Source organism: Streptomyces sp. NPDC006512 (assembly GCF_040611935.1).
GTDB lineage: Bacteria > Actinomycetota > Actinomycetes > Streptomycetales > Streptomycetaceae > Streptomyces.
In genome coordinates this window covers 55,932-111,240 of sequence record NZ_JBEXPG010000002.1, presented here as the reverse complement: position 1 = coordinate 111,240, position 55,309 = coordinate 55,932, and the positions used below count along the sequence as shown (strand labels likewise).

Sequence of the window (55,309 nt, the reverse complement as noted above, 5' to 3'; positions counted from 1 at the left end):
GGTCCGATCCGTGTGGTGGTGGCCAAGCCGGGTCTCGACGGCCACGACCGAGGCGCCAAGGTGATCGCACGTGCACTGCGGGACGCGGGCATGGAGGTCATCTACACCGGCCTCCACCAGACCCCCGAGCAGATCGTGGACACCGCCATCCAGGAGGACGCCGATGCGATCGGCCTCTCCATCCTGTCGGGGGCGCACAACACGCTGTTCGCGCGCGTGCTGGAACTCCTGAAGGAGCGGGAGGCGGAGGACATCAAGGTCTTCGGCGGCGGGATCATTCCGGAGGACGACATCGCTCCGCTGAAGGAGAAGGGCGTGGCTGAGATCTTCACCCCGGGCGCGACGACCACGGCGATCGTGGACTGGGTGACGGCGAACGTCCGCCAGTAACCTGGCCGGTTGGGGTTCGGGGTGGTCCTTGCCGTTGCCCTTGCCCTTGCCCTGGCCGGGCGGTGCGGGTGGTCGGGGTGTTGCCCTGGCGGGTCCGGGTTGCTGCGGGTGGGCTGTTGTCTTGGGCCGGGTGGTGGCTGCGGGTGGGCCGGGGTCGGGGCCGGGGTGGGGGGTCGGCCGGGGCGGGCATGATTTATGGCGCCTCGTCCGGACTTGGTCTGCCGGGCGGGACAGGGCGCCAACAAATCACGTTTTAGCCCCGGCCGACCCCCCACCCCGTCCCCGCCCCCGGCCCGGGACGGTTCCAGGCCGGTTCCGGGTCCGGCCGCTTCGCGGCGATCGCGGCTCCCATGGGTCCGGTGGGCCGCTTCAGTCCCGTCGGCATGTCCGGCTCCGGTGGTGTGGTCGGCTGGCGTCGGGGGCCACTGTCTCGTCGGCCTTGTCGGCCCATTCCAGCCTCGTCGGCCCACTCCAGCCTCGCCGGCGTTTGAGGTGTGGGGGCGGAGGCCTCGGGGTGGGGGTCGGGCTCCGCGACTTCAGCCTCGGGGTGATTGAGGTGGGGTCAGGGTGGTGGGGTGAGTTCGGTGAGCATGGTTGCGCGGAGGCGGAGGGTGGCGACCAGGCGTTGGAAGGCTTCCGCCCAGTACGCCGCCGCGCCCGGCGACGCGTCCGGCGGGTCCTGCGCGCCGGCGGTCAGCGCCTCCAGGTGCGAGGCCTCCGCAGGGTCCAGGCAGCGTTCCGCCAAGCCCATCACCCCGCTGAAGCTCCACGGGTAGCTGCCCGCCTCCCGCGCGGAGTCCAGCGCCTCCACCACCGCCCGGCCCAGCGCCCCGGACCACGGGACCACGCACACGCCGAGCAGCTGGAAGGCTTCCGAGAGCCCGTGGGCCCGTACGAACTCGGCCACCCACGCGGCCCGTTCCCCCTCCGGCAGGGTTTCGAGGAGTTTCGCCCGTTCGGCCAGCGACGCCGTGCCCGGGCCCGCCGCAGGGGGCGCGGACGCCGAGCCGAGCAGGGCCTTCGACCAGCGGGCGTCACCCTGCCGGACGGCGGCCCGGCACCATGCAGCGTGCAGTTCCTCCGCCCAGCCCTCCGCCACCGGCAGCGCCACGATCTCCGCCGGGCCGAGGCCGCCGAAGCGGTCCCGCCAGCAGTCCAGCGGCGCCGCCTCCACGAGCTGTCCGAGCCACCAGGCCCGTTCGCCCCGGCCGGCCGGAGGGCGCTTGACGACCCCGTCCCGCAGCATCCCGGCATCGCACTCCACGGGAGGGTTCACCGCCTCCGGGCCGACGCAGGCCAGCGCCCGCTCCGCCATCCGCCCGGCCAGCGCGGAGCCCGGCAGGGAGGACAGCAGTTCGGCCGCCGTCGCCCGGACGTTACGGCTTCGGTCGCCGAGGGCCGCCTCCAGGAACGGCTCGTCCGTCTCCGACAGCCCCGCCCTCAGCGAGTCGAGGAACATCAGCCGGTCCTCGGCCCGTTCGGTGGCCCAGGTGGTGGCCAGCAGCCGCGGCGCGGCCTCCGCCTCGTGCGCCCGTACGGAGCCGAGCAGGGCGACCCGCTCGGCGAACAGCCCCTCCTCCCAGAGCCGGCCCACCGCCTCCCGGTCCGCGGGGTCGGGCAGTTCGCCCGCGCCCCCCGTCCCGCCGCGCAGCGCGAACCGCCACTCCGGATTGAGCCGGGCCAGCCACAGGCCCCGGGCCCCGGCCAGGGCCAGCGCCTGCGGGCGCAGGTCGGTGCGGGCCCGGGCCGCGTCGAGCAGCGCCGGGACCAGCGCCGACGGCGCCCGGTAGCCGTGCCGGGCGGCCGTGGCGAGCCATTGCGGGAGCAGTTCCGTCAGATCGGGGGCGGCCCCCCGCCGCCCGCCGCCGCTGCCCGCGCCCGTGCGGCCCGCCAGTAGTTGGGCGAGCCGCCGCCGGGCCGCGTCCGGCGGTGCCGGACGCGGGTCCAGGGGCGCCGGCCGGGGCAGCCGGGCGGCCGGGGCCGGCCGGAGTCCGGCGCGGCGCCGCAGCGTCTGCACGGCGGCCGCGTCGAGCAGGGCCTGCGGTGAGCCGCCCCGCCGCTCGGTCCCGAGCAGCGCGGCGGCGACCAGTTCCTCCCAGTCCCCGGACTCCACGGTCCCCTTCCCGTCCTTCTTCTTCTCGTCTGCCTCGGCCGTGCCGTTCACCGGACCCCTCCCTCTTCGTGTTCCGTGCTCCGGTCCCGCCCCCTCCGCGGGACCGGAGCGTCTGCGTTCCGATCGGTCCGTGCCTCAGCTCGCGTGGTTGTCGTTCACAAAGCCCCCCGGCTTTCTCGTTGCTTCGCGGCGGCGCCCCCGCGCCGTCGCCCCCCGTTCCCCCGCGCCCCGCCCCGGGTCACCCCAGGGCGACCGGCTCCGCCCCCTGCGGATGCCATGCCGTCAGCGGGGTGAACCCGCGGTGACCGCACTCGCCGAACACCGTGACCGGGCCGCCGCCCGAAAGGGCGGCCAGCTGCCACAGTCCCGACCGCGAACGGCCTCCGGTGAGGTTCACCGGCAGTGCGGAAGCCCCCTCGGCGTCCGCGAGCTGCCAGCCCCCGTCGCCCGCTTCTCCCGGTATCGGGATCACCGGGCCCAGCACCACCGGCCACGACTCCAGCCACGGGTCCTCCCGCAGCGCGGTGCCGTAGGCCGCCAGCGCCTCCTCCGTGCCCACCCCGGCCGGAACCCGGGTGGCCGGTACCGCTGCCGCGAACCGTTCCCCCAGGTCGGCCCGCAGCCCCGCCGAGCCGGGCCGGAAGCGGGCTTCCGCCTCCAGCACCAGTCCGACCGGCAGCGCCAGCCCCGGCGGCCGGCCGGGCGGTCCGAAGTCCAGCACCAGGGCCGGACGCCCGCTCTCCAGCCCGTGCAGCCATATCCGGCGGGTGGTGAGCCGGGCGTCCGGGGACGCCGAGTCGTACTGGGCCAGTACGAGCCAGTGGTCCCGTACGGTCCGGCCCTCCGCCGAGGACGGCAGCCCCACCCGGCTCCGGACGGTCGCGGCCAGCGGCTCCGGCAGCCCGGACACCCCCAGCCAGGCCCTGTCCAGCAGGTGCAGCAGCGCGAACTCCTCAAGCATCCGGGCGGGCCAGCCGGGGCCGCAACCGGGTATTGTCCCCAACTCCCGTACCCGGGAGGCCAGTCCCGGCGCCTGGGCGTCGACCATGCGGGCCGCCGTCTCCTCCCAGCCCGCGTACCCCGCCTGCTCCTGGCCGGCCAGACCGCCGCGCAGCAGGTCCACGAGCCGCTGTTCCAGCTCGGTGACGCCCGCGCCGATCCGTTCCGCCCGCCGCTCCGCGCGGCGTCTCGCCCCCTCCTCGTCCACCGGTCTGCCCGTCGCGGCCGCCGGCCGGGCGGCCTTGGCCGCCCGCTCCGCCAGCCATTCCCCGGCCCAGTCCGGCGCCTCGCCCGGATCCCCCGTCCCCTCCGCCGCCCAGAGCAGCAGCAGCCCCAGCGCGTGCTTGCACGGGAACTTCCGGCTCGGGCAGGAGCACTTGTACGCCGGGCCCGTCAGGTCCACGACCGTCCGGTACGGCTTGCTGCCGCTGCCCTTGCACAACCCCCACACCGCACCGGAAGCGGAACCTCCGATTTGCGACCACGGACCCGCCCCGCCCAGCCTGCCCCCCGCCTTGCGTGACGCATCGTCAGGAGCCAGAGCCAGTACCTGTTCCGCCGTCCAGCGAACCCCCTGCTCAGTCATGGGAACAACCGTAGGGACCCCCACTGACAATCGCTCTGACCTGCAACAACGGCTCAGGCGGGGGGTGTTGTCAGTGGCATGGTGCACCTTGGGTGCAGCAGCCGGAAGCGGCTGGAGAGCATTGGAGGGGGACCATGACCACGCCCGAGAACGAAGGCCGTACAGAAGCCCTGCGACCGCACGCCGAGGACGCCTTCGCCCACGAACTGAAAGCCCTGGCGGTCGCCGACGACCGCCCCCGTCCCACCCGCTGGAAGCTCTCCCCGTGGGCCGTGGCGACCTACCTGCTCGGCGGCACGCTCGACGACGGAACCGTCATCACGCCCAAGTACGTCGGCCCGCGCCGCATCGTCGAGGTCGCCGTCACCACGCTCGCCACCGACCGCGCCCTGCTCCTGCTCGGCGTCCCCGGAACCGCCAAGACATGGGTCTCCGAACACCTCGCCGCGGCCGTCAGCGGAGACTCGACCCTCCTCGTCCAGGGCACCGCCGGCACCCCCGAGGAAGCCATCCGCTACGGCTGGAACTACGCCCGCCTCCTCGCCCACGGACCGAGCCGCGAAGCCCTCGTCCCCAGCCCCGTCATGCGGGCCATGGCCGACGGCATGACCGCCCGCGTCGAGGAACTCACCCGCATCCCCGCCGACGTCCAGGACACCCTCATCACCGTCCTGTCCGAGAAGACGCTCCCGATACCGGAGCTCGGCCAGGAGGTGCAGGCCGTGCGCGGCTTCAACCTCATCGCCACCGCCAACGACCGCGACCGCGGGGTCAACGAGCTCTCCAGCGCGCTGCGCCGCCGCTTCAACACCGTGGTCCTGCCGCTGCCCGCCACCGCGGACGCCGAGGTCGACATCGTCGCCCGCCGCGTCGACCAGATGGGCCGCTCCCTCGACCTGCCGGCCGTGCCCGAGGGCCTGGAGGAGATCCGCCGGGTCGTCACCGTCTTCCGCGAGCTGCGCGACGGGGTGACCGGCGACGGCCGTACGAAGGTGAAGTCGCCCAGCGGCACCCTCTCCACCGCCGAGGCCATCTCCGTCGTCACCGGCGGGCTCGCCCTCGCCGCCCACTTCGGGGACGGCGTCCTGCGCCCGTCCGACGTGGCCGCCGGGATCATGGGCGCCGTCGTCCGCGATCCGGCCGCCGACCGGGTCGTCTGGCAGGAGTACCTGGAGGCCGTGGTCCGCGAGCGGGACGGCTGGAAGGACTTCTACCGCGCCTGCCGGGAGGTCTCGGCATGAGTCCGGCAGCCAAGGGGCCGCTCCTGCTGGGCGTCCGGCACCACGGGCCGGGCTCGGCGCGCGCGGTGCGGGCCGCGCTCGACGCGGCGCAGCCGCGGGCCGTCCTGATCGAGGGCCCGCCCGAGGGGGACGCCTTGCTGCCGCTGGCGGCCGAGCCCGGGATGCGCCCGCCCGTGGCCCTGCTCGCGCACGCCGCCGACGATCCGGGCCGGGCAGCGTTCTGGCCGCTGGCCGCCTTCTCCTCGGAGTGGGTCGCGATCCGCTGGGCGCAGGCCCGGGACGTGCCGGTGCGGTTCATCGACCTGCCGGCCGCGCAGACGCTGGCCGTGCCGGTCCCGGACGCGGAGCCCGGAGGGGAGGGCGGCCCGGAGTCCGGCGGGGTGCCCGGAGGGGAGTCCGGCGGGGAGGGAGTCGGGGACGTCCGGCTGGATCCGCTCGCGGTGCTGGCCGCGACCGCCGGGTACGACGACCCCGAACGCTGGTGGGAGGACGTGGTCGAGCACCGCGGGACCGGGGCGGTCCGGAACCCGACGGCCGCGTTCGAGGCCCTCGCGGAGGCCATGGGGGCCCTGCGCGAGGCCTACGGGGACGGCGGCCATCCGCGCGACGCGGTCCGCGAGGCGCACATGCGGCAGCGGATGCGGGCCGCCCGCCGGGAGTTCGGCGACGACTACGCCGTGGTCTGCGGGGCCTGGCACGTCCCGGCGCTGGCGGCCCGGACCACGGCGGCCGCCGACAAGGCCCTGCTGGCCGGCCTGCCCAAGGTCAAGGTGGAGACCACCTGGGTGCCCTGGACCCACCGCAGGCTCGCCCGGGCCGGCGGGTACGGCGCGGGCATCACCTCCCCGGGCTGGTACGCCCACCTGTTCGCGGCCCGCGACCGGCCCGTGGAACGCTGGCTGACCAAGGTCGCCGGCCTGCTGCGGGAGGAGGACTTCCAGGTCTCCTCCGCCCACGTCATCGAGGCGGTCCGGCTGGCCGGGACCCTGGCCGCCGTGCGCGGCCGCCCGCTGCCGGGACTCGCGGAGACCCTGGAGGCGGTGAGGGCCGTCATGTGCGACGGCTCCGACGTACCGCTCGCGCTGGTCGAGGACCGGCTCGTGGTCGGGGACGTCCTCGGCGAGGTCCCGGACGCGGCGCCCGTCGTACCGCTCCAGCGGGACCTCACCCGCAGCCTGCGTTCGCTGCGGCTCAAGGCCGAGGCGCAGCAGCGCGAGCTGGAACTCGACCTGCGCAAGGACACCGACGCGGCCAAGTCCCTGCTGCTGCACCGGCTGCGGCTGCTCGGGATCGACTGGGGCGTTCCCGTCGCCTCCCGGGGGAGCACCGGGACCTTCCGGGAGACCTGGCGGCTCCGCTGGGAGCCGGAGCTGTCGGTACGGGTCGCGGAGGCCGGGATCTGGGGCACCACCGTCCTCGGGGCGGCCACCGCCAAGGCCGAGGCCGACGCGGCCGGGGCCGAGGAGCTGGGCGAGGTCACGGCGCTGGCCGAGCGGTGCCTGCTGGCCGGGCTGTCGCGGGCGCTGCCGGCGGTGCTGAAGGCGCTCGCCGACCGGGCGGCGCTCGACACCGATGTGGCGCGGCTCGCCAAGGCGCTGCCCGCGCTGGCCCGTTCACTGCGGTACGGGGACGTACGGGGTACCGACGCGGCGGCCCTCGGCACGGTCGCCGCCGGGCTGGCCGAGCGCATCTGCGTGGCGTTGCCGCCCGCCTGCGGGGCCGGGCTGGACGCCGACGGGGCGGCGGAGCTGCGCCGGCACGTCGACGGGGTCCACGGCGCGGTCGGCCTGCTGGCGGACGCGGAGGAGGCCGGGGGGCTGCGCGAGCGCTGGTCGGCGGTGCTGCGGACGCTGGCCGGCCGGGACAGCGTGCCCGGGCTGATACGCGGCCGGGCCGCGCGGCTGCTGCTGGACGAGGGCCGCCTCGAAGCCGAGGAGACGGCGCGGCTGATGGGGCTCGCCCTGTCACCGGCGTCCGCCCCGGCCGACGCGGCGGGCTGGATCGAGGGGTTCGCCGGGGGGAGCGCGGGCGGCGGCACGCTGCTCGTCCACGACGACCGGCTGCTGGGCCTGATCGACGCATGGCTGGTGTCGGTGCCGGAGAGCGCCTTCATCGACGTGCTGCCGCTGCTGCGGCGGACGTTCGGGGCGTACGAGCCGGGGGTGAAGCGGACCCTGGGCGAACTGGTGCGGCGCGGACCCGGGGGCGGACCGTCGGCCGCCGCCGGTCCCGCCGGGGCCCCGGCGGGCTTCGCCCCGGAACTGGACGCCGCCCGCGCGGACGCGGTGGCCGGGCTGGTCCGGATGCTGCTGGCCGCGGCCGAGGAGGGGGCCGCGTCCCCGGCCGGCCCGATCCCGGCACCGGCTTGAGGCACGGTCGGCCGGGCGGGACGCGGGCGCTTGCCCCGGCCGTCCCGGATGCGGCCGGGGAAGCGGTGCGGTACGTGGTCGGTGCCGGTGAGGGCCGGCCGGGTGACGGCCGGACCGGGCGGTCGGCGGGCCCCCGACAGCAGTGCAGGGTGCCGAGCAGGGGCGGCGTGAGCGCCGGGGCGCGGGACAGGGAGGGGCCGGTGACGGGTCAGGGCGGTGACGGATGGGCCCGGTGACGGGCAGAGCGGCCGGTGTGGGGCAAGGCCTCAGGCCGGGAGGAGTGGTTGGTGGGCAGGCCGGCGGAGCCGGTGGCGGCAGGGGTGCGGGAAAGGCGGGGCCGGTGCGGGGAGGCCGGTGAGGGCGGGGAGGGGTGGTTGGTGGGCAGGGCCGGTGGCGGCAGGGGCGCGAGTGAGGCGGGGCCGGTGCGGGGAGGCCGGTGGGGGCCCGTGGCGGGCAGATCCGGCGCCGGGCGGATCCGGTGGCGGGCGGGGCCGGCGAGGGCAGGTCCGGCGTGGTACGGGACGGGCGGGGTCCGTGGCGGGTGGCAGGTGTGGTGGCAGGGCGGAACCAGGAGAGAGGGACGGGGACATGGCGGGAACGGAGCATCAGGTGGCGGCCGGGGTCGCGGAGGGCGGCGGGGACGCGGAGCGGCTGCGGCGGTGGCGGATGGTGCTCGGCGGCGGAGAGGCCGACGGCACCGGCTGCGCGCTGACCGGGCGGGACGCGGCGATGGACGCCGCGCTGGGAGCGCTGTACGGCGGTGGCGGGGGCGCGGCCGGCTCCCGCAGGACCTCGGGGGAGCGCTCCGCCGGCCTCGGCGGGAGCGCACCGCACGTGGCGCGCTGGCTCGGGGACATCCGTACGTACTTCCCCGCCCCGGTGGTCCAGGTCATGCAGCGGGACGCGATCGAGCGCCTCGGCCTGTCCGCGCTGCTGCTGGAGCCGGAGATGCTGGAGGCCGTCGAACCGGACGTCCACCTGGTCGGGACCCTGCTCTCCCTCAACAAGGCCATGCCGGACACCACGAAGGAGACGGCGCGGGCCGTCGTCCGCAAGGTGGTGGAGCAGCTGGAGAAGCGCCTCGCGACCCGCACCCGGGCCACCCTCACGGGCGCCCTGGACCGGTCCGCGCGGATCAGCCGGCCCCGGCACCGGGACATCGACTGGGACCGGACGATCCGCGCCAACCTCAAGAACTACCTGCCCGAGTACCGCACGGTCGTCCCCGAACGGCTGGTCGGCTACGGCCGGGCCTCGCAGTCGGTGAAGAAGGAGGTCATCCTCTGCATCGACCAGTCGGGGTCGATGGCGGCTTCCGTCGTCTACGCCTCCGTCTTCGGGGCGGTCCTGGCCTCCATGCGGTCGATCGCGACCCGTCTGGTCGTCTTCGACACCGCGGTCGTCGACCTGACCGACCAGCTCGACGACCCCGTCGACGTGCTCTTCGGCACCCAGCTGGGCGGCGGTACCGACATCAACCGGGCGCTGGCCTACTGCCAGTCGAAGATCACTCGGCCCGCCGACACGGTGGTCGTGCTGATCAGCGACCTCTACGAGGGCGGCATACGCAACGAGATGCTCAAGCGGGTCGCCGCGATGAAGGGCGCCGGGGTCGAGTTCGTGACCCTGCTCGCGCTCTCCGACGAGGGCGCCCCCGCCTACGACCGCGAACACGCGGCGGCGCTCGCGGCCCTCGGCGCCCCCGCCTTCGCCTGCACCCCGGACCTGTTCCCGGACGTGATGGCGGCGGCGCTGGAGAAGCGGCCCCTGCCGGTCCCCTGACCGGCCCGGGCGTGGCTCCGGAGCGGTCCCGGGGCCGCTCCGCAACCGCCGCCGCCGGGCCCCGGGGAACGCGGCCGTAAATCGGCAGATCACACGAAGACGCAGTTCAACCGTGAGGCGATCTGTGACAGGTATCACCGCTCAGGTGTGATCTGCGATTTAGGGACCTACGCCCCCCGGGGATAACCTGCGGGACGGACATGCCGCGTCCACGGTCACCGTGTGCGCCTCCCCTGTGACAGCGCCGTCACGTTGCCCTCCGCGGCACGCCCACGCAGATAGCAGACAACCGCGAATCACTGCGAATCTTTGAAGACAAGGGACGGACGCGCGTGGACCTGTTCGAGTACCAGGCGAGGGACCTCTTCGCCAAGCACGGTGTACCGGTGCTGGCCGGTGAAGTCATCGACACGCCTGAGGCGGCTCGCGAGGCCACCGAGAAGCTGGGCGGCAAGTCGGTAGTCAAGGCGCAGGTGAAGGTCGGCGGCCGCGGCAAGGCCGGCGGCGTCAAGCTCGCCGCCACCCCGGACGAGGCCGTCGCCCGTGCGACGGACATCCTGGGCATGGACATCAAGGGCCACACGGTCCACAAGGTGATGATCGCCGAGACCGCTCCCGAGATCCTCGAGGAGTACTACGTCTCGTACCTCCTCGACCGGACCAACCGCACCTTCCTGGCGATGGCCTCGGTGCAGGGCGGCATGGACATCGAGGAGGTCGCGGAGAAGACCCCCGAGGCCCTCGCGAAGGTCCCGGTCAACGCCAACGAGGGCGTCACCATCGAGAAGGCCCGCGAGATCGTCGCCCTGGCGAAGTTCCCGGCCGAGGTCGCCGAGAAGGTCGCCGAGGTCCTCGTGACCCTGTGGGCCACCTTCATCGCCGAGGACGCGCTCCTCGTCGAGGTCAACCCGCTCGCGAAGGTCGCCAACGGCGACATCATCGCGCTCGACGGCAAGGTCTCCCTCGACGAGAACGCCGAGTTCCGCCAGCCGGGTCACGAGGAGTTCGTGGACCACGCGGCCGCGAACCCGCTCGAGGCCGCCGCCAAGGCGAAGAACCTCAACTACGTGAAGCTCGACGGTGAGGTCGGCATCATCGGCAACGGCGCGGGTCTCGTCATGAGCACCCTCGACGTCGTCGCGTACGCCGGTGAGAACCACGGTGGCGTCAAGCCCGCCAACTTCCTCGACATCGGCGGTGGCGCCTCCGCCGCCGTCATGGCCAACGGCCTCGAGATCATCCTCGGCGACCCGGACGTCAAGTCCGTGTTCGTCAACGTCTTCGGTGGCATCACCGCGTGTGACGAGGTCGCCAACGGCATCGTCCAGGCGCTCCAGCTGCTCGCGGACAAGGGCGAGGCGGTCACCAAGCCGCTCGTCGTCCGCCTCGACGGCAACAACGCCGAGCTGGGTCGCAAGATCCTGTCGGACGCCAACCACCCGCTGGTGCAGCGCGTGGACACCATGGACGGCGCGGCCGACAAGGCCGCCGAGCTCGCGGCTGCGAAGTAAGGGCAGAGGTCACAGACTCACATGGCTATCTTCCTCAACAAGGACAGCAAGGTCATCGTCCAGGGCATGACCGGTGCCACGGGCATGAAGCACACCAAGCTGATGCTGGCTGACGGCACCAACATCGTCGGCGGCGTGAACCCGCGCAAGGCCGGCACCACCGTCGACTTCGACGGCACCGAGGTCCCGGTCTTCGGTTCCGTCGCCGAGGCGATGGAGAAGACGGGCGCCAACGTCTCCGTCCTCTTCGTCCCGCCGGCCTTCGCCAAGGCCGCCGTCGTCGAGGCCATCGACGCCGAGATCCCGCTGGCCGTCGTCATCACCGAGGGCATCGCGGTGCACGACTCCGCCGCCTTCTGGGCGTACGCGACCGCCAAGGGCAACAAGACCCGGATCATCGGCCCGAACTGCCCGGGTCTGATCACCCCCGGCCAGTCCAACGCCGGCATCATCCCGGGCGACATCACCAAGCCCGGCAAGATCGGTCTCGTGTCCAAGTCGGGCACGCTGACCTACCAGATGATGTACGAGCTGCGCGACATCGGCTTCACCTCCGCCGTCGGCATCGGTGGCGACCCGGTCATCGGCACCACGCACATCGACGCCCTGGAGGCCTTCGAGGCCGACCCGGACACCGAGCTCATCGTCATGATCGGCGAGATCGGCGGCGACGCCGAGGAGCGTGCGGCGGACTTCATCGCGAAGAACGTCACCAAGCCGGTCGTCGGCTACGTCGCGGGCTTCACCGCCCCCGAGGGCAAGACCATGGGCCACGCCGGCGCCATCGTCTCCGGTTCTTCCGGCACCGCACAGGCCAAGAAGGAAGCCCTCGAGGCCGCGGGCGTGAAGGTCGGCAAGACGCCGACCGAGACCGCGAAGCTGGCGCGCGAGATCCTGAACGCCGCCAAGTAACCGGTCGCCGGACGGACGTACGGGCGCGCACCGGCGTACGGACGGACGGCAGCGGAACAGCACGGGCGTGGCCCGCACCCCTCGGGGTGCGGGCCACGCCCGTTCCTCATTCCGTACTGGGCGACACCCGTGCGGGCCCGGCGGCGGGATCGGCGCGCAGCTTGTCCTGGAGCTCCCGGCTCTGCTCGGTGAGCCGCTGGGGGCCGCTGTGCGGCGGGACCCCGGTCACGCTCCGCGCGGGCGAGGCCGGGGGCTCGTACTCCCTCGGCGCCGTCGCGGTGGTGTAGGCCGTCGCCACGGCGATCAGCGCGGTCATGACGAGCCCGGCCCGGGTCCAGCGCCGGCCGCGGTTCTCCCCGGCGGCGCGCACGACGGCCGCGGGGCGCGGCTCCAGCCGTACGGAGGGCACGACCGCGCCGAGCCGTTCGCGCAGCAGGGCGGACTGTTCCTCCGGCGGCAGGCCGGCCATCTCGGGGATCCGGCCCGAGAGCTCGGCGTGGGCGTTGAGCAGGCGGTTCCCCGTGGTCGGGGTGCTCGCCTCCGTCTCGGCGGCGGTGTCGGGCAGGTCGAGGCCGACGCCGTCGTAGAGCAGTACGGTCCGGCGGTGCACCGGGGGCAGCGCGAGCAGCGCGTCGAGCACGATCCGGTCGGCGGGCTCGGCCGGCGGTTTGTCGGGGTGCCGGTGGGCGCGGCGGAACCGGTGCCAGGGCGAGAGGGCGTACTCGTACACGGCCGCGCGCACCCAGCCGACCGGGTCGGGGTCGACCGCCACCTCGGGCCAGCGGTCCCAGGCCTGCTGGAAGGCCCGCTCCACCGCCTCGTGGGCGAGGGCGCGGCGGGCCGTCAGCAGGTAGGCCTGCCGGATGAAGGCGGGGGCGGCGTAGGCGTAGAGGGAGTCGAAGGCCTGGACGGGGCCGAGCACCCCCGACCGGTCCGCCTCCGCCGCCCGGGCCTCGGGCGGCTGCGGTTCGAGGGGGTGCGGTTCGAGCGGGTGCGGTTCGGGTGCACCGGCTTCAGGTGCACCGGCCTCGGGCGCTTCGGCTTCGGGTGCCGGGATGTCAGGTTCCGGCGCGTCAGGTTCTGCGGTGTCAGGTGCCGCAGCCTCAGGTGCCGGGGCGTCAGGGGTCGGGTGGGCACGGGTCCGGGCTTCGGGGGCCGGGGCGTCGGTGGTGTGGGGCTCGGGCGCACGCGGCCCGGATGCCTGGCTTCCGGATCCCGGGTGCGCGGGCGTGCTGGGGGGTGCCCCGGCTGGCGCCGCCGGTCCGGGCGCGTCGGCGGGTCCGGTCGAGTCCGCGGGCGGGGTGGTCGGCCGGGCGGCCGGGGGTGGAGCGGACGGCGGGGGCGAGGGCGGCGGGCCGCCGGCGGAACTGCCGCCTCCGGTCCGGACGGGGGCCTTCGTCTCGTGGCGGGCCGCGCCGGCCGGCGGCTTGGCGGCCCGTTTGGCCGCCGCCTTGGGCCGGGTGCCCGACCCTGCGGGCCGGCCCTGGCCCCCGGCGGCGGAGGCCCGTGCGCCGCCGGTGGAACGCGGAGCCCAGCCGGCGAAGGGGGCGGCCGGGGCGCGCCCGGGCGGTGTGGGGGGTTCCGGGGGGTGCGGCGGCGCGGTCGCGGCGCGGCGCGCGTCGGGCGGGTCCGCCGCCAGGACGGCGTCGACCGCCGCCAGACGGGCCAGGATCTCGGCGTACACCTCGCGCTTGCGCCCGCGCGGTTCGGTACGGCCCGACTCCCAGGAGCGGACCGTGGCCGCGGTGACCCCCAGGGCCTCCGCGACCTCCTCGTGGGTCAGTTCGCCCGCCTCGCGGAGCCTGCGGCGCTCCTTGGGTGAGGGCAGGCCCAGTTCCGAGCCGGAGGTCGTATCGACGCCTTGTGTCATGCCACACTCCCCGCGACCCGGCAGCCTTGGGCGAAAAAGTACATAAACGTATATTGAGCGACACCACGGGCATTCGCCTGTTACCCGCCCATAGCGCGTGTCGTTGGCACCATGGCGGGGTGACCCAAGTGACCGAACTCGGGACCCCGTTGCCGGCGGCCCCGCGCCCCGGTGTGCGGCGCCGTTCTCCGGCGGCCGCCGCCTGCGTGCTGGGCGGCGCCGTGGCCGCCGGACTGGGGCTCGGCTTCCTCGCCGTGCTCGTGATCGTGCTGTGGATCAGTTCCCCCTATCCGGACAGCGGCCCGGGCGGTGCGCTGCACCTCGCCGCCGGCCTGTGGCTGATGGCCCACGGGACGGAGCTCGTCCGCTACGAAACCCTCTCCGGGGTGCCCGCACCCGTGGGCGTGACGCCGTTGCTGCTGGTGGCGCTGCCCGTCCTGCTGATGCGGCGGGCGGCCCGGCTCGGCAGCGCCTCCGGGGACGCGGCCGGGGCGGACGGGGAGGAGGTGCTGCCGGCCGGCGCCGTGTTCTCCGCGGTGACCTGCGGCTACCTCACCGTGGGGGCGCTGGCCACGGTGTACGCGGCGGGCGGGCCGATGCCGGCCGATCCGCTCAGCGCCGCCTGGCACCTGCCCCTGGTGGCGGTGCTCGCCGCCGCCGTCGGGGTGTGGACCGCCAAGAGGCGGCCGCTGGGGCCGCTGCCCGACTGGGTTCCGAGGGGCGTGCGGAAGGCCGTCACGCGCCCCCGCTACGCGCTGGCGCTGCGCTCCGGGGCGGCCGGGGTACTGGTCCTGCTGGGCGGCGGCACCCTGCTCGTGGGGGCCTCGCTGGCGTGGCACGGGGCGGAGGTGCAGTCGTCGTTCCTGACGCTGACCGGGGTGTGGTCGGGGCGGTTCGCGGTCCTGCTGCTGGCGTTGGCGCTGATCCCGAACGCGATGGTGTGGGGTGCGGCCTACGGGCTCGGTCCCGGCTTCGCGCTGGGCGCGGGCGCGACGGCGACCCCGCTCGGCTTCGACGGCGCGGCGGCGCTGCCGAGGTTCCCGCTGCTGGCGGCGCTGCCGCCGGAGGGGCCGGGGACGCCGGTGACGTGGGCGGCGGCCGGAGTTCCGGTGGCCGCCGGGCTGGCGGTGGGATGGTTCGCGGTACGGCGGGCCCGGGAGGTCTCGTACGGGGAGACCGCGCTGACGGCGGCGCTGGGTGCGCTGGTGTGCGGGCTGGCGATGGCCGGTCTGGCGGCGGTGTCCGGCGGCCCGATGGGAACGGCGGCGCTGGCGAGCTTCGGGCCCGTGTGGTGGGCGGTCGGGGGTGCGGCGGCGGCGTGGACGCTGGCGCTGGCGGTGCCGTTGGCGGTCGGGGTGCACGCATGGCGGACGCGGCCGGCCCGGGGGGCGGCCGCCGAGGCGGCGGGGGACACCTGGCACGACTCGGGCGTACGGGAACTCCGCTGGGCGGCCCTCCGCAACGCGTCCCAGCCCCTGGTTCCGCCGACACCGTCCCGCCGCGCACCTGCGGCGCAGCCCCCGCCCCGGCCTCAGCCGGCCCCGGGCGCGGCCCCGGCCCCGGGTTCGCCCGCAGTCCCGGCGGCGGCTTCGTTCCGCGCCCAGGCGCAGCCCCGGGACCAGGCCCCTCCCGCGCCGCCTTACCCCGGGTGGCCCGTGCCCCCGGCCCCGGCGCCCGCTCCGCCCCTGACCCCGGGGCCGGTCCCGGCGCTCCGGGCACCGGAGCCCTCGGACCCGGTGGCGGTGCGGCCGGTGCAGGCGGAGCACCGGGCTGCCGCCGACCCGGCGGCCGGTCCGCTCGCGTCCCCGGCCCGTACGGTCGCGCCCCCCTCGGCACCCCTGCTGCCCCCGGTGGCGGGCGCCCGGATCCTGTCGCGCCGGCCCCCCGAGGACTGACGGCCCCGCGCCCCCGGCCGCTCCCGCGCGGGTGGTCGGGGGCGTCCGGCGGCCCGGCCCCCTGGAGGGCGTCCGCGACGCCGCGTCGTCGGGGCATCGGGCGCCCCACCGCTGTGCGGGGCGCCGCACCCGGCACTCGCGTCGCCGTCCCCTGCGCCGGTGGCCCGGGCCCGCCCGTGTTTCGGTACCGGGACCTGCCCGGCCCCCGGGCCGCGTCCGCCGGGTCCCCGGGAGCCGGTGTCCGAGCCCCCGGTGACCGCTTCGACCGGGGCTCCGGGCGGGGCACCCCCGGTGCCGTCGGCGCCCCCCGGCCGTTCACGCGCCTGTGATCGGTGGAGCCCGGCGCTCCGGGCCCAGGGACGGCCCAGGGGGCGTCCGTGAACTCCCGCCGGGCGTGCGGCGGGACCCGAGGGATGCCCCGCTCCGGCCTCGCGCCCCGGGCGCTCACGCCCGTGCGAGGGGGAGCCCGATCAGGCCGGGTGGGCGTTGCGGTCCACGGCACCGGCCGCGTCCGGCCGGTCGGCGCGACCCGGGCGACCGGCGCGGCCCAGGGGCGTCACGCGGTCGCGGGTGGCCGGGGGTCGGTGCGCGGGCGGAGGTGTCGGGCCCCTCGGGGCCCTGATCCCGGTCGGGCGGTGGCGGTCGCCGTGGGGCGTCGCGTCAGGACGGGCGGGGTGAGGGGCCGTCCTCGGTGGTGAGGAAATGGACGTGGTGCAGTTCGGCGGGCGCCAGGGGGCCGAGGCCGAGCAGGGCGGGGTCGTCCTGGACCCGGTGCCAGAACCCGTCTTCGGTCGGCGCGGTTCCGAGGACCACCCACGGCGCGCCGTACTTCGTTCCCGCCACCCAGACCCCGAGCAGGCGGCCGCCCGGGCCGAAGAGGTCCTCCCCGACCGGTTCCTCCTGCATCTCGGCGACCAGGCTCGACGTGTGCCGGTGCGGGCACGCGGACCGCAGGTGCCGCTGCTCCCACCGGGTGCGGAGACGTTCCGTCGCCGAGTCGGCTTCGTCGTCGGCGGCGTCCAGCGCCCCCTGGGCGGCGTTCGGGGCGGCCGGCCGGGCGACGCGTACGAGCAGCTCGTGTCCGCACGGCTGGTAGCGGAAGAGCCTGAAGATCCTGATCGCGGCGCCCACGGGTCAGCGTTGGACCTTGAGGACGTCACCCACGACGTTGTCCGGGAGCAGGGTGTTGCACTGGAGTTCCGCCGTGCGGGTCAGGGCGTCGTCGCGGCAGACGTAGAAGTCCTTGTACGCGATCTGCAGGGCGTATGAGCTCGCCGCGAGGAGCAGCGCCAGCGAGGCCGTCACCAGGCCGCTGACCGCCGCCGCCCGCTGCGGGCGGGCCGCGGGGCCGAGGGCGGCCAGGCCGTCCGGCTTCGGCGGGGTGCCGGCCACCGCCGCCGAAGCCTTCTCGGCGTCGGTCGCGGGGCGGCCCCGCAGTGCGCTGATGCCCCAGTACATGGCGAGCGCGCCCAGCAGGAGACCCATCGACGGGATCCCGAAAATGCCGAAGAAGAAGCCCCACATGCCCGCCAGCAGCGCGTACCGGGCCCGCCGCTGGACCGGGTCCATCGGGTCCCAGCGCGCCGGACCGCCCTCGGGGCCGCCGCCCGGACCGCCTCCGGGTCCCTGCCCGGGTCCCTGGCCGGGGCCCCCGGGGCCGCCGCCCGGACCTCCGCCGGGGCCGGGGCCGCCGCCGGGGGCGCCGCCGCGCGGCTTCCACGGCTGGTCGGGCCGGCCCTCGGGGGGCGCCGCGAAGGGGTTGTCGTCGGTCGAGGAGTCGGGCTGACGGCGGTCCGGCATCGAGTGCGTTACTTCCCCTGTGTCGTGGTCGCGGCGCGTGCCGCGCCCTGCGGCGCGCTCCGCGGCGTGCGCGGCTTGTATGCCAGACGCTACCGCTCGCCCGTCCCCCCGTCCCTCGGGGGCGGTCGGGTGTACAGGTATCGTTGCAGGCGGTCGGTGGCTTCGTACGGTTGCCCATGAGTCGGCACGTCGTAGTTTCGTACGACCACACAAGACGAACAACGGCATTCCCGTAAGAAAGGGCCTCCCATGCCCGCCTCCCGCCTGGTCGTGCTGGTCTCCGGCTCCGGCACCAACCTCCAGGCCCTGCTCGACGCCATCGAAGCCCATCCCGGCGGAGCCGAGGGATTCGGCGCCGAGGTCGTCGCCGTCGGCGCGGACCGCGAGAACATCGCCGGCCTGGAACGGGCGGAGAAGGCCGGGATCCCCACCTTCGTGTGCCCCGTCAAGGCCCACGCCAGCCGTGAGGAGTGGGACGCCGCCCTCACCGCCGCGACCGCCGCCCACGCGCCGGACCTCGTGGTGTCCGCCGGGTTCATGAAGATCGTCGGGAAGAGCTTCATCGACCGTTTCGGCGGCCGGTTCATCAACACCCACCCCGCCCTCCTCCCCGCCTTCCCCGGCGCGCACGGCGTACGGGACGCCCTCGCCTACGGCGCGAAGGTCACCGGCTGCACGGTCCACTTCGTGGACGGCGGCGTGGACACCGGGCCGATCATCGCCCAGGGTGTCGTGGAGGTCCGGGACGGGGAGGACGAAGCCGCTCTGCACGAGCGGATCAAGGAAGTCGAGCGTCAGCTGCTCGTCGACGTCGTGGGGCGCCTGGCCCGGCACGGCTACCGCATTGAGGGACGAAAGGTAACAATCCAGTGACCGCCGCAGAGCGCGTAGAGACCGCAGACAGCGCGAACAGCAACGAACCGACCACGACCCAGCGGCCGATCCGTCGTGCGCTCGTCAGCGTCTACGACAAGACGGGACTGGAAGAGCTGGCCCGCGGCCTGCATGAGGCGGGCGTCGCGCTCGTCTCCACCGGCTCCACCGCGTCGAAGATCGCCGCGGCCGGGGTGCCCGTCACCAAGGTCGAGGAGCTCACCGGCTTCCCCGAGTGCCTCGACGGCCGGGTCAAGACCCTGCACCCGCGCGTGCACGCCGGCATCCTCGCCGACCTGCGCCTGGAGGACCACCGCAACCAGCTGGCCGAGCTGGGCGTCGAGCCCTTCGACCTGGTCGTCGTCAACCTCTACCCCTTCCTCGCGACCGTCCAGTCGGGTGCCACCCCGGACGAGTGCGTGGAGCAGATCGACATCGGCGGCCCCTCGATGGTCCGCGCCGCCGCCAAGAACCACCCCTCGGTCGCGGTCGTCACCAGCCCCGCCCGCTACGCCGACGTCCTCGACGCGGCGAAGAACGGCGGCTTCGACCTGACCGCCCGCAAGCGGCTCGCGGCCGAGGCCTTCCAGCACACGGCCGCCTACGACGTGGCCGTGGCCTCCTGGTTCACGAACGCGTACGCGCCCGAGTCCGAGGACGCGGCGCTGCCCGAGTTCCTGGCCGGCGCCTGGGAGCGCAAGTCGACCCTGCGCTACGGCGAGAACCCGCACCAGGCCGCCGCGCTGTACACGGACGGGCAGCCGGGCGGGCTCGCCAACGCCGAGCAGCTGCACGGCAAGGAGATGTCCTTCAACAACTACGTGGACACGGAGGCCGCCCGCCGGGCCGCCTACGACCACGACGAGCCCTGCGTCGCGATCATCAAGCACGCCAACCCGTGCGGGATCGCCGTGGACACCGACGTGGCCGCGGCCCACCGCAAGGCGCACGCCTGCGACCCGCTGTCGGCCTTCGGCGGCGTCATCGCCGTGAACCGCCCGGTGACCGTCGAGCTCGCCGAGCAGGTCGCGGAGATCTTCACCGAGGTCATCGCCGCGCCCGCCTACGAGGACGGCGCGGTCGAGATCCTGGCCAAGAAGAAGAACATCCGCGTCCTGAAGGTGGACGGGACCCCGCACCAGCCGGGCGACCTCAAGCCCGTCAGCGGCGGCGCGCTGCTCCAGCAGAGCGACCTCTTCCAGGCCGAGGGCGACGACCCGGCGAACTGGACCCTGGCCACCGGTGACGCCCTGTCCCCGGCCGAACTCGCCGACCTCGCCTTCGCGTGGAAGGCCTGCCGCGCCGTCAAGTCCAACGCGATCCTGCTCGCCAAGGACGGCGCCTCGGTCGGCGTCGGCATGGGCCAGGTCAACCGCGTCGACTCGGCGAAGCTGGCCGTGGAGCGGGCGGGCGCCGAGCGCGCGCAGGGCTCGTACGCCGCCTCGGACGCCTTCTTCCCGTTCCCGGACGGGCTGGAGATCCTGACCGCCGCGGGCGTCAAGGCCGTCGTCCAGCCGGGCGGTTCGGTCCGTGACGAGCAGGTCGTCGAGGCCGCGAAGAAGGCGGGCGTGACCATGTACTTCACCGGCACCCGCCACTTCTTCCACTGACCTGAGCCGAACCGACCCGAGCTGACCGGAGCCGGCCTGAACCGGCCTGAACCGGCCTGAACTGACCGGTCGGTCCCGGGCGACGACGAAGGCCGCGCCCCGCACTGCGGGACGCGGCCTTCGTCGTACGGGCCGTGGATCAGCGCTGGCGGTTGAACCAGGCCGAGCCGTCCGACTTCGCCACGAAGACGAGGGCCAGGATCAGCAGCACCAGGTGCACCAGGCTGAGCGGGAAGAACGGGTACAGGCTCAGCAGGATGCCGACGGCCGCGTACACGATGATGCCGATGCGGACGCCGTTGCCGCCCTTGCCGATCTTGATGGCCAGCACGATCGACGCGACCATGTAGACCACGGCCAGGGCGATCAGCGCGTACAGGACACCGGAGCCGAGCTTGGCCATGTCCTCGAACTGCGCGTTGCCCTGCAGCTCCGGGTCGTCCTTCAGCTGCTGGATCAGGGCGATCGCGGCGAACAGGACGCCGATGCCGACGATCTGGAGGCCGGCGATGACCCAGAGCATGACGCGGGCGGCCTTGACACCACCGGGCATCGTGACCGGCGCGCCCGGGTAGGCGCCGCCCGGGGTGCCCTGCGGGTAGGCGTAGCCGCCCTGCGCCGGGACGCCCTGGGGGGCCTGCTGCGGGTAGCCGTAGCCGGGCTGGCCCTGCGGGGCCTGGGGCTGCTGTCCGTACGGGTTGTTCGGGTCGCCGAAGCTCATCTTGGGTGGTTCCTCCGTGGAAGTGCGGGGACGCACGGCAACACGCGCGGAGGAACTCTGGAACTAGCGGTCCGCCCCCCGGCACTGCCCGCGGCACTCTGGTCGTTGCATCGTCGTCGGGGTGACCACGGCTTGTCCAGTTGGTTCGCACGGCCCCCCTGACTTGTTGTGCAAGTGCAATCAACGGTGGACCCCGCCGAGCGCCTTGACTGGAACCGGGGCCACTCCATCCGGGAGGATGGCCGCATGACCGCCCAGATTCTCGATGGCAAGGCCACCGCAGCCGCGATCAAGTCCGAACTGACCGCCCGAGTGGCGGCGCTGAAGGCCCGGGGGATCACCCCCGGCCTCGGCACCCTGCTCGTCGGCGACGATCCGGGCAGCCGCTGGTACGTCAACGGAAAGCACAAGGACTGCGCCGAGGTGGGCATCGCCTCCATCCAGCGCGAACTGCCCGCCACGGCTTCCCAGGAGGACATCGAGCAGGTCGTCCGGGAGCTCAACGCCGATCCGCACTGCACCGGCTACATCGTCCAACTCCCGCTCCCCAAGGGAATCGACACCAACCGCGTCCTCGAACTGATGGACCCGGCCAAGGACGCCGACGGCCTGCACCCCATGTCGCTGGGCCGGCTGGTGCTGAACGAGCCGGGGCCGCTGCCCTGCACCCCGTACGGCATCGTCGAGCTGCTGCGCCACCACGGGGTCGAGATCAACGGTGCGCACGTGGTCGTCCTCGGCCGCGGCATCACCGTCGGCCGGTCCATCGGGCTGCTGCTCACCCGCAAGTCCGAGAACGCGACCGTGACCCTGTGCCACACCGGTACGCGCGACCTGTCCGGGCTGCTGCGCCAGGCGGACATCGTCGTCGCGGCGGCGGGCGTTCCGCACCTGGTGAAGCCGGAGGACGTGAAGCCGGGCGCGGCGGTGCTCGACGTCGGTGTCAGCCGTGACGAGAACGGCAAGATCGTCGGGGACGTCCACCCGGGCGTCGCCGAGGTGGCGGGCTGGATCTCCCCGAACCCGGGAGGCGTCGGCCCGATGACCCGCGCCCAGCTGCTGGTGAACGTCGTCGAGGCGGCGGAACGGATCACCAGTGCGGGCTGAGCAGGACGCGAACGCGGACGCGGACGCCACGGGCCCGGCCGCCGAAGGGCAGCCGGGGCCGGAGCGCCCGGACGCGGGCACGGAACCGGAGGAGCCCGGGGCGGCCGGGCCGGTACCGGCGCCCGGGGCCGCTGGCGCCGGGGCCGACGTGCCCGCGCCCCCGGGGCCGGAGACGCCGGGGACGCCGGGGCCCGCGCGCCCGGCCCGGGCCGGGGACCCGGGTGGTCCCGGCACGGCTGCCGGCGCCGCGGCCAGGTCCCGGCGGTTCCCCGCCGTCACCCAGGACACGGCCCGTCCCGAGGGCGGCGGCCGTGCCATCCCCGGGGCCGTGTCCGCGCCGGCGCGTCAGTGGCCGATGCTCAGCGTCCTGGCCGCCACAGCGGTCGGGCTGCTGGCCACGGCGACCGGCCATCCGCGCGCGGGCTGCCTGGTGATCGGCATCGCCCTGATCGCGGCCTCGGTGCTGCGGCGCCTGCTGCCGTCGGTGGGCATGCTCGCGGTGCGCTCCCGCTTCACGGACATGGTCACGTACGGGCTGCTGGGCGTGGCGATCACGCTGCTCGCGCTGGTCATCGGGCCCAAGCCGCTGCTGGAGATCCCGTTCCTGGAGAGCGCGGTCCGCTTCACCGTGCGCTGAGAGGCGTCACCGTGCGCTGAGTCGCGTCACCGTGTTCCCAGGCGCGTCAGGGCGCCGAGGGCCGCCGCGATCGCGGGCCGGGTCTCCGTCCCCGCCCTGACCTGCGCCTCCAGGACCCGCCCCCGGCCCGGCAGCTCCACCACCGCCGTGCCGGGCGGCGGCGCGTCGCACAGCAGCTTCGGCAGGATCGACACGGCCCGCCCGGTGGCGACCAGCCACAGCCCGGCCCGCAGGTCCGCGCACTCGTGCGCGACGCGCGGGGTGAAACCGGCGTTGCGGCAGGCGTGCACGAGCATCTCCCGGCAGCTGCTCGGGGCGGGCGCCGAGACCCAGTCGGCCTCCCGCAGCGCCGCCAGCCCCTGCCTCCCGTACGCGGGCAGGAGCTCCCGGGGCACCGCCAGGCACAGCGGGTCGTCGAAGAGGGGCACCGCCGTGGTGCCGCTCGCGGGAGGTGCGCCGAGCAGCGGGTACGCGTACGTCACCGCCACGTCCAGCCGGCGCTGCCGCAGCAGCGGCAGGGCGTCCTCGGGATCGGCCTGCACGATGCGCGGCCGCAGCCCGGGGTGGCGTGCGGCGAGCGCGGCGAGCAGCGGGGCGGCCACCGTCGCCAGCGCGCTCGGGGCGCAGCCGACGAGCAGGTCCCCGACGGGGCCGTCGTCGAGGGCCCGTACGGCGCCCTCGGCCCGTTCCAGGGCCGCGAGGACCGGCTCGCAGGCGGCGGCCAGGGCCGTTCCGGCGGGGGTGAGCCGCAGTCCGCGGCCCTCCCGCTCGACGAGGGGGGCGCCGGCCTCGGCCTCCAGGGCGCGCAGCTGCTGGGAGACGGCGGAGGGGGTGACCCGGTGCAGGTCGGCGACGACGGTCACCTTCCCGTGCTCCGCCAGGTCCCTGAGGATGACCATCCGCTTCACGTCAAGCATGAGTTCAGCTTAATGGTCCGTGTAGGAGAGGTAGCTGGACTTCACGGTTGCCGGGCGGGGATGCTCGGTCCATGAACACGCTGCACACCACGGACGCCGCGGACACCGCGAAGACCCCGGACACCGCGAACGGCAAGAAGGTCCTCCTCGTCGGGGCGAACGGAACGCTCGGCCGGGCGGTGCTCGACGCCCTGCGCGGGCGCGGCCACGAGGTCGTCACGGCCTCCCGCACGGACGCGGACGTCCACGTCGACATCACCGACCCGGAATCGGTCCGGGCGATGTACGACGCCGTGGGTGCCGTGGACGCGGTGGCCTGCGCGGCGGGCAGCGTGCCGTGGCGGCCGCTCGGGGAGCTCACCGTCGAGGACGTCCGCGCCGGACTGGAGGGCAAGGCCGTCAGCCAGATCGAGCTGGTCCGCCAGGGCGCCCCGCGGCTGCCCGCGCACGCCTCGTTCACCCTGATCACCGGGATCCTGGCGCGCGAGCCGCTGCTCACGGGATCGGTGGCCTCCCTCGTCAACGGCGCGGTCGAGGCCTTCGTACGGGCCGCCGCGATCGAGCTCCCCGGCCGCCAGCGGATCAACGCGGTCAGCCCGACCGTCTTCACCGAGTCCATGGACGCGTACGGGGACACCTTCGCGGGATGCGATCCCGTCCCGGTCGCCCGCGCGGCGAACGCCTACGTCCGGTCCGTGGAGGGGCACCGGACGGGCGAGGTCTTCCGCGTCGAGTAGCGGTGGCGGGGCGGTGGCGGGGTGGAGGAGCGGTGGAGCGGCCCGAAAACGGGGCCCGTGTGCCGTGGACCACAGGGGTCCGGGGGTTGGGGGCCCCGCGGGTCGGATAGCCTGACGGCGGATGTCTCTTCACGTCAAGATTCACAGGCTGCGAAGCGGCGTCCTCCCAGCACTTGGGGCAGGGACGCCCCACCGCCAGCTGTCTAACGGAGAAGGCCATGACCCGCACTCCCGTGAATGTCACCGTGACCGGCGCTGCCGGCCAGATCGGCTACGCGCTGCTCTTCCGCATCGCCTCCGGCCACCTGCTCGGCGCGGACGTGCCGGTCAAGCTCCGCCTCCTGGAGATCCCCCAGGGCATGAAGGCCGCCGAGGGCACCGCCATGGAGCTCGACGACTGCGCCTTCCCGCTCCTCAAGGGCATCGACATCTTCGACGACCCGAACCAGGGCTTCGACGGCGCCAACGTCGCGCTGCTCGTGGGCGCCCGCCCGCGTACCAAGGGCATGGAGCGCGGTGACCTGCTCTCCGCCAACGGCGGCATCTTCAAGCCGCAGGGCGCCGCGATCAACGCGCACGCCGCGGACGACATCAAGGTCCTCGTCGTCGGCAACCCGGCCAACACCAACGCGCTCATCGCGCAGGCCGCCGCCCCGGACGTACCGGCCGAGCGCTTCACCGCGATGACCCGTCTGGACCACAACCGGGCGATCTCGCAGCTCGCCGCGAAGACCGGTGCCGACGTCTCCGACATCAAGCGCCTGACCATCTGGGGCAACCACTCGGCGACCCAGTACCCGGACATCTTCCACGCGGAGATCGCCGGCAAGAACGCCGCCGAGGTCGTCAGCGACGAGCTGTGGCTCGCCGAGACCTTCATCCCGACCGTCGCCAAGCGCGGCGCCGCGATCATCGAGGCCCGCGGCGCGTCCTCGGCCGCCTCGGCCGCCAACGCCGCCATCGACCACGTGCACACCTGGGTCAACGGCACCGCCGCGGGCGACTGGACCTCGATGGGCATCCCGTCGGACGGCTCCTACGGCGTCCCGGAGGGCATCATCTCCTCCTTCCCCGTCACCACCAAGGACGGCAAGTACGAGATCGTCCAGAACCTGGACATCAACGAGTTCTCCCGTGCGCGCATTGACGCGTCCGTGGCGGAGCTCGTCGAGGAGCGCGACGCGGTGCGCGAGCTCGGCCTGATCTGATCCGCCCGTCCGGTTCACCCGGACGGATGATTTCCGCTGTCGTCCGAGCGCCCCGGCCAAACCTGGCCGGGGCGCTTTGGCGTGAATTCGGCTGTCGGGTGGATGTAAGCCGAAAATAAGGTCACCCGGTGACCGAGCCCCTGATGCCCCCGAGCGGTACGCCGGCCGGGCCCACGACTGCGCCGGGTCCTCCTCGCGTCGTTGGGGGGCTGAGCCGTGGCCGCCGGTGACGACGCCCAGGAGAACCCCCCGTCGCAGCGCTGGGAGTGGGGGCCGCGGCCCGCGGACCCGCCGCGGTCCGGACTCCCGTCCCTTCCGCCCCCGCCGCCGCCCGAGTACGTGGCCTGGACCCCGCAGCCGCCGCCGCCCCCGCCGATGCCGCCCCGGTCCTCAAGGCCGGGCGGGCCGTCGGCGCGGCGCGGGCCGCTGGTGGCGGGCGCCGTGGCCGCCGTGGTCGGCGGAGCCTGCGTGGCGGGGTGGTTCGTACTGAGCGGGCAGGGGGACGACGGGAAGGACGCGGCCCCGGCCCCGTCCGTCTCGGCGTCCGGCGCCCCGGAGCCGTCGGCGCCCCCGGCGTCCGCGGCGCCCCCCACCCGTTCGGACGGCCCGAGCGCCGGCGCGAGCCCGTCGGCGAGCGCGGGCGGTTACAGCGTGGTGCGCAACGAGGCGGGCTTCTCGGTCGCCGTCCCGGAGGGCTGGGAGCGCAGCCACGACGAGACCGGCAGCGGATCCTTCTACCGCCTGCCGGGCGACCGCAGCGCGCTCCTCCAGATCTTCCGGGTCGGCGAGTCCGCCTCGACGGGCGCGTGCGAGCTGCTGCGGCTGTCCTCGCAGACCCTGGACGACGCGAACCCCGGCTACCGGCAGGTCTCCCTCGAACCGGTCGACGGCAGCGCCTGCGAGCTGGTCTACGAGTACGACAGCGCGGCGTCCCACGGCCGCCGCCGGGGCGTGGAGCGGATCGTCACCACGCCGGGCGGCGAGCGGTGGGCCCTGCTCGCGGCCGGTCCGGCCACCGACGCCGAGACCGTACGGGCGCACCTGACGGCGGCCCTGGAGTCCTTCCGGCCGGAGTGAACGGGGTCCGCCGCCTCAGCCCTGCTTGTACTGGCCCGGGGTGTAGTGCCCCGGGACGCTGCGGGTGGTGACGCCGATCCGGTTCCAGACGTTGATCGTCGCGATCACGGCGATCAGCTGGGCCAGCTCGGCCTCCTCGAAGTGCGCGGCGGCCTTCGCGTACACCTCGTCCGGCACGAAGCCGTCCGTGAGGACGGTGACGGCCTCGGTCAGTTCGATCGCCGCCAGCTCCTTCTCCGTGTAGAAGTGCCGCGATTCCTCCCAGGCGGTGAGCTGCACGATGCGCTCGACGCTCTCGCCCGCCGCGAGGGCGTCCTTGGTGTGCATGTCGAGGCAGAAGGCGCAGTGGTTGACCTGCGAGGCGCGGATCTTGACCAGCTCGACGAGCGCCGGGTCCAGGCCCTTCTTGGCGGCGATCTCCAGGCCGATGACGGCCTTGTAGAACTCGGGGGCCAGCTTGGCCATCTGCATGCGGGGGGCGTGTTCGGCGGCCGGTGCGGTGGTGTGGGTGTGGTTGCTCATGCCTCCACCGTAAGGAGCGGGCGGCCCGCCGGTATGGTCCACATCCATGACCGGATCCTGGGCCACTTTCGGCGCCGACCTGCACCTCGACCTCTCGGCGGGCCGCGGCCTGCGCGCCGCGCTCACCGAGGCGCTGCGGGAGGCCGCGCGCAGCGGACGGCTCGCGCCCGGCACCCGCCTGCCGTCCTCCCGGAGCTTCGCGGCCGACCTCGGCATCGCCCGCAACACGGTCGCGGAGGCGTACGCCGAACTCGTCGCCGAGGGCTGGCTGACGGCCCGGCAGGGCTCCGGTACCCGGGTCGCCGAGCGGGCCCGGCCGCGCCGGGCGGCCGCCGCCGCCCGCGTACGCCGCCCCGCGCGCCGGGGGCCCGCGTACAGCCTGCTGCCCGGCTCGCCGGACCTCGCGGGTTTCCCCCGTGCGGCCTGGCTCGCGGCGGCCCGGCGGGCGCTGACCGACGCCCCGAACGAGGCCTTCGGCTACGCGGTGGACCCCCGCGGCCGGGTGGAGCTGCGCGAGGCGCTCGCCGGCTACCTGGCGCGGGCGCGCGGGGTGTACGCGGACCCCGACCGGATCGTGCTGTGCGCCGGCTTCGCGCACGCCCTGCTGCTGCTGGGCCGGGTGCTGCGGGAGCGGCGGGTGCGGGAGGTGGCGGTGGAGGGGTACGGCCTGGACCTCCACCGCGAGCTGCTGACCGGGGCCGGTCTCGGGACGCGGCCGCTGTGGCTGGACGGGGCCGGGGCCCGCACCACGGACCTGCCCGGGTTCGGGCCCCGGACCGGCGCCGTGCTCCTCACCCCCGCGCACCAGTTCCCGACCGGCGCCGCCCTCACCCCCGGCCGGCGGGCGGCGGCGGTGGACTGGGCGCGGACGACCGGCGGGCTGATCCTGGAGGACGACTACGACGGGGAGTTCCGCTACGACCGCCAGCCCGTCGGGGCGCTCCAGGGCCTGGACCCGGACCGGGTGGTCTACCTGGGCACGGCCAGCAAGTCCCTCTCCCCGGCGCTGCGGATGGGCTGGATGGTGGTCCCGCCGGACCTGCTGGACGAGGTACTGGCGGCCAAGGGCCGCACCGACTGGACCTCCAGCGCCCTGGAGCAGCTGACGCTGGCGCGGTTCGTCACCTCGGGGGCCTACGACCGGCACGTGCGCGGCATGCGGCTGCGCTACCGGCGCCGCCGGGACGAGCTGGTGGCCGCCCTGGCCGGGAAGGTCCCCGTCTCCGGCATCGCGGCCGGGCTGCACGCCGTACTGGACCTCCCGGAGGGGACGGAGCGCTCGCTGGTGCAGGCCGCGGCCTGGCAGGACCTGGCCCTGGAGGGGCTCGCGGGCTACCGGCACCCGGACTCCGCCATGCCCGCACGGGAGGCGCTGGTGGTGGGGTACGGCACCCCCTCCGACAGCGCCTGGGCCCCCGCGCTCGCGGCGCTGGTGGCGGCCCTGCCCTGAGCCCTGCGGTCAGTGGATGACGCTGAAGCTGCGCCAGGGCAGGCTGTCGGGGGCGGTGACGTTCGAGAGGGTGGTGGCGACGTAGATGCCGCCCTCCGGGTCCAGCTCCTTGCAGTCCGGCGTCCGGTACAGCACGACGTCGACGAGGGTGTTGTTGTGGACGTGGGTGGCGCCGTGCGGCACGTTGATGCGGTGGCAGCCCTTGACCGGGGTGTTGCTGTAGGTCACTTCGAGCGGCGAGTCGTGGCCGCGGAAGGTGAGGGTGCCGACCGTGCTCCGGCCGAGGCCCGAGCAGGCGGTGGCGGTGAGCAGCAGCGCTGCCGCCCCGGTGATGACGCCGATGCGCCGGAGGTGGGACATGGCACGGGTCCTCGTCTGTGCGGTGGTGGCTGTCCTTGCCCGCAGCCTGCCCCGGCCGGACGCGGGCGGCATCCGTTGCGCGGCCGGCCGGATGAACGGGGCCGGATGCCGCCCGGCGGGGCGCCCCTACGCCGGAGCCCCGGGCTCCGGCGCCGGCGGTTCGCCGAAGCGGGAGAGGGTGAGCGCGCCCGCCACCGCCACGGCGAAGCCGAGGACCGCCAGCCAGGCCAGCCCCTCGCGGGTCCGGTCGCCCAGCCAGGCCACCCCCACCAGCGCCGGGCCGACCGTCTCGCCCAGCACCAGGCCGGCGGTCGCCGCCGTCACCGAGCCCCGCTGGAGCGCGGAGGTGAGCAGCAGGAACCCGGCGGCCCCGCCCAGCAGCAGGGCGTAGAGCGCCGGGTTCGCCAACTCGCCCGGCTCGAAGGAGTCGATGAGCCGGACCGCGACCTCCACCACCCCGAAACCTGTCCCCGCCGCCAGCCCCAGCACCAGTGCGCGCGAGCCGTCCGGCAGCCGCCCCGCCGCCGCCCCCACCAGGAGGACGAGCCCGGCCGCGACCAGCAGCCCCCACCCCAGCGCCGCCGGCCCGGTGCCCGACCCCTCCTCCCCGGAAGCCAGCCCCAGCATCAGCAGCCCCGCGCACACCACGGCCACCGCGCCCCACTCCCGCCCCGACAGCCGTACGTGCAGCAGCCGCGCCGCCACCACGGCCGTCACCGCCAGGCTGGAGGCCATCGCCGCGCCCACCGCGTAGATCGGGATGTGCCGCAGGGCCACGATCTGGAGCACGAAACCGGCCCCGTCCAGGCACAGCCCCACCACGTACCGCCACTGCCGGACCGCCCGCAGGAACAGCGCGGTGTCCACGCCGGACCCCGTCCCCGGCGCCGTCGACCGGGCCGCCACCGCCTGGAGGACCGACGCCGTACCGAAGCAGACCGCCGCACCCAGGGCGCAAATCATCCCAATCAGCACGAAGCGACTCTAGGTCACCACCGTGACAAGGGTGTGACGGCGGCCGGATTCCATCCCCCCGCGCCCCCGCTCTACTCTGTCGGCAGCCGTCGGCAGCACACGCCACACAGGGGGAGCGAAATTCACATGGACACCAGCAACACCAACCGGCGCCGGATGCGGTCGGGCGGGGTCGCCCTGGGCGGCGTGGGACTGCTCGCCGCCAGCCTCGTGGCCTGCGGAAGCTCCGACGAGCCCGACCGGCGCTGCGCGTCCCGCTCCACGCTGGAGCACCTGAACAGCAAGGAGTGCAAGAGCGGCGGCCACGGCTCGTACTACTACGGCGGCTACGTCAGCTCCGGCAAGGTCGCCGGCGGCAGCTTCGACAAGTCGGCGGTCACCCGCGGCGGCATCGGCGGCCACAGCGGCTCCGGCTCCAGCGGCGGCTGATCCCGTGGAGCGCCACACCATCGAACCCCGCCCCGACTGGCAGAAGACCGTCGAGGAACAGGGCCTGATCTACCCCCTCACCCGCTTCCCCGACGACTCCCTGCGCCCCTACTGGGACGAGAGCGCGTACTACTCCTTCACGCTCCCGGAGGTCGAGGCGCTGGAGGGGGTCGTCGAGGAACTGCACGCCATGTGCCTGGCCGCGGCCGCGCACATCGTCGAACAGGACCGCTTCGCGGACCTCGGGATCACCGACCCGAAGCTGGTCACGCTCATCACCGAGTCCTGGCGGCGGCGCGCCGAGCAGCCCTCCCTCTACGGCCGCTTCGACCTGCGCTACGACGGGTCCGGCAGCCCCGCCAAACTGCTGGAGTACAACGCCGACACGCCGACCTCCCTGGTGGAGGCGGCGAGCCCGCAGTGGTTCTGGATGGAGGAGCGCTTCCCCGGCGCCGACCAGTGGAACTCCCTCCACGAGCGCCTCGTCGACGCCTGGCGCCGCCAGGCCGAACTGCTGCCGCCCGGTCCGCTGCACTTCGCGCACTCCGAGACAGACGAGCTGGGCGAGGACCTGATGACGGTCGCCTACCTCCAGGAGACCGCCCAGCAGGCCGGGATCGAGACCCACCACCTGTCGGTGGAGCAGATCGGCTGGGACAGCCTGTCCGGCCGGTTCGTGGACGAGAAGCTCCGCTTCATCCGCGCCTGCTTCAAGCTCTACCCGTGGGAATGGCTGGCCACCGACGAGTTCGGGCCGCAGGTGCTCGGCACCTACGACCAGGGCGGCGGCTCCGGCACCACCGTGTGGATCGAGCCGGTGTGGAAGATGCTGCTCGCCAACAAGGCGCTGCTGGCGGTCCTGTGGGAGCTGTTCCCCGAGCACCCGAACCTGCTCCCCGCCTACCTCGACGGCCCGCGCGAACTCGCCGGAGCGGACTCCACCGGCTACGTGGCCAAGCCGCTGCTGGGCCGCGAGGGCGCCGGGGTCACGCTCCACGAGGCGGGCGAGGACGGCGAGCCGTTCGTCCCGGCCGAGGGGGAGACGTACGTCTTCCAGGCCCTGGCACCCCTGCCCGACTTCGACGGCAACCGCGTCGTCCTCGGCGCGTGGGTCGTCGAGGAGGAGGCGGCCGGGCTCGGCATCCGGGAATCGGCGGGGCCGGTCACGGACGAGTACGCCCGCTTCCTGCCCCACGTCATCCTCTGACCGTTCCGTCCGTCAGCCGGCGAGGACGGTCCTGAGCTGGTCCAGCCCCCAGTCCAGGTCCTCCTTGGAGATCACCAGCGGCGGTGCGATGCGGATCGTGGAGCCGTGGGTGTCCTTCACCAGGACGCCGAGCTCCATCAGCCTCTCGGAGATCTCCCGGCCCGTCCCGCGGGCCGGGTCGATGTCCACGCCGGCCCACAGACCGCGCCCGCGCACGGCGGTCACCGCACCGGCGCCGACCAGCAGGTTCAGCTCGCGGTGCAGGTGGTCGCCGAGTTCGGCGGCCCGCTGCTGGTACTCGCCCGAGCGCAGCATCGCCACCACCTCCAGGGCGACCGCGCAGGCGAGCGGGTTCCCGCCGAAGGTGGACCCGTGCTCGCCGGGCCGGAACACCCCGAGGACGTCCCGGTCGGCCACCACCGCGGACACCGGTACGACACCGCCGCCGAGCGCCTTGCCCAGGATGTACACGTCGGGGACGACCCCCTCGTGCTCGCAGGCGAAGGTCTTCCCGGTCCGCCCGAGGCCCGACTGGATCTCGTCCGCCATGAACAGGACGTTCCGCTCGCGCGTCAGTTCCCGTACGCCGGTCAGGTATCCGGCCGGCGGCACCAGCACCCCCGCCTCGCCCTGGATGGGCTCCAGCAGTACGGCGACCGTGTTCTCGGTGACGGCGTGGGCCAGCGCGGTGAGGTCCCCGTACGGGACGATCTCGAAGCCGGGGGTGTAGGGGCCGAAGTGGTCGCGGGCGTCGTGGTCCGTGGAGAAGGACACGATGGTGGTGGTCCGGCCGTGGAAGTTGTCGGCGGCGACCACGATCTTGGCGTGGCCGTCCGGGACGCCCTTGACCTCGTAGCCCCACTTGCGGGCGGTCTTCACCGCCGTCTCCACGGCCTCCGCGCCCGTGTTCATGGGCAGCACCATCTCCTTGCCGCACAGCGCCGCGAGCTCCGTACAGAAGTCGGCGAAGCGGTCGTGGTGGAAGGCGCGGGAGGTGAGGGTGACCCGCTCCAGCTGGTCCCGGGCGGCATCGATCAGACGCCGGTTGCCGTGGCCGAAGTTGAGGGCCGAGTAACCGGCGAGCATGTCCAGGAACCTGCGGCCCTCGACGTCGGTCATCCACGCCCCCTCGGCCGACGCGACGACGACGGGCAGGGGGTGGTAGTTGTGCGCGCTGTGCGCGTCGGCGGAGCGGATGGCATCAGCTGTTGTCGACACGGGGTCTCCGATCGTCCGTCAAGTCCTGTGACGAGGGTGGCGTCACTGTGCATCCTCGCTCGCGGGGCGGGAGGAGAAACCTTTCGCGCGGCGCGCCCGCTAAGGTGGGCGGTACGCACGGCGACTGGCGCACGGAGAACCGACTCCGGGGGAGTCGTGCGCGCACGACCGCACACAGGGCCGCTCGCCTGGGCCTCGCGGGGACGAACCGACATCGACCCCGGAGGACCCGCCATGACCGCGCGCCGCCATCCCGCCCTTTTCGCGACCGACCCCGAACTGGCGTCCTTCGTCGCGGCGGAAGAAGTGCTGCAGGCCGAGACCCTGCGCCTGATTCCCAGCGAGAACTACGTGTCCGCCGCCGTGCTCGAAGCCTCCGGCACGGTGCTCCAGAACAAGTACAGCGAGGGCTACCCGGGCCGCCGCTACTACGAGGGCCAGCAGAACGTGGACCGCGTCGAGGCCCTGGCGATCGAGCGGGCGAAGGGCCTGTTCGGAGTCGGCCACGCCAACGTCCAGCCGTACTCCGGCTCCCCCGCCAACCTCGCCGTCTACCTCGCCTTCGCGAAGCCCGGCGACACGGTGATGGGCATGGCCCTGCCGATGGGCGGGCACCTCACCCACGGCTGGGGCGTCTCGGCGACGGGCTCCTGGTTCCGGGGCGTGCAGTACGGCGTCTCCGCCGGTACCGGCCGCATCGACTACGACGCCGTGCGCGAGCAGGCCCTCGCCGAACGACCGAAGATCATCTTCTGTGGCGGTACGGCCCTGCCGCGCACGATCGACTTCGAGGCCTTCGCCTCGATCGCGAAGGAAGCCGGCTCGGTCCTCGTCGCAGACGTGGCCCACATCGCGGGCCTGATCGCGGGCGGTGCCCACCCCTCCCCGGCGGACCACGTCGACGTGATCTCCACGACCACCCACAAGACCCTGCGCGGTCCGCGCGGCGCGATGCTGATGTGCCGCGAGGAGCACGCGAAGGCCATCGACAAGGCGGTCTTCCCCGGTCTCCAGGGCGGCCCGCACAACCAGACCACGGCGGGCATCGCGGTGGCCCTGCACGAGGCCGCGCAGCCCTCCTTCACCGCGTACGCGCACGCGGTGGTGGCCAACGCGAAGGCGCTCGCCGCCGAACTGCTGGCCCGGGGCTTCGACCTGGTGTCGGGCGGCACCGACAACCACCTGATCCTGATGGACCTGACCTCGCGCGGGGTCCCCGGCAAGGTCGCGGCCAAGGCGCTGGACCGCGCGGGCATCGTCGTGAACTACAACACGGTCCCGTTCGACCCGCGCAAGCCGTTCGACCCGTCGGGCATCCGCATCGGCACCCCGTCGCTGACCTCGCGCGGCCTGTCGGCGGAGCACATGCCGCTGGTCGCGGACTGGATCTCCCGGTCGGTCGACGCCGCCGCCAAGGGCGACGAGGCGGCCCTCGCCGCCGTCCGCGCCGAGGTCGGCGACCTCATGGCGGCCTTCCCGGCTCCGGGCCTCCCGCTGTCGTAACCCGGGCCGTCACCCGGCCGGCCTCGCCGCCGCGGGGCCCGGGCAGCGGTACCGCCCGGGCACCGCGGTAAGCGGTCGCTCGACCGGGGCAAGATCAGGCCGCCCCGCTACCGTCCGGTACCCGTGCGGGGTACGGCCGGTGCCGGGGTCCACCGGCAGGGTTCCGGCCAGCGGCGGGCACGGGCCCGCCCCCGCACCTGAGAGAATGGGGCCATGGCTTCTGATCGTCCTCGCGCGCTCTCCGGTATCCAGCCCACCTCCGGTTCGTTCCACCTCGGGAACTACCTCGGAGCCATCCGCCAGTACGTCGCCCTGCAGGAGACGCACGACGCCTTCTACATGGTGGTCGACCTCCACGCGATCACCATGCCGCAGGATCCGAAGGACCTCCGCGCGAACACCCGCCTCTCCGCCGCCCAGCTCCTCGCGGCCGGCCTGGACCCCGAGCGGTGCACGCTCTTCATCCAGAGCCACGTGCCCGAGCACGCCCAGCTCGGCTGGGTCATGAACTGCATCACCGGCTTCGGCGAGGCCAGCCGGATGACCCAGTTCAAGGACAAGTCCGCCAAGGGCGGCGTCAACAACGCCACCGTCGGCCTGTTCACGTACCCGATCCTCCAGGTCGCCGACATCCTGCTCTACCAGGCGAACGCCGTCCCGGTCGGCGAGGACCAGCGCCAGCACATCGAGCTGACCCGCGACCTGGCCGAGCGCTTCAACACGCGCTTCGGCCAGACGTTCACCCTCCCCGCGGCGCACATTGTCAAGGAGGTCGCGAAGATCTACGACCTCCAGGACCCGACGATCAAGATGTCGAAGTCGGCGTCCTCCCCCAAGGGCCTGATCAACCTCCTCGACGAGCCCAAGGTCACCGAGAAGAAGATCAAGAGCGCCGTCACGGACACCGAGGCGGAGATCCGCTTCGACACCGAGAAGAAGCCCGGCGTCAGCAACCTGCTCACCATCTACTCCACCCTCACGGGCGAGACGATCGCCGAGCTGGAGGCCAAGTACGAGGGCAAGGGCTACGGCGCGCTGAAGACCGACCTGGCCGGCGTGATGGTCGACTTCGTCACACCCTTCAAGCAGCGCACCCAGGAGTACCTGGACGACCCGGAGACCCTGGATTCCCTGCTGGCCAAGGGTGCGGAGAAGGCCCGCGCGGTCGCCGCCGAGACCCTCGCGCAGACGTACGACCGCCTCGGTTTCCTGCCCGCGAAGCACTGACGGACCGAGGCCCCTGGCGGTCGGGGGGGTGCTGCCGCCACACTGAGCGGCAGCACCACCGCCGCCCGGCAACCGCGCACACAGACACACGGAGGAGACAGACGTGGGGACCGTAACGCTCGGCGTTTCGATCGCGGTCCCGGAGCCTTACGGCAGCCGGCTCCAGGAGCTGCGCGCGGGCTTCGGGGACGTCGCCGCGCACGGCATTCCCACGCACGTCACCCTCGTACCGCCCACCGAGGTGGACACGGACCGGCTGCCGCAGATCCGGGCCCACCTGGCCGAGGTCGCGCTGTCCTCCCGCCCCTTCGCGATGCGGCTCGCGGGGACGGGTACCTTCCGTCCCCTCTCGCCGGTCGTCTTCGTCCAGCTCGCCGAGGGCGCCCCGGGCTGCACCCGGCTCCAGGGCCGCGTCCGTGATCCCGAGGGCCCGATCAACCGGGAGCTGGCGTTCCCGTACCACCCGCACGTCACGGTCGCCCACGGGATCTCCGAGGAGGCGATGGACCGGGCCTTCGCCGAGCTCGCCGACTACGCCGCCGAGTGGCTGTGCGAGGGCTTCGCGCTCTACGAGCAGGGCTCGGACGGAGTCTGGCGCAAACTGCGCGAGTACCCGTTCGGCAGCGGTCCGACGGGCGTCCCCGCACAGTCCGGGTCACCCGCCGCCACGGCCGCCGAGGCATCGGCGCGGCGCTCCTGACGCAGCGGGCGCAGGGCCTGGAAGGCGCGGAACCTGAGCCTTCGCAGGACCAGGATGTGGAACGGACGGGCCGTCGGGCGAAAAGTCACAATCGACGACCGTAGTACCCGAAACCGGCAATCCCGGCTATTTGCGGCAGCTCAATTACGGTGGCCCCATGGACTGGCTGACGAAACTCCCGGTGATCGGGCCGCTGGCGTCCGCCGCCATGCGGACGCATGCGTGGCGTTCCTACGAGCGGCTCGACCGGGTGCACTGGACCCGGCTGGCGGCCGCCATCACCTTCATCAGTTTCCTCGCGCTCTTCCCGCTGATCACCGTCGCGGCCGCCGTCGGCGCCGCCCTGCTCAGCCAGGAGCAGCTCGACCGGTTGCAGAAGAACCTCTCCGACCAGGTCCCCGGCATCTCCGACCAGCTCGACATCAACGGGCTCGTCGCGAACGCCGCCACGATCGGTCTCGTCGCCGGCGCCCTGCTGCTCTTCACGGGGATCGGCTGGATCGGCTCGATGCGGGACTGCCTGCGCGCGGTGTGGGACAGGGACGACGAGGACGAGGGCAACCCCTTCGCCCGCAAGGGAAAGGACGCCCTCGTCCTGCTCGGCCTCGGCGGCGCCGGCATCGCCTCGGCCGCGGCGTCGATCATCGGGTCCAGCGCGGTCGGCAAGTCCGGCGAGGCGCTCGGCCTGTCCTCCGCAGGCGCGGGCGGGGCGGTGCTGCGGTCCGCGGCCTTCCTGGTGGGCGTCGTGGCGGCCTTCCTGCTGCTGCTCTACGTCCTGACCCTGCTGCCCGGGGTCGAACCCCCGCGCGGCCGCCTGCTCCAGGCGGCCCTGATCGGCGCGGCGGGCTTCGAGCTGCTGAAGCTGCTGCTCAGCGGCTACATGCGGGAGGTCGCGGGCAAGAGCATGTACGGGGCCTTCGGCGTGCCGATCGCCCTGCTGCTGTGGATCAACTTCATGGCCAAGCTGCTGCTGTTCTGCTCCGCCTGGACCGCGACCCGCGACGACGCCGACGCCGACGGCGACGGCGCGCAGGACCCGGAGCCCGGTGACGGGCCGGAAGCCGGGTCCGGGCCGGACGCGGAACCCCGGCCGGACCCGGCGCCCGCACCACGGCCCGCCTGATGCCCCGACCGCCGGGCCGCCCGGCCGCCTCACCGCCTCACCGCCGGGCCGCCTCACCGCCGGCCGCCCGGCCGCCGGGCCCGGCTCCGGCCGGGTGGCTCAGGCGTCCAGGCCGCCCTGGCTGCCCGGGCCCCGGCGGCCGCGCGGCCAGCGCCGGTTGACCACGAACGCCCCGCCGGCCAGGACGGCCAGCGCCCCGCCCGCGATGCCCATCGCCGTGCCGATGCCGCTGCTGCCCGAGTCGTCGCCGCCCGCCGTCGGGCTGTTCTCGTGCGACTGGGCGGGGGAGCCGTACGAGGTGGTGTCCGCGCTCTTCGGCGGCACCAGCTCGCCCACCGGCCGGACCTTCCCTGCCGCCGCGAAGCCCCAGTCGAAGAGCGCGGCGGTCTCCTCGTACACCGAGTTGGCCCCGCCGGTGTCCGGGTTCATGACCGTGACCAGCAGCTTCTTCGACCCCTGCTGGGCGGCGCCGGTGAAGGTGGACCCGGCCATGGTGGTGTTGCCGTTCTTCACCCCGGCGATGCCCTTGTAGGGGCTGATGCCGCCCGCGCCCGTCATCAGCCGGTTGGTGTTCTGGATCTCGAAGAAGTCGCGGGGCTTGCCTTCCTCCTGGAGGCCGGGGAACTTCGCCGTCACCGTGCCGCAGTACTCCCGGAAGTCCTCCTTCTGGAGGCCGGAGCGGGCGATGAGGGTGAGGTCGTAGGCGCTCGACACCTGCTCGGGGGCGTCGTAGCCGTCAGGCGACACCACGTGGGTGTCCAGCGCCTGGAGCTCCTCGGCGTGCGCCTGCATGTCCCTGACGGTCTTGTCGATGCCGCCGTTCATGGCCGAAAGCACGTGCACGGCGTCGTTGCCGGACTTCAGGAACACCCCGAGCCACAGGTCGTGGACCGTGTACTCGTGGTCCTCCTTCACCCCGACGAGGCTGCTGCCCGGGCCGACCCCGGACATCTCCTCGTCGGTGACCTTGTGGACCTTGTCCTTGGGCAGGCCCGGCAGCACCGTGTCCGCGAACAGCATCTTCATGGTCGAGGCCGGGGGCAGCCGCCAGTGGGCGTTGTGGGCCGCCAGGACCTCCCCGGTCTCGGCGTCGGCGACGATCCAGGAACGCCCGGTGATGTTCGCCGGCAGGGCGGGCGCGCCGGGCAGCAGGTTCACCTGGGTGCCCGGCTGGCCGAGCGAGGCACCGCCGACGCTGGACATCGCCGCGGGGGGCGCGGGAGCCGCCTTGGCCCTGGGCGGCTGTCCCTTCCCGTCGGCGGCCGGCGGCGGGGGTTCCGGGTCGGCGTGGGCGGGCGGCGCCAGCATCGCGGGAACCAGCAGCGCGGCGGAAAGGACCGTCAGCGCGGTCTTCTTGGCAGACACGCAGGTGAAAGTACATCCTGATGGGCTGTCCGCCGTCGTGGACCGGCCAACCCGCCGCAACCACCGCCGGGACAGCCCACCCCGGCGCGTCCGTCCTGGGTACCGATCCGATACTGGGGTCATGAAACTCAGCCGCACCTCCTCCTGGTTCCTGCTCGCCTTCGGAGTGTGGAGCTGGTTCATCTGGGTGTCCTTCGTCCGGAACCTGTGGAAGAACGCCAGCGGCCTGTCCTTCGACACGGCCGGTGACCCTACGGGGTACTTCTGGGTCCACTTTCTCCTTGCGGTGACGTCCTTTCTCCTGGGGACGGCCGTTGGTGTGATCGGGTTGCGTGGCGTGCTGGCTCTGCGTCGGGAATCACGATGACCGTATTTGTCTTTGTTCTGATCGCTCTGGCGGTCCTGACGCTGCTGGTGTTCGTTCACCGCTGGCTCTGGATCCGGCTGTTCCGCGACACGACGCGGCCGGGCAGCCCGGTCCGCCGCGCGGGCACCGTCGCCGCCTTCCTGCTGCCGGTGCTGGCGTTGGCCGCCCTCACGGCGGGCCGCGCGGGCGCGCCCTTCTGGCTCCAGCGGACCGTCGCCTGGCCGGGCTTCATGTGGCTGGCGGTGCTGCTGTACCTGACGCTGGCCATGCTGGTCGCCGAGGTGGTCCGCCGCGTGTGGCTGCGCCGCCCGGCCCGCACGCCCCTGGCAGCCGGAGCCGGACGGGGCTCCGCCCCGCACGAGCCGGAGCCGCTGGTCCGCGAGGAGGCGGGCCCGGGCGACTCCGGCCGCGGCGACTCCGGCCACGCGGGTGACGCCGGCGCGGCCGGCGCGGGTCCCGGGGACCTGGCCACGGCCGCGGCCCCCGTGGCGCAGGGCGGCCCGGGCGAGGGACCCGAGGGGGTCACCCGCCGGCTGTTCGTGGCGCGGACCCTCGGCGGCGCGGCCCTGGTCGCCACCGCCGCCACCGTCGGCACCGGAACGTACGGGGTGCTGCGCGGGCCGCGCGTGAAGCGGGTCCAGGTCCCCCTGGCCCGGCTGCCGCGCGCGGCGCACGGCTTCCGCATCGCCGTCGTCAGCGACGTGCACCTGGGTCCGGTCCTGGGGCGCGCCCACGCGCAGCGGATCGTCGACACCGTCAACCGCACGCAGCCGGACCTGATCGCGATCGTCGGCGACCTCGTCGACGGTGACGTCCAGGACCTCGGCCCCGCCGCCGAGCCGCTGCGCCGGCTCACGTCCCGGCACGGCACCTTCTTCGTCACCGGCAACCACGAGTACTTCTCCGGCGCCCAGCAGTGGGTCGACCACGTCCGTGAGCTCGGCCTGACCCCGCTGGAGAACGCCCGCCGCGAGCTCCCGTACTTCGACCTCGCCGGGGTCAACGACGTGGCCGGCGAGACCGAGGGCCACGGCCCCGACTTCCAGGCGGCCCTCGGCGACCGCGACCGGTCCCGTACGTCCGTCCTCCTCGCCCACCAGCCGATCGTGATCGACGACGCCGTGCGGCACGGCGTGGACCTCCAGCTGTCCGGGCACACCCACGGCGGACAGCTGTGGCCCGGCAAGTACCTCGCCGAGCTGGCCAATCCCACCGTCGCGGGCCTGGAGCGCTACGGCGACACCCAGTTGTACGTGTCCCGCGGAGCGGGAGCCTGGGGTCCGCCCGTCCGGGTCGGGGCGCCGTCCGACATCACCGTCGTCGAACTTGCCTCATACCAGGCCTGACCAGGGCCGACCGGGCATCGCGGACCTTCCCGTGGCTGCTTTTCCGTGATTGGGTGACCGATTATCGGATAGCGGGTTCGAATATCGGGGGTTCAGGGGATGCGGTCTGTCCGCTCGAAGGCCATCGCGGCCGGGCTGGTCCTGGGGGTGGCGGGCGTCGGCGGGTGGATGCTGCTGCCCACGGGGGACGACGGCAGGCGCGTGATCCGGGTCGGGACGACCGACGTCGTCTCGGCGCTCGACCCGGCCGGGGCCTACGATGCCGGATCCTGGGCGCTGTTCAGCAACGTCTACCAGTCGCTCCTGACCATCAGGACCGGCTCGGACACCCCGGTCCCGGACGCCGCGTCCTCCTGCAAGTTCGTCGGGCAGAAGCTGACCACCTACCAGTGCGAGCTCCGCCCGGACCTGAAGTTCCCCGGGGGCCGGGCGGTCACGGCCGAGGACGTGAAGTTCTCCTTCGACCGGATCAAGCGGATCAACTCCGACCAGGGTCCCGCCCCGCTGTTCAACACCCTGGAGTCGGTGAAGGCCGAGGGCCGCACGGTCACCTTCAACCTGTCGGCCCGCGACGCCACCTTCCCCTTCAAGATCGCGACGGGTGCCGCCTCGATCGTCGACAAGGAGAAGTACCCGGCCGGCGCGCTCCGCGAGGGGAACGGGGCCGACGGCACGGGCCCGTACGTCCTGGACGCGTACGAGCCGGGCGAGAGCGCCGAGCTGAAGCCCAACCCGGCCTACAAGGGGCAGGGCAAGCCCGCCCGGGCGAGCGTCACCGTCCGGTACTTCGAGGACTCCGCCGACCTCGACAAGGCCTGGCGGGAGCGGCAGGTCGAGGTCGCGCACCGAGACATGCCGCCCGAGGTCCTCGCGGGCCTTAACCCGGGCATGAAGGACACCCGCTACCAGGCGTCCGGCGGTAGCGAGACCCGCGCCGTGGTCTTCAACGTCCGCCCGGGCTCCGCGGCGGAGAAGCCGGCCGTCCGCCAGGCCGTGGCCGCCGTACTGGACCGCTCGAAGATCTCCGGCGACGTGTACAAGGGCACGGTCACCCCGCTCTACTCCCTCGTCCCGGCGGGCATCGCGGCGCACAGCACGCCCTTCTACGACGCGTACCCGTCGCCCAACGGCACGCTCGCCCGCAAGCTCCTCAAGGACGGCGGGATCACCGCTCCCGTCACGCTGACGCTGGGCGTGAACCAGCGCGGCGCGAACGAGGCCGAGGCCGGGGAGGTCAAGCGGCAGCTGGAGTCCACCGGCCTGTTCCAGGTGGCCGTGAAGCCGGTCCAGGAGTGGGCGGACTTCCAGAAGGGGTACGCGGCCGGCGCGTACGACGCCTACACGATCGGCTGGATCGCCGACTTCCCGGACGCCGACAACTTCCTCGCCCCGCTGGTCGGCGCCGGGTCCAGCATGAACAACGGCTTCTCCGACAAGACCGTCGACGAGCTGATCACCCGCACCCAGTCCTTCTCGGACCGCGCCGGGGCGGCCGCCGACTTCCGCGAACTCCAGAAGGCCGTCGCCCAGCAGGTCCCGATGCTGCCGATCTGGCAGAAGAAGGACTACGTCATGTCCCGCGAGGCCGTCACCGGCGCGCAGTACCTCTCCGACGGCACGGGCGTCTGGCGCCTGTGGGAGCTGAACTGGCTGTGACGGACCCGGTCTGACGGACCGGGTCCTCCGGGCGGCGCCCCCGTTCAGTCGAGCGGGGGCGTGTCCCCGTGCGCCAGCAGGAGCGTGCGCAGGGCCTCGGCGAGGGCGGAGGACCCCTCGCGGCCGAGGGGCTCCAGCAGCCGGGCGTAGTGGTCGAGGTGGGCCTCCATCACCTTCCCGCTGATCTCCAGGCCCCGGTCCGTCAGCCGGATCCGCACCGAGCGCCGGTCGGTCTCGTCGCGCACCCGCTCCACGAGCCCCTTGGCCTCCAGGCGGTCGATGCGGTTGGTGATGGCGCCCGAGGTCACCATGGCGGCGGGGATCAGGGCCCCGGCGGTCAGCGCGTACGGGGGGCCCGAGCGGCGCAGGCTGGCGAGGAGGTCGAACTCGCCGACCTCCAGGCCGTGTTCCGCCATGAAGGTCTTGAGCTGCTTGTCGATGATCCGGGTCATCCGCTGGATCCGGGCCAGCGCTTCGACGGGCCACAGTCCGTCCGTCAGGTCGGGGCGTTCGGCCGTCCACTGTCCGATGACGTGGGCCACCATGTCGTTCTCCATACCGCGAGAATACCTCAACGTTAAGACACTTGACGTTGAGGTAGTGGGCTGATTTTATCTCAACGTTGAGATTGTCAAGGTTGAGGAAGTGGGCCGGGCCATGTCTGCCACCACCCGTGCGAGCACCGCGAGCACCGCCGCGAGCACTCCCACGAACACCCCGTACCCCCCGGTCGCACCGGGCCCGAGCGGGAGCGCCGAGCGCGCCGGGAGCCCGGTCCGGCCCGTTCCCGTCCTGTGGCTCGCCCTGCTGGCCACGCCCCTCGCCGCCGGGGCCAACGCGCCGGTGCTGATCCTTCCCGAGCTGGCGGGCTCCCTCGGCGTCCCCGTCGGCTCCGCCGCCCAGCTGCTCACCGCCTTCGGCTGGGCCGTGGCCGTCGGCACCCCGCTGCTCGCCGGGCTGCTGCGCCGCCGGGGCCTGGCGGCCCTGCTCCACCTGGCCGCCGCGCTGACCCTGGCCGGCGCCGTGCTCGTCGCCGTCTCCCCCTGGCTGCCGCTCACCCTGCTCGGCCGCTGCGCCCAGGCCGCGGGCGGCGCCGGCTTCGTCGCCGCCGCGATCAGCCTCGCCGGGACCGCCCGCCGGATGGGCGTCATCAGCGCCGGCTTCGGCATGCTCGGCGCGACCGGACCGCTGCTCGGCCAGGCCCTCACGCAGGCGGTGTCCTGGCGGCTGGCCCTCGCCGTCCCGGTGGTAACCCTGCTCGCCGTCCCGGCCGTCCTCCGCCACACCGGGCGGGCGCCGGCGGCGCCCGCGCCGGGCCGCTTCGACGCCCGGGGCGCCGCCCTGCTGACCGTGCTCGCGACCGCCCTGGTGCTGCTGGCGACCGCTCCGCTCGCCGCCCTGGGCGCGGCCCTCGCCGCCGCCGCACTGCTCGTCCTGCACGTACGCCGCCGCCCCGACGGCTTCGTACCGGCCGTCCTGCTGCGCTCGCCCGTCTTCCTCGTCTCGGCGCTGCTCGCGCTCGTCCTGTCGACGTCCTACTTCACCGTGCTGCTGTCGGTGCCCCGGCTGCTCGCCGAGCGCGCCGGCTGGGACACGGGCTCCGCCGGGGCCGGACAGCTCGTGGCCCTGCTCGCCGGATCCGCCCTGTCCTGGCCGCTCGCCGCCGCCTCGGCCCGCATGAGCCGCACGGCCGTCCGTACGGTCCTCGTCGCGACCGGCGCCGCCTCGGCCCTCGTCGCGCTCCTCGCGGACTCGGCCCCGCTGCTGCTGGCGGCCACGGCGGCGGGCGTGTTCACCGCCTCCGCCGCCAACGCCGTCCTGTCCACGCACGCCGTGGCCAGTGCCCCCGACGCCGGCCGACGGCCCGCGGCCATCGGCCTGTTCACCCTCTGCTACCAGCTGGGCGGCGCCTTCGGCCCCGCCCTCGCGACCCTCCTGGTGCTCGGAGCCTGAACCGGGCGGTCGCGGCCCGTACTCCTGGCTACTCCTCGCCGGGATGCGGGTCCGAGGCCCGCTTGCCGCGCGCGACCGCCGTCTGGGCCATGCCCGGCAGGAAGTCCGCGAACAGTTCGTGCACCTCGCGCACCAGCGGACGCAGCACCCGGAACCGGGCAAGGACGATGCCCCGCGTCGTCAGCTGTGCCCCGCGCTCCGCGAGCCGCCGGGTCTTCTGGCTGTCCGGCGAGCGGTCGAACACCCAGTACAGGACCAGCCCCATCTGCGAGAGCCACATCAGCTCCGGCAGTACGTCGGCCAGTTCGTCCGGGACCTTCGTCTTCGCGCCGGCGAGCACCTCGCGGTGCATGTCGATCGCCGCCTTGCGCGCCGGTTCCGATTCCGGCGAGAAGGGGCTGAGCGGGCTCTCGGGGTCGGCGGCGTTCTTGAAGAACTGCGAGGCGAACTCGTGGTAGGGCGCCGCGATGTCCAGCCAGCTCGTCAGGACCCCCGCGAGCCGCTTCTGCAGATCGGTCTCCTGGTCCAGGATGGGCCGGACCGCCCTCTGGTGGGCCGCGCCGATCCGGTCGTAGAAGCCCTGGACCAGGTGCTCCTTCGACTCGAAGTAGTAGTACGCGTTGCCGACCGAGACCCCTGCCTCCTTGGCGATGCCCCGCATGGTCGTCTTGTCGAAACCGCGCTCCTGGAAGAGCCGGAGCGCGGTTTCGAGGATGAGCGTCCGGGTCTGCTCGCTCTTGGGCGCCTTCTGATCTGTCACGGTGTCCGACCTTATCGGGGTACGGCGCACTGGTCGTCACAGAGTGGGTCCCCGTGCTCCGCTTCGGGGTTGGTCCGTACCGCGTGGCGCACGGCGGCGGCGGTGTGCATGGCCGCCTTGGCGAAGGGCCGGCCGGCCGGTGTGGCCAGCCAGTTCGCCTTCGGGCGGTGCTCGGCGAGGGCCCACAGGCACACGATGAAGGCGTCGGTACCGCTCCACACCTGGCCCTGGTCGCCGATCACGGTGATCTCCCTGAGCGTCGCCCGGTGGTCGAGCGCCGGGTAGCGGTGCCGGGCCTCGTAGGACGCGGCCGGCACGAGCCGCAGCGGTACGAGCCACCGCTGGGCGAGCAGCCAGTGCCGGATGTGCACGCAGACCGGGCAGTTGGCGTCGTAGAGGACGGTCAGGTGGCGGACGGGCGCCGACTGCGGCCGCACCGCTCAGGCTCCGGCCGGCGCGGTCCACCCCTGCGGGGCGACGGGCGGGGTCTGCTGACGCTCCATGACGCCCCGGCGGCGCATCTTGTTGAGCACCCACACGTTCCCGAGGTGCATGACGCCGAGGACGAGCAGGACGACGCCGAGCTTGACCGACAGTGCCTCGAAGAGGTCGCGGGCCTCGATGATGTCCTCGCTCGACCGCAGGTAGAGGGTCACGAACCCGATGTTCACGAGGTAGAAGCCGACCACCAGGAGCTGGTTCACGGCGTCGGCGAGCTTCTCGTTCCCCTGGAGGACGTCGCCGATGAAGACCCGGCCGTTGCGGCTGAGCGTACGGGCCACCCAGACGGTGAGCCCGATGCTGATGAGCAGGTAGATGATGTACGCGACCACGGTGAGGTTCATTGCCCTCAGCCCCCTTGAACGTGTTCAACTGCTGACGTCCTTGACTGTAGACCTCTTTTTGAACAGGTTCAAGCTTGCTTTTGAACAAGTTCAGGGGGCTGGGGCGGGCATGCGTGCAGGTCCTACCGGGCGCCGAGGAACCCGATCAGCAGGTCCGTGACCTCCTCCGGCCGCTCCAGGGAGGGGAGATGGCCGGCCCAGGGCAGTTCGCGGTACTCGGCGCCCGGGATCAGGGCCGGGAGGCCGGCCGGGATGCGCCGGTAGTCGGGGAGGTCGTGGGCCCCTCCGACGGCGAGCACCGGGGCGGTCACGGACCCCAGGTCGACCTCGGGCTCGGGGAGTTCGTGGCCCCCGGTGGCGGCCAGGGCCCCCTTGAGGTTGCCCAGCTCCATCTCCCGTACGGCGGCGTGCGCGGCCTCGCCGGCCTCCGGGCCGAGCCAGGTGCGGGCGCTCAGCGCCGCCGCGCCCGCCAGGTCCCCGGCCGCCACGAGGGCGTCCTCGGCGGCCCCGTACGCGCGCACCTCCGGGCCGTCCGGCGACAGCCCGGGCCGTCCGGGGCAGAGCAGTGCCACGCGGGCGACCCGCTCGGGGTGCAGGGCGGCGATCAGCAGGGATATCCGGCCGCCGTAGGAGGAGCCGACGAACGAGGCCCGCTCGACGCCCAGCCGGTCCAGCAGGGCCAGTACGTCGCCGTGGTCGCTGTACGGGGCCTCGGCGGCGGGGGAGTCCCCGCAGGTCCGGAAGTCGGCACGGACGACGCGGAAGCCCGCCTCGGCGAGCGGGACCCACTGGGGGTCCCACATGCGCCGGTCGCAGACGGAGGAGTGCAGCAGGACGACGGTGGGCGCGCCGACGGGACCGGTCACGTCATGGGAAAGGATCATGCCGCGATCCTGCCCCGGGCCGGTGCCCACCGCCACCCCGTTCCCCCTGGTCAGGAGTACGGGGTGGGAAGGTGTCAGACGCTCAGGGAGCGGGCGTAGTTGAGCTGGCCCATGACCCACTGCATGGCGTAGGCGTCGGTCGCCGGGATCATCGTCGAGTGGTGGCGGCCGCCGGAGGTGACCGTGACCTGGATGAAGCCGGTGGTGACCTTCTCCTTCATCAGCAGGAACAGCAGGCCGACCAGGCAGAGCAGGGCGAAGACGATCGCCAGCACGATCGCGTGCGTCGGGATCTTCTCCTCGGTGCGCGAGAAGTCGGTGGCGTTCCACATCGCGCCCCGCAGCGGCATCGTCCCCGACGGGGTGATGATCTGGTCGCCGGAGATGGTGATGTCGCCCAGGGCGAACCCGGCGCCGCCCATCGGGCCGGGCACGGGCGCGGGCAGGCCCGCGCCGATGGTCGGCTGGTAGGGCTGGGGCGCCGCCGGATAGGGCTGCGGGTAGCCGTAACTGGGCTCGCCCGGGCCCCACGTGTAGTCGCCCTGACCGGGCTGCTGCCCCGGACCGCCCGCATAGGGATTCGGCTGCTGCTCACTCATACGGCCGATCTTTCCACAGCGGCCGCCGCCTCCGTACCCCGCGCGCGGGGCCGCGTGGGCCCCGAACGGCCGAGGCCCGCGCCCCCGGAGGGGTGCGGGCCTCGGCGCCGGCGGACGGGTCCGCGGCGGGAAGGTCAGAAGCGGCGCGTGATCAGGGCGCGCTTGACTTCCTGGATGGCCTTCGTGACCTCGATGCCACGCGGGCACGCGTCGGTGCAGTTGAAGGTCGTGCGGCAACGCCACACGCCGTCCTTGTCGTTCAGGATCTCCAGCCGCTGCTCGCCGGCCTCGTCGCGCGAGTCGAAGATGAAGCGGTGCGCGTTGACGATCGCCGCCGGGCCGAAGTACTGGCCGTCGTTCCAGAACACCGGGCACGAGGACGTGCACGCGGCGCACAGGATGCACTTGGTGGTGTCGTCGAAGCGCTCGCGGTCCTCGGCGGACTGCAGGCGCTCGCGGGTCGGCTCGTTGCCCTTGGTGACCAGGAACGGCATGACGTCCCGGTACGCCTGGAAGAAGGGCTCCATGTCGACCACGAGGTCCTTCATCACCGTGAGGCCCTTGATGGCCTCGACGGTGATCGGCTTCTCCGGGTTGATGTCCTTGATCAGCGTCTTGCAGGCGAGCCTGTTCTTGCCGTTGATCCGCATCGCGTCGGAGCCGCAGATGCCGTGCGCGCACGAGCGGCGGAAGGTCAGCGTGCCGTCCAGGTCCCACTTGATCTTGTGGAGACCGTCGAGCACGCGCTCCTTCGGGTCGATCTCGACCTGGAAGTCCTGCCAGGTCGACTCCTCCGAGATCTCCGGGTTGAAGCGGCGGATCCGGAAGGTGACCGTGATGAACGGCGAGGCGGCGGCCGCCGCCTCCATCTTGTCGAGGGTCGGGGTGGCCATCAGTACTTACGCTCCATCGGCTGGTAGCGGGTGACGACGACGGGCTTGTAGTCCAGCCGGACGGAGTCCTTGCCGTCGGCGCCGACCTCGCGGTACGCCATGGTGTGGCGCATGAAGTTGACGTCGTCGCGGTTCGGGTAGTCCTCGCGGTAGTGACCGCCGCGGGACTCCTTGCGCGCGAGCGCGGACACCGCCATGACCTCGGCCAGGTCGAGCAGGTTGCCCAGCTCGATGGCCTCCAGCAGGTCCGTGTTGAAGCGCTTGCCCTTGTCCTGGACGGACACGTTCTTGTAGCGCTCGCGCAGCTCCGCGATCTTCTCCACCGCGGTCTTGATGGTCTGCTCCGTACGGAACACCATCACGCAGGCGTCCATCGTCTCCTGGAGCTCCAGACGCAGGTCGGCGACCCGCTCGTGGCCCGTGGAGTTGCGCAGGTGCTCGACCAGGTCGGCGACCTGCTGCGCCGGGTTCTCCGGCAGCTCGACGTAGTCGTTCTCGGCCGAGTACTTGGCCGCGGCGATGCCCGAGCGCTTGCCGAAGACGTTGATGTCCAGCAGCGAGTTCGTGCCCAGGCGGTTCGCGCCGTGCACCGACACGCAGGCGACCTCGCCGGCCGCGTACAGGCCGGGGACGACGGTGGTGTTGTCGCGCAGGACCTCACCCTCGACGTTGGTCGGGATGCCGCCCATGGCGTAGTGCGCGGTGGGCTGGATCGGGATCGGGTCCGTGTACGGCTCGATGCCGAGGTACGTACGGGCGAACTCGGTGATGTCCGGGAGCTTCGCGTCGAGCTGCTCCGGCGGCAGGTGCGTCAGGTCCAGGTACACGTGGTCACCGGCGGGACCGCAGCCGCGGCCCTCACGGATCTCGGTGTAGATGGAGCGCGAGACGACGTCGCGGGACGCGAGGTCCTTCATGACGGGCGCGTACTTCTCCATGAAGCGCTCGCCGTCCTTGTTGCGGAGGATGCCGCCCTCACCGCGGGCGCCCTCCGTCAGCAGGATGCCCATGCGCCAGATGCCCGTCGGGTGGAACTGGAAGAACTCCATGTCCTCCAGCGGCAGGCCGCGGCGGTAGCAGGCCGCCTGGCCGTCACCCGTGAGGGTGTGCGCGTTGGAGGTCACCTTGAAGAACTTGCCGGTGCCGCCGGAGGCGTAGATGACGGCCTTCGCCTGGAACACGTGGATCTCGCCGGTGGCGAGCTCGTACGCGACCACGCCGGCCGACTTCGTGACGCCGTCCTCCTCGACCAGCAGCTGGTCCAGGACGTAGAACTCGTTGAAGAACTCCACGCCCTCCTTGACGCAGTTCTGGTACAGCGTCTGGAGGATCATGTGGCCCGTGCGGTCCGCTGCGTAGCAGGACCGGCGGACCGGCGCCTCGCCGTGGTTGCGGGAGTGACCGCCGAAGCGGCGCTGGTCGATGGTGCCGTCCGGGGTGCGGTTGAACGGCAGGCCCATCTTCTCGAGGTCGAGGACCGCGTCGATGGCCTCCTTCGCCAGGATCTCGGCGGCGTCCTGGTCGACCAGGTAGTCACCGCCCTTGACCGTGTCGAAGGTGTGCCACTCCCAGTTGTCGTCCTCCACGTTGGCCAGCGCGGCGGCCATGCCGCCCTGCGCGGCGCCCGTGTGGGAGCGGGTGGGGTACAGCTTCGTCAGCACGGCGGTGCGGCTGCGCTTCGTCGCCTCGATGGCGGCGCGCATGCCGGCGCCACCTGCGCCGACGATGACGGTGTCGTACTTGTGGATCTTCATGGGATTCGCCTCAGCCCCGTTGCCTAGCGGATGTTCGGGTCGAAGGTGAAGATCACCAGCGTGCCCAGAAGGATGGTGAACACCGTGGCGGTGTAGAGCAGGCCCTTCAGCCACAGCCGCGTGTTGGCGCGCTCCGCGTAGTCGTTGATGACGGTACGCAGACCGTTGGCGCCGTGCAGCATGGCCAGCCACAGCATCAGCAGGTCCCAGACCTGCCAGAACGGGGACGCCCAGCGGCCGGCCACGAAGGCGAAGCCGATCTTGGAGACGCCGCCGTCCAGCACCAGCTGGATGAGCAGGTGGCCGATGACGAGCACGACCAGGACGATGCCCGAGAGGCGCATGAAGAGCCACGCGACCATCTCGAAGTTGCCGCGGGTGGAGCGCGGGGTCTTGCCGGTGCGCTTGCGCGGGGCCTCGATGTAAGGCGCCGGGTTGTCGACGTCGTAGAGGGACACGCCCTCCACGTCACCGATGCCCTTTTCGAAAGAAGTGTCAGAAGACATGCGTGTCACTTCCCGAAGAGTTCGAGGTAGGCGTGGCCCAGTACGGGGTACAGGGCCCCGACCATCAGCACGATCCAGACGCCCACGACCGACCAGAGCATCTGCTTCTGGTAGCGGGGGCCCTTGGACCAGAAGTCCACGGCGATGACACGGAGACCGTTGAGCGCGTGGAACAGGATTGCGGCGACGAGGCCGTACTCCAGCAGCGCGACGATCGGAGTCTTGTAGGTAGCCACGACATCGTCGTACGCCTCAGGGGAGACGCGGACGAGAGCGGTGTCGAGGACGTGTACGAACAGGAAGAAGAAAATGAGGACGCCGGTGACTCGATGAGCCACCCAGGACCACATTCCTTCCCGGCCGCGGTACAACGTTCCAGCCGGCACGGAAAACCCTCCGGAAGCGGGGCGGGGGCCAGCCGGCTTCTTTGTCGGTCGGGCCCGGCCGGGTACGGTCCTCCGGCCCCGGACATCGTAGCGACGCTTTGTCGGTTCCCTCGCGCGGGGGCCATCGGTGTGATCAAACAGGCACGGACGGACTATCCCACAGGGGCGAATAGCCCGAAATCGGCCTCAGACAGCCCATCGGCCGACGCGGCCCCGTCGAGTCCGTCCAACAGCGAGGGCAGCCGGTCCAGCAGCCGGACCAGCCTGGCCTGCGCGAGCAGGCGCAGCTCGTCGGCCGAGATCGACCGCTCCTCGTCCACCTCGTGAGCCATCCTGCGGCGGATCGCGCCCAGCAGCTGGTCCACCTGCTCCTCGGGCGGATGGCCGTCCAGGCAGATCACGAAGGCGTGCCCGAAGGTCCGCTCGTACTCGGCGCGGGCCGCGTCCAGGGCCAGCAGCGCCGCGTACGGGGCCCCGTGCCCCAGCTCCGCCGAGGACTCAGCGGCCAGGGCCTCGGTGAGGTCGCCCTGGGAGAGGTCGTACGAGGCCTCGTCGGCCGCGGCGAGTAGGGAGGCGGTGTCGGGGTAAGGGCGGTGAGCGGCCACGCGGTGCGCCCAGCGCCGGCTGCCGCAGCAGTGCAGCAGCGCGGCCCGGGCGGCTTCGGGGGGCAGGGAGTCGAATCGCGCCAGCCCGGAGCCGGAGGCTGCGCCGCGGACCTGTGCCGGAAGATGGCTGGACAGCGGAACTCTCCTCGGGGCGTGGCGCGGGTGTACCGCCACGCTAGCGATCTCGGGCGGTGAGTGTCGTACCCATGCGGGGTTTTCACCCGGAAGTGAGCCGAAAGGATGACGTGCGCGCGGAAGGGCTCACCGAAGGACGTACCGGCGGCTGCGCGGGGGGTGTGCCGGAGAGGAGAGCGACCGAGGCCGCCACCCCCCACAGGAGAGGCCCCGGTCGCCATCCGACACGGACTCGTGCGACAAGCCCGTACCCCTGTCAGCGCCGCGAGTGCGTTTTGTGTCACACCTCGCTCCGCGCAGGGTTGGTTGCAGGTTGTACAACTCGTGGACGAGAGGTGCTTGAAAGCCGTAACGTGCGGATTTGCGCCACACGTACAGGACAGTGAACGGGTTGGGGACTTTGCTGGGGGACGACGCGGAGCTGACCGCCGCGGTGCTCGCGGCACAGGACGGCGACGAGAACGCGTTCCGGACTGTGTACCGCGCCGTGCACCCGCGCCTGCTCGGATACGTACGCACGCTCGTCGGGGACGGCGACGCGGAGGACGTGACGTCCGAGGCATGGCTGCAGATCGCCCGCGACCTCGACTCCTTCACCGGCGACGCCGACCGCTTCCGCGGCTGGGCCGCCCGCATCGCCCGCAACCGGGCCCTCGACCACATACGGATGCGCGGCCGCCGCCCCGCCATCGGCGGCGACGACAGCGAGCTGAGCGGCCACGCCGCCGACAGCGACACCGCGAGCGCCGCCATGGAGGCCCTGTCCACCGGCCGCACCATGGCGCTGATAGCCCAGCTCCCGCAGGACCAGGCCGAGGCCGTCGTCCTGCGCGTGGTGGTCGGCCTCGACGCGAAGAGCGCCGCCGAGACCCTGGGCAAGCGCCCCGGCGCGGTCCGCACCGCCGCACACCGGGGACTGAAGAGGCTCGCGGAACTGCTGGGCACTGCCGAACTCGAAGCGGAATTCGGCCCCTGCGTCGGCCATAATGCCGATGACCAGGCACGGGAGCGCGATCTTGACGCCGTACCGGCGCAGCGCGGACGGGCCGGGGGCCTCGTAGAACAAACCGGTGTGACGCATTCACGTTGGCGGACGCAGAAGGACATGTGATGGCCGACGAGCACAACGGGTGGCTGGACGCAGCCGCGGCGGACAGGCTGCTGCGCGGAGAACCCGCCGGCCCGGCCGGAGCGGGCGCCGATCCGCGGGCCCGGGCCGAAGCCGCCCGCCTGCGCGCCGCCCTGGACTCCCTGTCCGTGCCCCGGCAGCCCGGACGGGAACTGCCCGGCGAGGAAGCCGCCGTGGCCGCCTTCCGTGCGGCACGGCCCGCCGGCGCCGCCCCGCGGCGGCCCGCCGCCGGCGAGCCCGCCGCCCACGAACCCCTGGTCTCCCTCACCCCGCTGCCCCCCGTACGGGTCCCCGCGCAGCGGCGTACGAGCACCTCCGTGCGCTTCGGCCTCGCGGCGGCCCTGGCCGGCGTCGCGGTCGGCGGGATCGCGGCCGCCGCCGGCAGCGGCCTGCTGGACCGGGCCGCGCGCCACACCGCCGGACCGGCCCCGGCCGTCTCGGTCAGCGCCGACACGGACCGGCCGGCCGGCGGGGAGAACGACGGCCCCGCCCCGCTCATCCCGCGCCCGGACCCCTCCGCGCAACCCGGCGTCGACGGCTTCGCCGCCTCCCCGGGCACCTCGCGGATGCCGGGCACGGACACCCGTACGACGCCCGGCACCACCTCGGGCAGCGCCTCCGCCCCGCACCTCCCCGGCGCCGGCACCGGTACGAGTGCCAGCACCGGGTCGGGATCCGGCTCGGGCGTGAACGGCGCCGTGGACGGCGGCCGGGACACGGTCACCGACCGCACCGACAAGACCGAAGGCACCGGCAGCGGCAAGGACCGCGACCGTGACCGCGACAAGCAGGTGCGGGCCGCCGACCTGTGCGAGAGCTACCGGGCGGGGCGGATGAACGACGACCGCCGCGCACGCCTCAGCAAGCTCGCCGGAGCCCTCGCGCTGATCCCGCGCTACTGCGAGGCGGTGCTGGACGGACCCCGCGACGGCCTGCCGCAGAGCGGTTCCGAAGGGCCGGGCACCGACATCCTCAAGGCGCCGACCCCCAGCCCCCAGGGCAGCTCGCTCGGTTTCCGCAACCGCCGCTGAGCCGGGTCCGGACGGCCCGCGCGACGCCGCCGCGCACTCCGGTAACACTTTTCGAACCGGCGGCGCAGTACATAACGAGCCGACTGGTCATCGGCCGCGCATGAGCCGGGGTTCCCCCCGTACCCCTGGGCTCTGCGCAACCGGCGCGGGCGGGGCACGTTCCCCCGGCCCTGCCCGCGCCCTCAACTTCCCGCCGGTGGATCACCGGCGGCGCGTCACCAGTAGACGACGACCTTGTCGCCCACCTGGACCTGCTCGAACAGGGTCGACAGCCGGGCCTTGTCCCGGACGTTCACGCAGCCGTGCGAGGCACCGTCGTAGCCGCGGGCCGCGAAGTCGGACGAGTAGTGCACCGCCTGGCCCTGGCTGAAGAACATCGAGTACGGCATCGACGTGTGGTAGATCGTCGACGTCCACTCCTTGGCCTTCCACTCCACCTTGAACTCGCCCTCGCGGGTCGGAGTGTTCTCCGAGCCGAAGCGGACGTCCATCGTGGAGACGACCTTGCCGTCGATCATCCAGGCGAGGGTGCGGCTCTCCTTGCTGATGCACATGACCCGGCCCGTCATGCAGCGCGGGTCCGGCGCGTCGACCTCGTTCGTGGTCGGCGGGCGCAGTTCCTGGTCGGTCGGCTTCTTGCTGGCGCCCTGGATCTTCTGCCAGGTCGCGTCGTCCACGGAGCCCGTCGCCGGGAGCCCGTTGTCCGTCTGGAACTTCTTCACCGCGGCGGTGGTCTTCGACCCGTAGAAACCGGTGGGGGCCACCGACACCAGCTTGAGCTGGCGCAGCCGCGCCTGGAGCTCGCGGATCTGGTCGCTCTCGTCGCCGTTCGCCATGATCGGCTTGGGGCCGCCCTGCGCCGACGGCTGACCCGGCGACGCGGACGCGGACGCCGCGGAGGAGGACGACGGCGCCGGCGAGGACCCGCCCGGCTTGTCGTCCTGGCCGGACGGGGAGGCGGCCGGTGAGCTGCCCGCCGGCGAGGACGGGCCCGGCCCGGCCGCACCCGGATTCTGGGGGCCGCAGGCGGTCGCGGCGAATGCGACAGCTGCGGCAAGGCCGAGCGTGCGGATCATGACTCTCTGGCGGTACATCGCGGTCCCCCGATTTCAACGTCGTGTATCTAGGTGATGCTTCGCGGGCGTGGACAGTTGCAGACCGTCTCCGGATGTTGCGCCATTGTGACCAGCGGCCGTCGCGGGACGGTTGTACCAGCCCGTGGGCCCTCCTGCCCCACGGACACGGAGGGTTCGCGCCATGGTCCGTCCCACCGCACGCACCGAGAGCGGCATCCCCATCGAACCGGTCTACGGACCGCGGGCCCTGACGGACTGGGACCCGGCCGTCAGCCTGGGGGCGCCGGGGGAGTACCCGTACACCCGGGGCATCCATCCCACGATGTACACCGGCCGCCCCTGGACCATGCGCCAGTACGCCGGGTTCGGTACGGCCGCCGAGTCCAACGCCCGCTACCGCCGCCTCATCGAAGCGGGCGGCACCGGCCTGTCGGTGGCCTTCGACCTGCCCACGCAGATGGGCCACGACTCCGACGCGCCGCTCGCCCGCGGGGAGGTCGGCAAGGTCGGAGTCGCCGTCGACTCCGTCGAGGACATGCGGGTGCTGTTCGACGGCATCCCCCTCGACCAGGTCTCCACCTCGATGACCATCAACGCCCCGGCGGCCCTGCTGCTCCTGATGTACCAGCTGGTCGCCGAGGAACGCGGCATCGGCGGGGAGCGGCTGACGGGCACGGTCCAGAACGACGTACTGAAGGAGTACATCGCGCGCGGGACGTACATCTTCCCGCCCGGCCCGTCGCTGCGGCTGACGTCCGACACCTTCCGCTACTGCCGCGCCGAACTCCCGCAGTGGAACACCATCTCGGTCTCCGGCTACCACATGGCCGAGGCCGGGGCCTCGCCCGCGCAGGAGATCGCCTTCACCCTCGCCGACGCGATCGCCTACGTACGGGCCGCGCTCGGCGCCGGGATGGACGTCGACGAGTTCGCGCCGAGGCTGTCCTTCT

General features: G+C 73.4%; 52 protein-coding genes (2 of these 52 only partly in view). 28 read left to right on the top strand and 24 right to left on the bottom strand.

All coding sequences use genetic code 11. The features are described 5' to 3' along the window. A protein-coding gene (locus tag ABZZ17_RS01810; protein ID WP_356870887.1) for a cobalamin B12-binding domain-containing protein crosses the window boundary here: on the top strand, positions 1-390 show its 3' portion. It extends 12 nt beyond the left edge of the window; only the last 390 of its 402 coding nucleotides appear in the window; its start codon lies beyond the left edge, outside the window; it ends in the stop codon at positions 388-390. 562 nt (positions 391-952) lie between these two features. On the opposite strand, the gene ABZZ17_RS01805 is transcribed toward ABZZ17_RS01810, so the two are convergent. Beyond that, positions 953-2,503, bottom strand: a complete 1,551-nt coding sequence (locus ABZZ17_RS01805; protein ID WP_356871148.1) for a DUF5691 domain-containing protein — start codon at positions 2,501-2,503, stop codon at positions 953-955. A gap of 238 nt (positions 2,504-2,741) precedes the next feature. After that, on the bottom strand, positions 2,742-4,088 hold the full coding sequence (locus ABZZ17_RS01800) for an SWIM zinc finger family protein (protein WP_356870885.1): 1,347 nt from the start codon (positions 4,086-4,088) through the stop codon (positions 2,742-2,744). Positions 4,089-4,222: 134 nt separating this feature from the next. Between ABZZ17_RS01800 and ABZZ17_RS01795 the strand changes: the two genes are divergently transcribed. From ABZZ17_RS01795 to sucD, 5 genes are all read left to right on the top strand, one after another. After that, entirely contained in the window at positions 4,223-5,329 is a 1,107-nt protein-coding gene (locus tag ABZZ17_RS01795) for an AAA family ATPase (RefSeq protein WP_356870883.1), read from the top strand. Beyond that, positions 5,326-7,698 (top strand): DUF5682 family protein, encoded by a 2,373-nt coding sequence (locus tag ABZZ17_RS01790; RefSeq protein ID WP_356870881.1) that lies wholly within the window; start codon positions 5,326-5,328, stop codon positions 7,696-7,698. Before ABZZ17_RS01795 ends, ABZZ17_RS01790 begins: the two co-directional genes overlap by 4 nt. A 588-nt stretch (positions 7,699-8,286) precedes the next feature. Then, a complete protein-coding gene (locus tag ABZZ17_RS01785) occupies positions 8,287-9,480 on the top strand; it encodes a VWA domain-containing protein (protein ID WP_356870879.1) in 1,194 nt (397 codons plus the stop codon). Positions 9,481-9,812: 332 nt separating this feature from the next. Beyond that, positions 9,813-10,991, top strand: coding sequence for an ADP-forming succinate--CoA ligase subunit beta (sucC, locus tag ABZZ17_RS01780; RefSeq protein ID WP_356870877.1), 1,179 nt, complete (start codon positions 9,813-9,815; stop codon positions 10,989-10,991). 21 nt (positions 10,992-11,012) lie between these two features. Then, entirely contained in the window at positions 11,013-11,903 is an 891-nt protein-coding gene (gene sucD, locus ABZZ17_RS01775) for a succinate--CoA ligase subunit alpha (protein WP_356870875.1), read from the top strand. A 106-nt stretch (positions 11,904-12,009) separates the two neighbouring features. On the opposite strand, the gene ABZZ17_RS01770 is transcribed toward sucD, so the two are convergent. Continuing rightward, on the bottom strand, positions 12,010-13,773 hold the full coding sequence (locus ABZZ17_RS01770) for a helix-turn-helix domain-containing protein (RefSeq protein ID WP_356870873.1): 1,764 nt from the start codon (positions 13,771-13,773) through the stop codon (positions 12,010-12,012). Positions 13,774-13,892: 119 nt separating this feature from the next. On the opposite strand from ABZZ17_RS01770, the gene ABZZ17_RS01765 reads away from it, so the two are divergent. Further along, complete coding sequence (locus tag ABZZ17_RS01765; protein WP_356870871.1) at positions 13,893-15,668, top strand: DUF6350 family protein; 1,776 nt, start codon at positions 13,893-13,895, stop codon at positions 15,666-15,668. A gap of 660 nt (positions 15,669-16,328) precedes the next feature. On the opposite strand, the gene ABZZ17_RS01760 is transcribed toward ABZZ17_RS01765, so the two are convergent. Together ABZZ17_RS01760 and ABZZ17_RS01755 are read right to left on the bottom strand one after the other, a co-directional pair. Then, on the bottom strand, positions 16,329-16,799 hold the full coding sequence (locus ABZZ17_RS01760) for a hypothetical protein (protein ID WP_356870869.1): 471 nt from the start codon (positions 16,797-16,799) through the stop codon (positions 16,329-16,331). Between the two features lie 3 nt (positions 16,800-16,802). Beyond that, the gene (locus ABZZ17_RS01755; RefSeq protein WP_356870867.1) at positions 16,803-17,468 is read right to left on the bottom strand and encodes a hypothetical protein; all 666 of its coding nucleotides are present in this window, start codon (positions 17,466-17,468) and stop codon (positions 16,803-16,805) included. Positions 17,469-17,717: 249 nt separating this feature from the next. Here ABZZ17_RS01755 and purN point away from each other — a divergent pair, with 249 nt between their 5' ends. Next, the gene (purN, locus tag ABZZ17_RS01750) at positions 17,718-18,341 is read left to right on the top strand and encodes a phosphoribosylglycinamide formyltransferase (protein ID WP_356870865.1); all 624 of its coding nucleotides are present in this window, start codon (positions 17,718-17,720) and stop codon (positions 18,339-18,341) included. A gap of 68 nt (positions 18,342-18,409) precedes the next feature. Next, positions 18,410-19,951, top strand: a complete 1,542-nt coding sequence (gene purH / locus ABZZ17_RS01745) for a bifunctional phosphoribosylaminoimidazolecarboxamide formyltransferase/IMP cyclohydrolase (RefSeq protein ID WP_356871146.1) — start codon at positions 18,410-18,412, stop codon at positions 19,949-19,951. A 139-nt stretch (positions 19,952-20,090) separates the two neighbouring features. Here the strand turns inward: purH and ABZZ17_RS01740 are convergent, their stop codons facing one another. Next, positions 20,091-20,672, bottom strand: coding sequence for a hypothetical protein (locus ABZZ17_RS01740; RefSeq protein WP_356870863.1), 582 nt, complete (start codon positions 20,670-20,672; stop codon positions 20,091-20,093). 246 nt (positions 20,673-20,918) lie between these two features. On the opposite strand from ABZZ17_RS01740, the gene ABZZ17_RS01735 reads away from it, so the two are divergent. Continuing rightward, the gene (locus ABZZ17_RS01735; RefSeq protein ID WP_356870861.1) at positions 20,919-21,779 is read left to right on the top strand and encodes a bifunctional methylenetetrahydrofolate dehydrogenase/methenyltetrahydrofolate cyclohydrolase; all 861 of its coding nucleotides are present in this window, start codon (positions 20,919-20,921) and stop codon (positions 21,777-21,779) included. After that, positions 21,769-22,416: a DUF3017 domain-containing protein gene (locus ABZZ17_RS01730; RefSeq protein ID WP_356870859.1), complete on the top strand. Its 648-nt coding sequence runs from the start codon at positions 21,769-21,771 to the stop codon at positions 22,414-22,416. Before ABZZ17_RS01735 ends, ABZZ17_RS01730 begins: the two co-directional genes overlap by 11 nt. A 26-nt stretch (positions 22,417-22,442) precedes the next feature. Here ABZZ17_RS01730 and ABZZ17_RS01725 read toward each other — a convergent pair whose 3' ends face one another. Beyond that, positions 22,443-23,333, bottom strand: a complete 891-nt coding sequence (locus tag ABZZ17_RS01725) for a LysR family transcriptional regulator (RefSeq protein ID WP_356870857.1) — start codon at positions 23,331-23,333, stop codon at positions 22,443-22,445. A gap of 71 nt (positions 23,334-23,404) precedes the next feature. On the opposite strand from ABZZ17_RS01725, the gene ABZZ17_RS01720 reads away from it, so the two are divergent. The 3 genes from ABZZ17_RS01720 (at position 23,405) to ABZZ17_RS01710 (ending at position 26,355) form a co-directional block, all read left to right on the top strand. Then, positions 23,405-24,070, top strand: a complete 666-nt coding sequence (locus ABZZ17_RS01720) for a short chain dehydrogenase (RefSeq protein ID WP_356870855.1) — start codon at positions 23,405-23,407, stop codon at positions 24,068-24,070. A 218-nt stretch (positions 24,071-24,288) separates the two neighbouring features. Then, on the top strand, positions 24,289-25,278 hold the full coding sequence (locus tag ABZZ17_RS01715) for a malate dehydrogenase (protein ID WP_356870853.1): 990 nt from the start codon (positions 24,289-24,291) through the stop codon (positions 25,276-25,278). 216 nt (positions 25,279-25,494) lie between these two features. Beyond that, positions 25,495-26,355 (top strand): hypothetical protein, encoded by an 861-nt coding sequence (locus ABZZ17_RS01710; RefSeq protein ID WP_356870852.1) that lies wholly within the window; start codon positions 25,495-25,497, stop codon positions 26,353-26,355. A 15-nt stretch (positions 26,356-26,370) separates the two neighbouring features. Here the strand turns inward: ABZZ17_RS01710 and ABZZ17_RS01705 are convergent, their stop codons facing one another. Next, positions 26,371-26,877, bottom strand: coding sequence for a carboxymuconolactone decarboxylase family protein (locus tag ABZZ17_RS01705; RefSeq protein ID WP_356870850.1), 507 nt, complete (start codon positions 26,875-26,877; stop codon positions 26,371-26,373). A 46-nt stretch (positions 26,878-26,923) separates the two neighbouring features. On the opposite strand from ABZZ17_RS01705, the gene ABZZ17_RS01700 reads away from it, so the two are divergent. Beyond that, the gene (locus tag ABZZ17_RS01700; RefSeq protein WP_356870848.1) at positions 26,924-28,327 is read left to right on the top strand and encodes a PLP-dependent aminotransferase family protein; all 1,404 of its coding nucleotides are present in this window, start codon (positions 26,924-26,926) and stop codon (positions 28,325-28,327) included. Between the two features lie 9 nt (positions 28,328-28,336). Here ABZZ17_RS01700 and ABZZ17_RS01695 read toward each other — a convergent pair whose 3' ends face one another. Continuing rightward, complete coding sequence (locus tag ABZZ17_RS01695) at positions 28,337-28,687, bottom strand: hypothetical protein (RefSeq protein ID WP_356870846.1); 351 nt, start codon at positions 28,685-28,687, stop codon at positions 28,337-28,339. A 126-nt stretch (positions 28,688-28,813) separates the two neighbouring features. Continuing rightward, the gene (locus ABZZ17_RS01690) at positions 28,814-29,650 is read right to left on the bottom strand and encodes a DMT family transporter (protein WP_356871144.1); all 837 of its coding nucleotides are present in this window, start codon (positions 29,648-29,650) and stop codon (positions 28,814-28,816) included. A 138-nt stretch (positions 29,651-29,788) separates the two neighbouring features. Here ABZZ17_RS01690 and ABZZ17_RS01685 point away from each other — a divergent pair, with 138 nt between their 5' ends. After that, on the top strand, positions 29,789-30,091 hold the full coding sequence (locus ABZZ17_RS01685; protein WP_356870844.1) for a hypothetical protein: 303 nt from the start codon (positions 29,789-29,791) through the stop codon (positions 30,089-30,091). A gap of 4 nt (positions 30,092-30,095) precedes the next feature. Further along, a complete protein-coding gene (locus ABZZ17_RS01680) occupies positions 30,096-31,298 on the top strand; it encodes a glutathionylspermidine synthase family protein (protein ID WP_356870842.1) in 1,203 nt (400 codons plus the stop codon). Positions 31,299-31,310: 12 nt separating this feature from the next. Here the strand turns inward: ABZZ17_RS01680 and rocD are convergent, their stop codons facing one another. After that, positions 31,311-32,516, bottom strand: a complete 1,206-nt coding sequence (gene rocD / locus ABZZ17_RS01675; RefSeq protein WP_356870840.1) for an ornithine--oxo-acid transaminase — start codon at positions 32,514-32,516, stop codon at positions 31,311-31,313. Between the two features lie 234 nt (positions 32,517-32,750). Between rocD and glyA the strand changes: the two genes are divergently transcribed. From glyA to ABZZ17_RS01655, 4 genes are all read left to right on the top strand, one after another. Continuing rightward, on the top strand, positions 32,751-34,019 hold the full coding sequence (glyA, locus tag ABZZ17_RS01670) for a serine hydroxymethyltransferase (RefSeq protein ID WP_356870838.1): 1,269 nt from the start codon (positions 32,751-32,753) through the stop codon (positions 34,017-34,019). A 213-nt stretch (positions 34,020-34,232) separates the two neighbouring features. Beyond that, entirely contained in the window at positions 34,233-35,246 is a 1,014-nt protein-coding gene (gene trpS / locus ABZZ17_RS01665) for a tryptophan--tRNA ligase (RefSeq protein WP_356870836.1), read from the top strand. A 103-nt stretch (positions 35,247-35,349) separates the two neighbouring features. Further along, positions 35,350-35,946, top strand: a complete 597-nt coding sequence (locus tag ABZZ17_RS01660; RefSeq protein ID WP_356870834.1) for a 2'-5' RNA ligase family protein — start codon at positions 35,350-35,352, stop codon at positions 35,944-35,946. Between the two features lie 157 nt (positions 35,947-36,103). Continuing rightward, positions 36,104-37,069, top strand: coding sequence for a YhjD/YihY/BrkB family envelope integrity protein (locus ABZZ17_RS01655; RefSeq protein WP_356870832.1), 966 nt, complete (start codon positions 36,104-36,106; stop codon positions 37,067-37,069). 99 nt (positions 37,070-37,168) lie between these two features. Here ABZZ17_RS01655 and ABZZ17_RS01650 read toward each other — a convergent pair whose 3' ends face one another. Next, complete coding sequence (locus ABZZ17_RS01650; RefSeq protein WP_356870830.1) at positions 37,169-38,434, bottom strand: D-alanyl-D-alanine carboxypeptidase; 1,266 nt, start codon at positions 38,432-38,434, stop codon at positions 37,169-37,171. A gap of 121 nt (positions 38,435-38,555) precedes the next feature. Between ABZZ17_RS01650 and ABZZ17_RS01645 the strand changes: the two genes are divergently transcribed. The 3 genes from ABZZ17_RS01645 to ABZZ17_RS01635 all read left to right on the top strand — a co-directional run bounded on the left by ABZZ17_RS01645 (position 38,556) and on the right by ABZZ17_RS01635 (position 41,803). After that, positions 38,556-38,801 carry a hypothetical protein gene (locus ABZZ17_RS01645; protein WP_356870828.1) on the top strand — a complete coding sequence of 82 codons (246 nt, stop codon included), beginning with the start codon at positions 38,556-38,558 and terminating at the stop codon, positions 38,799-38,801. Then, the gene (locus ABZZ17_RS01640) at positions 38,798-40,147 is read left to right on the top strand and encodes a metallophosphoesterase (RefSeq protein WP_356870826.1); all 1,350 of its coding nucleotides are present in this window, start codon (positions 38,798-38,800) and stop codon (positions 40,145-40,147) included. Before ABZZ17_RS01645 ends, ABZZ17_RS01640 begins: the two co-directional genes overlap by 4 nt. A gap of 99 nt (positions 40,148-40,246) precedes the next feature. Continuing rightward, positions 40,247-41,803 (top strand): ABC transporter substrate-binding protein, encoded by a 1,557-nt coding sequence (locus ABZZ17_RS01635; RefSeq protein WP_356870824.1) that lies wholly within the window; start codon positions 40,247-40,249, stop codon positions 41,801-41,803. Positions 41,804-41,847: 44 nt separating this feature from the next. On the opposite strand, the gene ABZZ17_RS01630 is transcribed toward ABZZ17_RS01635, so the two are convergent. Then, positions 41,848-42,360 carry a MarR family transcriptional regulator gene (locus ABZZ17_RS01630; protein ID WP_356870822.1) on the bottom strand — a complete coding sequence of 171 codons (513 nt, stop codon included), beginning with the start codon at positions 42,358-42,360 and terminating at the stop codon, positions 41,848-41,850. A 100-nt stretch (positions 42,361-42,460) separates the two neighbouring features. Here ABZZ17_RS01630 and ABZZ17_RS01625 point away from each other — a divergent pair, with 100 nt between their 5' ends. Further along, entirely contained in the window at positions 42,461-43,756 is a 1,296-nt protein-coding gene (locus ABZZ17_RS01625) for an MFS transporter (protein WP_356870820.1), read from the top strand. Positions 43,757-43,784: 28 nt separating this feature from the next. Here the strand turns inward: ABZZ17_RS01625 and ABZZ17_RS01620 are convergent, their stop codons facing one another. From ABZZ17_RS01620 to ABZZ17_RS01575, 10 genes are all read right to left on the bottom strand, one after another. Further along, entirely contained in the window at positions 43,785-44,516 is a 732-nt protein-coding gene (locus ABZZ17_RS01620) for a TetR family transcriptional regulator (RefSeq protein WP_356870818.1), read from the bottom strand. A gap of 11 nt (positions 44,517-44,527) precedes the next feature. Next, positions 44,528-44,953 (bottom strand): DCC1-like thiol-disulfide oxidoreductase family protein, encoded by a 426-nt coding sequence (locus ABZZ17_RS01615; protein WP_356870816.1) that lies wholly within the window; start codon positions 44,951-44,953, stop codon positions 44,528-44,530. A 3-nt stretch (positions 44,954-44,956) separates the two neighbouring features. Then, positions 44,957-45,361 (bottom strand): hypothetical protein, encoded by a 405-nt coding sequence (locus ABZZ17_RS01610; protein WP_356870814.1) that lies wholly within the window; start codon positions 45,359-45,361, stop codon positions 44,957-44,959. 122 nt (positions 45,362-45,483) lie between these two features. After that, complete coding sequence (locus ABZZ17_RS01605) at positions 45,484-46,245, bottom strand: alpha/beta fold hydrolase (protein WP_356870812.1); 762 nt, start codon at positions 46,243-46,245, stop codon at positions 45,484-45,486. A gap of 74 nt (positions 46,246-46,319) precedes the next feature. Continuing rightward, a complete protein-coding gene (locus ABZZ17_RS01600) occupies positions 46,320-46,844 on the bottom strand; it encodes a hypothetical protein (RefSeq protein WP_356870810.1) in 525 nt (174 codons plus the stop codon). Between the two features lie 134 nt (positions 46,845-46,978). Continuing rightward, positions 46,979-47,737, bottom strand: coding sequence for a succinate dehydrogenase iron-sulfur subunit (locus ABZZ17_RS01595; RefSeq protein WP_189733159.1), 759 nt, complete (start codon positions 47,735-47,737; stop codon positions 46,979-46,981). Next, positions 47,737-49,491 carry a succinate dehydrogenase flavoprotein subunit gene (gene sdhA, locus ABZZ17_RS01590; protein ID WP_356870807.1) on the bottom strand — a complete coding sequence of 585 codons (1,755 nt, stop codon included), beginning with the start codon at positions 49,489-49,491 and terminating at the stop codon, positions 47,737-47,739. The genes ABZZ17_RS01595 and sdhA overlap by 1 nt, the downstream gene beginning before the upstream one ends. Before the next feature lie 23 nt (positions 49,492-49,514). Next, positions 49,515-49,997, bottom strand: a complete 483-nt coding sequence (locus tag ABZZ17_RS01585; RefSeq protein ID WP_267012636.1) for a succinate dehydrogenase hydrophobic membrane anchor subunit — start codon at positions 49,995-49,997, stop codon at positions 49,515-49,517. Between the two features lie 5 nt (positions 49,998-50,002). After that, on the bottom strand, positions 50,003-50,383 hold the full coding sequence (gene sdhC / locus ABZZ17_RS01580) for a succinate dehydrogenase, cytochrome b556 subunit (protein ID WP_266934686.1): 381 nt from the start codon (positions 50,381-50,383) through the stop codon (positions 50,003-50,005). A 152-nt stretch (positions 50,384-50,535) separates the two neighbouring features. Further along, entirely contained in the window at positions 50,536-51,123 is a 588-nt protein-coding gene (locus ABZZ17_RS01575) for a 2-oxo-4-hydroxy-4-carboxy-5-ureidoimidazoline decarboxylase (RefSeq protein ID WP_356871142.1), read from the bottom strand. A gap of 400 nt (positions 51,124-51,523) precedes the next feature. On the opposite strand from ABZZ17_RS01575, the gene ABZZ17_RS01570 reads away from it, so the two are divergent. Together ABZZ17_RS01570 and ABZZ17_RS01565 are read left to right on the top strand one after the other, a co-directional pair. Further along, positions 51,524-52,234 carry an RNA polymerase sigma factor gene (locus ABZZ17_RS01570; protein ID WP_356871140.1) on the top strand — a complete coding sequence of 237 codons (711 nt, stop codon included), beginning with the start codon at positions 51,524-51,526 and terminating at the stop codon, positions 52,232-52,234. Continuing rightward, the gene (locus tag ABZZ17_RS01565) at positions 52,234-53,283 is read left to right on the top strand and encodes a hypothetical protein (protein ID WP_356870804.1); all 1,050 of its coding nucleotides are present in this window, start codon (positions 52,234-52,236) and stop codon (positions 53,281-53,283) included. The genes ABZZ17_RS01570 and ABZZ17_RS01565 overlap by 1 nt, the downstream gene beginning before the upstream one ends. 215 nt (positions 53,284-53,498) lie before the next feature. Here ABZZ17_RS01565 and ABZZ17_RS01560 read toward each other — a convergent pair whose 3' ends face one another. Then, positions 53,499-54,377 (bottom strand): L,D-transpeptidase family protein, encoded by an 879-nt coding sequence (locus tag ABZZ17_RS01560; RefSeq protein ID WP_356870802.1) that lies wholly within the window; start codon positions 54,375-54,377, stop codon positions 53,499-53,501. A 163-nt stretch (positions 54,378-54,540) separates the two neighbouring features. Between ABZZ17_RS01560 and ABZZ17_RS01555 the strand changes: the two genes are divergently transcribed. Next, positions 54,541-55,309: the 5' portion of a methylmalonyl-CoA mutase family protein gene (locus ABZZ17_RS01555; RefSeq protein ID WP_356870799.1), read on the top strand. It continues 827 nt past the right edge of the window; the window shows 769 of its 1,596 coding nt (coding positions 1-769); its start codon is at positions 54,541-54,543; the stop codon falls past the right edge of the window.

Excerpts from the sequence above, each read along its gene's own strand:
- ABZZ17_RS01800 (WP_356870885.1), bottom strand. The coding sequence starts at position 4,088 with ATGACTGAGCAGGGGGTTCGCTGGACGGCGGAACAGGTACTGGCTCTG.
- ABZZ17_RS01795 (WP_356870883.1), top strand. The coding sequence starts at position 4,223 with ATGACCACGCCCGAGAACGAAGGCCGTACAGAAGCCCTGCGACCGCAC.
- ABZZ17_RS01790 (WP_356870881.1), top strand. The coding sequence starts at position 5,326 with ATGAGTCCGGCAGCCAAGGGGCCGCTCCTGCTGGGCGTCCGGCACCAC.
- ABZZ17_RS01785 (WP_356870879.1), top strand. The coding sequence starts at position 8,287 with ATGGCGGGAACGGAGCATCAGGTGGCGGCCGGGGTCGCGGAGGGCGGC.
- sucD (WP_356870875.1), top strand. The coding sequence starts at position 11,013 with ATGGCTATCTTCCTCAACAAGGACAGCAAGGTCATCGTCCAGGGCATG.
- ABZZ17_RS01770 (WP_356870873.1), bottom strand. The coding sequence starts at position 13,773 with ATGACACAAGGCGTCGATACGACCTCCGGCTCGGAACTGGGCCTGCCC.
- ABZZ17_RS01755 (WP_356870867.1), bottom strand. The coding sequence starts at position 17,468 with ATGCCGGACCGCCGTCAGCCCGACTCCTCGACCGACGACAACCCCTTC.
- purN (WP_356870865.1), top strand. The coding sequence starts at position 17,718 with ATGCCCGCCTCCCGCCTGGTCGTGCTGGTCTCCGGCTCCGGCACCAAC.
- ABZZ17_RS01740 (WP_356870863.1), bottom strand. The coding sequence starts at position 20,672 with ATGAGCTTCGGCGACCCGAACAACCCGTACGGACAGCAGCCCCAGGCC.
- ABZZ17_RS01735 (WP_356870861.1), top strand. The coding sequence starts at position 20,919 with ATGACCGCCCAGATTCTCGATGGCAAGGCCACCGCAGCCGCGATCAAG.
- ABZZ17_RS01725 (WP_356870857.1), bottom strand. The coding sequence starts at position 23,333 with ATGCTTGACGTGAAGCGGATGGTCATCCTCAGGGACCTGGCGGAGCAC.
- ABZZ17_RS01720 (WP_356870855.1), top strand. The coding sequence starts at position 23,405 with ATGAACACGCTGCACACCACGGACGCCGCGGACACCGCGAAGACCCCG.
- ABZZ17_RS01715 (WP_356870853.1), top strand. The coding sequence starts at position 24,289 with ATGACCCGCACTCCCGTGAATGTCACCGTGACCGGCGCTGCCGGCCAG.
- ABZZ17_RS01705 (WP_356870850.1), bottom strand. The coding sequence starts at position 26,877 with ATGAGCAACCACACCCACACCACCGCACCGGCCGCCGAACACGCCCCC.
- ABZZ17_RS01700 (WP_356870848.1), top strand. The coding sequence starts at position 26,924 with ATGACCGGATCCTGGGCCACTTTCGGCGCCGACCTGCACCTCGACCTC.
- ABZZ17_RS01695 (WP_356870846.1), bottom strand. The coding sequence starts at position 28,687 with ATGTCCCACCTCCGGCGCATCGGCGTCATCACCGGGGCGGCAGCGCTG.
- ABZZ17_RS01690 (WP_356871144.1), bottom strand. The coding sequence starts at position 29,650 with ATGATTTGCGCCCTGGGTGCGGCGGTCTGCTTCGGTACGGCGTCGGTC.
- ABZZ17_RS01685 (WP_356870844.1), top strand. The coding sequence starts at position 29,789 with ATGGACACCAGCAACACCAACCGGCGCCGGATGCGGTCGGGCGGGGTC.
- glyA (WP_356870838.1), top strand. The coding sequence starts at position 32,751 with ATGACCGCGCGCCGCCATCCCGCCCTTTTCGCGACCGACCCCGAACTG.
- trpS (WP_356870836.1), top strand. The coding sequence starts at position 34,233 with ATGGCTTCTGATCGTCCTCGCGCGCTCTCCGGTATCCAGCCCACCTCC.
- ABZZ17_RS01655 (WP_356870832.1), top strand. The coding sequence starts at position 36,104 with ATGGACTGGCTGACGAAACTCCCGGTGATCGGGCCGCTGGCGTCCGCC.
- ABZZ17_RS01645 (WP_356870828.1), top strand. The coding sequence starts at position 38,556 with ATGAAACTCAGCCGCACCTCCTCCTGGTTCCTGCTCGCCTTCGGAGTG.
- ABZZ17_RS01640 (WP_356870826.1), top strand. The coding sequence starts at position 38,798 with ATGACCGTATTTGTCTTTGTTCTGATCGCTCTGGCGGTCCTGACGCTG.
- ABZZ17_RS01635 (WP_356870824.1), top strand. The coding sequence starts at position 40,247 with ATGCGGTCTGTCCGCTCGAAGGCCATCGCGGCCGGGCTGGTCCTGGGG.
- ABZZ17_RS01630 (WP_356870822.1), bottom strand. The coding sequence starts at position 42,360 with ATGGAGAACGACATGGTGGCCCACGTCATCGGACAGTGGACGGCCGAA.
- ABZZ17_RS01625 (WP_356870820.1), top strand. The coding sequence starts at position 42,461 with ATGTCTGCCACCACCCGTGCGAGCACCGCGAGCACCGCCGCGAGCACT.
- ABZZ17_RS01610 (WP_356870814.1), bottom strand. The coding sequence starts at position 45,361 with ATGAACCTCACCGTGGTCGCGTACATCATCTACCTGCTCATCAGCATC.
- ABZZ17_RS01605 (WP_356870812.1), bottom strand. The coding sequence starts at position 46,245 with ATGATCCTTTCCCATGACGTGACCGGTCCCGTCGGCGCGCCCACCGTC.
- ABZZ17_RS01600 (WP_356870810.1), bottom strand. The coding sequence starts at position 46,844 with ATGAGTGAGCAGCAGCCGAATCCCTATGCGGGCGGTCCGGGGCAGCAG.
- ABZZ17_RS01595 (WP_189733159.1), bottom strand. The coding sequence starts at position 47,737 with ATGGCCACCCCGACCCTCGACAAGATGGAGGCGGCGGCCGCCGCCTCG.
- sdhA (WP_356870807.1), bottom strand. The coding sequence starts at position 49,491 with ATGAAGATCCACAAGTACGACACCGTCATCGTCGGCGCAGGTGGCGCC.
- ABZZ17_RS01585 (WP_267012636.1), bottom strand. The coding sequence starts at position 49,997 with ATGTCTTCTGACACTTCTTTCGAAAAGGGCATCGGTGACGTGGAGGGC.
- ABZZ17_RS01565 (WP_356870804.1), top strand. The coding sequence starts at position 52,234 with ATGGCCGACGAGCACAACGGGTGGCTGGACGCAGCCGCGGCGGACAGG.
- ABZZ17_RS01560 (WP_356870802.1), bottom strand. The coding sequence starts at position 54,377 with ATGTACCGCCAGAGAGTCATGATCCGCACGCTCGGCCTTGCCGCAGCT.